At 66.6% G+C, this 54,807-nt stretch carries 55 protein-coding genes and 2 pseudogenes (1 of these 57 only partly in view); 22 read left to right on the forward strand and 35 right to left on the reverse strand.

Features of this window, described 5'->3' with window-relative positions; all coding sequences use genetic code 11:
* Positions 1-45: 45 nt before the first annotated feature.
* From FHJ30_RS16070 to FHJ30_RS16105, 8 genes are all read right to left on the reverse strand, one after another.
* Positions 46-1,509 carry an amino acid permease gene (locus FHJ30_RS16070; protein WP_139030277.1) on the reverse strand — a complete coding sequence of 488 codons (1,464 nt, stop codon included), beginning with the start codon at positions 1,507-1,509 and terminating at the stop codon, positions 46-48.
* A gap of 175 nt (positions 1,510-1,684) precedes the next feature.
* A complete protein-coding gene (locus FHJ30_RS16075) occupies positions 1,685-2,020 on the reverse strand; it encodes a Rieske (2Fe-2S) protein (protein WP_139030278.1) in 336 nt (111 codons plus the stop codon).
* Entirely contained in the window at positions 2,017-4,545 is a 2,529-nt protein-coding gene (nirB, locus tag FHJ30_RS16080) for a nitrite reductase large subunit NirB (protein ID WP_139030279.1), read from the reverse strand. The genes FHJ30_RS16075 and nirB overlap by 4 nt, the downstream gene beginning before the upstream one ends.
* Positions 4,545-4,892 (reverse strand): molybdopterin oxidoreductase, encoded by a 348-nt coding sequence (locus FHJ30_RS16085; RefSeq protein ID WP_139030280.1) that lies wholly within the window; start codon positions 4,890-4,892, stop codon positions 4,545-4,547. Before FHJ30_RS16085 ends, nirB begins: the two co-directional genes overlap by 1 nt.
* Before the next feature lie 232 nt (positions 4,893-5,124).
* Positions 5,125-6,858, reverse strand: coding sequence for an ABC-F family ATP-binding cassette domain-containing protein (locus FHJ30_RS16090; RefSeq protein WP_139030281.1), 1,734 nt, complete (start codon positions 6,856-6,858; stop codon positions 5,125-5,127).
* A gap of 162 nt (positions 6,859-7,020) precedes the next feature.
* On the reverse strand, positions 7,021-7,890 hold the full coding sequence (locus tag FHJ30_RS16095) for a metal ABC transporter permease (RefSeq protein ID WP_139030282.1): 870 nt from the start codon (positions 7,888-7,890) through the stop codon (positions 7,021-7,023).
* A 3-nt stretch (positions 7,891-7,893) separates the two neighbouring features.
* Positions 7,894-8,637, reverse strand: coding sequence for a metal ABC transporter ATP-binding protein (locus tag FHJ30_RS16100; RefSeq protein WP_139030283.1), 744 nt, complete (start codon positions 8,635-8,637; stop codon positions 7,894-7,896).
* The gene (locus FHJ30_RS16105; protein ID WP_240793735.1) at positions 8,634-9,611 is read right to left on the reverse strand and encodes a metal ABC transporter substrate-binding protein; all 978 of its coding nucleotides are present in this window, start codon (positions 9,609-9,611) and stop codon (positions 8,634-8,636) included. Before FHJ30_RS16105 ends, FHJ30_RS16100 begins: the two co-directional genes overlap by 4 nt.
* A gap of 153 nt (positions 9,612-9,764) precedes the next feature.
* On the opposite strand from FHJ30_RS16105, the gene FHJ30_RS16110 reads away from it, so the two are divergent.
* The 5 genes from FHJ30_RS16110 to FHJ30_RS16130 all read left to right on the forward strand — a co-directional run bounded on the left by FHJ30_RS16110 (position 9,765) and on the right by FHJ30_RS16130 (position 14,171).
* The gene (locus tag FHJ30_RS16110) at positions 9,765-10,526 is read left to right on the forward strand and encodes a CPBP family intramembrane glutamic endopeptidase (protein ID WP_139030284.1); all 762 of its coding nucleotides are present in this window, start codon (positions 9,765-9,767) and stop codon (positions 10,524-10,526) included.
* A gap of 78 nt (positions 10,527-10,604) precedes the next feature.
* The gene (locus FHJ30_RS16115) at positions 10,605-11,045 is read left to right on the forward strand and encodes a VOC family protein (RefSeq protein WP_139030285.1); all 441 of its coding nucleotides are present in this window, start codon (positions 10,605-10,607) and stop codon (positions 11,043-11,045) included.
* 22 nt (positions 11,046-11,067) lie between these two features.
* The gene (locus FHJ30_RS16120) at positions 11,068-12,033 is read left to right on the forward strand and encodes a 1,4-dihydroxy-2-naphthoyl-CoA synthase (protein WP_139030286.1); all 966 of its coding nucleotides are present in this window, start codon (positions 11,068-11,070) and stop codon (positions 12,031-12,033) included.
* 14 nt (positions 12,034-12,047) lie between these two features.
* Entirely contained in the window at positions 12,048-13,220 is a 1,173-nt protein-coding gene (locus FHJ30_RS16125) for an AMP-binding protein (RefSeq protein ID WP_139030287.1), read from the forward strand.
* A gap of 69 nt (positions 13,221-13,289) precedes the next feature.
* Positions 13,290-14,171, forward strand: a complete 882-nt coding sequence (locus FHJ30_RS16130; RefSeq protein WP_139030288.1) for a 1,4-dihydroxy-2-naphthoate polyprenyltransferase — start codon at positions 13,290-13,292, stop codon at positions 14,169-14,171.
* A 3-nt stretch (positions 14,172-14,174) separates the two neighbouring features.
* Here the strand turns inward: FHJ30_RS16130 and FHJ30_RS16135 are convergent, their stop codons facing one another.
* Complete coding sequence (locus tag FHJ30_RS16135) at positions 14,175-14,486, reverse strand: DUF4229 domain-containing protein (protein WP_171059105.1); 312 nt, start codon at positions 14,484-14,486, stop codon at positions 14,175-14,177.
* A 62-nt stretch (positions 14,487-14,548) separates the two neighbouring features.
* Here FHJ30_RS16135 and FHJ30_RS16140 point away from each other — a divergent pair, with 62 nt between their 5' ends.
* Positions 14,549-14,941 (forward strand): PLD nuclease N-terminal domain-containing protein, encoded by a 393-nt coding sequence (locus FHJ30_RS16140; protein WP_139030290.1) that lies wholly within the window; start codon positions 14,549-14,551, stop codon positions 14,939-14,941.
* A 12-nt stretch (positions 14,942-14,953) separates the two neighbouring features.
* Positions 14,954-15,562 carry a hypothetical protein gene (locus tag FHJ30_RS16145; RefSeq protein ID WP_179997643.1) on the forward strand — a complete coding sequence of 203 codons (609 nt, stop codon included), beginning with the start codon at positions 14,954-14,956 and terminating at the stop codon, positions 15,560-15,562.
* Here the strand turns inward: FHJ30_RS16145 and FHJ30_RS16150 are convergent.
* The 10 genes from FHJ30_RS16150 to FHJ30_RS16195 all read right to left on the reverse strand — a co-directional run bounded on the left by FHJ30_RS16150 (position 15,551) and on the right by FHJ30_RS16195 (position 29,655).
* Positions 15,551-17,080: a dynamin family protein gene (locus tag FHJ30_RS16150; RefSeq protein WP_139030291.1), complete on the reverse strand. Its 1,530-nt coding sequence runs from the start codon at positions 17,078-17,080 to the stop codon at positions 15,551-15,553. The genes FHJ30_RS16145 and FHJ30_RS16150 overlap by 12 nt on opposite strands.
* A complete protein-coding gene (locus FHJ30_RS16155; protein ID WP_240793736.1) occupies positions 17,077-19,080 on the reverse strand; it encodes a dynamin family protein in 2,004 nt (667 codons plus the stop codon). The genes FHJ30_RS16150 and FHJ30_RS16155 overlap by 4 nt, the downstream gene beginning before the upstream one ends.
* Positions 19,081-19,187: 107 nt before the next feature.
* Positions 19,188-20,246, reverse strand: coding sequence for an IniB N-terminal domain-containing protein (locus FHJ30_RS16160; RefSeq protein ID WP_139030292.1), 1,059 nt, complete (start codon positions 20,244-20,246; stop codon positions 19,188-19,190).
* Between the two features lie 163 nt (positions 20,247-20,409).
* A complete protein-coding gene (locus tag FHJ30_RS16165) occupies positions 20,410-22,473 on the reverse strand; it encodes a LuxR C-terminal-related transcriptional regulator (protein ID WP_139030293.1) in 2,064 nt (687 codons plus the stop codon).
* Positions 22,474-22,475: 2 nt separating this feature from the next.
* Entirely contained in the window at positions 22,476-24,563 is a 2,088-nt protein-coding gene (locus tag FHJ30_RS16170) for an Hsp70 family protein (RefSeq protein WP_139030294.1), read from the reverse strand.
* Between the two features lie 155 nt (positions 24,564-24,718).
* Positions 24,719-25,816 (reverse strand): c-type cytochrome biogenesis protein CcsB, encoded by a 1,098-nt coding sequence (gene ccsB, locus FHJ30_RS16175; RefSeq protein WP_139030295.1) that lies wholly within the window; start codon positions 25,814-25,816, stop codon positions 24,719-24,721.
* Positions 25,816-27,591: a cytochrome c biogenesis protein ResB gene (locus FHJ30_RS16180; protein ID WP_139030296.1), complete on the reverse strand. Its 1,776-nt coding sequence runs from the start codon at positions 27,589-27,591 to the stop codon at positions 25,816-25,818. The genes ccsB and FHJ30_RS16180 overlap by 1 nt, the downstream gene beginning before the upstream one ends.
* Positions 27,591-28,346, reverse strand: coding sequence for a cytochrome c biogenesis CcdA family protein (locus FHJ30_RS16185; protein WP_139030297.1), 756 nt, complete (start codon positions 28,344-28,346; stop codon positions 27,591-27,593). Before FHJ30_RS16185 ends, FHJ30_RS16180 begins: the two co-directional genes overlap by 1 nt.
* Before the next feature lie 14 nt (positions 28,347-28,360).
* The gene (locus tag FHJ30_RS16190) at positions 28,361-28,939 is read right to left on the reverse strand and encodes a TlpA disulfide reductase family protein (protein ID WP_139030378.1); all 579 of its coding nucleotides are present in this window, start codon (positions 28,937-28,939) and stop codon (positions 28,361-28,363) included.
* A 35-nt stretch (positions 28,940-28,974) separates the two neighbouring features.
* Entirely contained in the window at positions 28,975-29,655 is a 681-nt protein-coding gene (locus FHJ30_RS16195; protein WP_139030298.1) for a histidine phosphatase family protein, read from the reverse strand.
* Between the two features lie 214 nt (positions 29,656-29,869).
* Between FHJ30_RS16195 and FHJ30_RS16200 the strand changes: the two genes are divergently transcribed.
* The 3 genes from FHJ30_RS16200 to FHJ30_RS16210 all read left to right on the forward strand — a co-directional run bounded on the left by FHJ30_RS16200 (position 29,870) and on the right by FHJ30_RS16210 (position 31,972).
* The gene (locus tag FHJ30_RS16200) at positions 29,870-30,418 is read left to right on the forward strand and encodes a YceI family protein (RefSeq protein ID WP_139030299.1); all 549 of its coding nucleotides are present in this window, start codon (positions 29,870-29,872) and stop codon (positions 30,416-30,418) included.
* Positions 30,419-30,549: 131 nt separating this feature from the next.
* Complete coding sequence (locus tag FHJ30_RS16205; protein WP_139030300.1) at positions 30,550-31,017, forward strand: hypothetical protein; 468 nt, start codon at positions 30,550-30,552, stop codon at positions 31,015-31,017.
* Positions 31,018-31,126: 109 nt separating this feature from the next.
* A complete protein-coding gene (locus FHJ30_RS16210) occupies positions 31,127-31,972 on the forward strand; it encodes a hypothetical protein (protein ID WP_139030301.1) in 846 nt (281 codons plus the stop codon).
* A 57-nt stretch (positions 31,973-32,029) separates the two neighbouring features.
* On the opposite strand, the gene FHJ30_RS16215 is transcribed toward FHJ30_RS16210, so the two are convergent.
* Together FHJ30_RS16215 and FHJ30_RS16220 are read right to left on the reverse strand one after the other, a co-directional pair.
* Positions 32,030-32,734 (reverse strand): redox-sensing transcriptional repressor Rex, encoded by a 705-nt coding sequence (locus FHJ30_RS16215; RefSeq protein ID WP_139030302.1) that lies wholly within the window; start codon positions 32,732-32,734, stop codon positions 32,030-32,032.
* A gap of 106 nt (positions 32,735-32,840) precedes the next feature.
* The gene (locus FHJ30_RS16220) at positions 32,841-33,095 is read right to left on the reverse strand and encodes a glutaredoxin family protein (RefSeq protein ID WP_139030303.1); all 255 of its coding nucleotides are present in this window, start codon (positions 33,093-33,095) and stop codon (positions 32,841-32,843) included.
* Between the two features lie 90 nt (positions 33,096-33,185).
* On the opposite strand from FHJ30_RS16220, the gene FHJ30_RS16225 reads away from it, so the two are divergent.
* On the forward strand, positions 33,186-34,004 hold the full coding sequence (locus FHJ30_RS16225) for an HAD family phosphatase (protein ID WP_139030304.1): 819 nt from the start codon (positions 33,186-33,188) through the stop codon (positions 34,002-34,004).
* Positions 34,005-34,126: 122 nt separating this feature from the next.
* On the opposite strand, the gene FHJ30_RS16230 is transcribed toward FHJ30_RS16225, so the two are convergent.
* The 3 genes from FHJ30_RS16230 to FHJ30_RS16240 all read right to left on the reverse strand — a co-directional run bounded on the left by FHJ30_RS16230 (position 34,127) and on the right by FHJ30_RS16240 (position 35,885).
* Positions 34,127-34,225: a 30S ribosomal protein bS22 gene (locus FHJ30_RS16230; protein WP_003792170.1), complete on the reverse strand. Its 99-nt coding sequence runs from the start codon at positions 34,223-34,225 to the stop codon at positions 34,127-34,129.
* Between the two features lie 150 nt (positions 34,226-34,375).
* A complete protein-coding gene (locus FHJ30_RS16235) occupies positions 34,376-34,588 on the reverse strand; it encodes a helix-turn-helix domain-containing protein (protein ID WP_066278759.1) in 213 nt (70 codons plus the stop codon).
* Between the two features lie 154 nt (positions 34,589-34,742).
* The gene (locus FHJ30_RS16240; RefSeq protein WP_139030305.1) at positions 34,743-35,885 is read right to left on the reverse strand and encodes a 3-deoxy-7-phosphoheptulonate synthase; all 1,143 of its coding nucleotides are present in this window, start codon (positions 35,883-35,885) and stop codon (positions 34,743-34,745) included.
* 372 nt (positions 35,886-36,257) lie between these two features.
* Here FHJ30_RS16240 and FHJ30_RS21730 point away from each other — a divergent pair.
* Positions 36,258-36,493 (forward strand): annotated as a pseudogene (locus FHJ30_RS21730) (substrate-binding domain-containing protein); the annotation flags it as partial.
* On the opposite strand, the gene FHJ30_RS16250 reads toward FHJ30_RS21730, so the two are convergent.
* The gene (locus FHJ30_RS16250; RefSeq protein WP_139030306.1) at positions 36,490-36,864 is read right to left on the reverse strand and encodes an STAS/SEC14 domain-containing protein; all 375 of its coding nucleotides are present in this window, start codon (positions 36,862-36,864) and stop codon (positions 36,490-36,492) included. The pseudogene FHJ30_RS21730 and the gene FHJ30_RS16250 sit on opposite strands and share 4 nt — an antisense overlap.
* Positions 36,865-36,972: 108 nt before the next feature.
* Between FHJ30_RS16250 and FHJ30_RS16255 the strand changes: the two genes are divergently transcribed.
* Genes FHJ30_RS16255 through FHJ30_RS16270 form a run of 4 tightly spaced genes read left to right on the forward strand, consistent with a single transcriptional unit; the run spans position 36,973 to position 40,032 of the window.
* Complete coding sequence (locus FHJ30_RS16255; protein WP_139030307.1) at positions 36,973-37,230, forward strand: hypothetical protein; 258 nt, start codon at positions 36,973-36,975, stop codon at positions 37,228-37,230.
* Positions 37,231-37,233: 3 nt separating this feature from the next.
* Entirely contained in the window at positions 37,234-38,079 is an 846-nt protein-coding gene (locus FHJ30_RS16260) for an aminoglycoside phosphotransferase family protein (protein WP_139030308.1), read from the forward strand.
* Positions 38,080-38,119: 40 nt separating this feature from the next.
* Positions 38,120-39,184 (forward strand): spore photoproduct lyase family protein, encoded by a 1,065-nt coding sequence (locus FHJ30_RS16265; RefSeq protein WP_139030309.1) that lies wholly within the window; start codon positions 38,120-38,122, stop codon positions 39,182-39,184.
* A gap of 32 nt (positions 39,185-39,216) precedes the next feature.
* Positions 39,217-40,032 (forward strand): hypothetical protein, encoded by an 816-nt coding sequence (locus FHJ30_RS16270; RefSeq protein WP_139030310.1) that lies wholly within the window; start codon positions 39,217-39,219, stop codon positions 40,030-40,032.
* Here FHJ30_RS16270 and FHJ30_RS16275 read toward each other — a convergent pair.
* A complete protein-coding gene (locus tag FHJ30_RS16275; protein ID WP_139030311.1) occupies positions 39,999-40,214 on the reverse strand; it encodes a hypothetical protein in 216 nt (71 codons plus the stop codon). The genes FHJ30_RS16270 and FHJ30_RS16275 overlap by 34 nt on opposite strands.
* Before the next feature lie 235 nt (positions 40,215-40,449).
* Here FHJ30_RS16275 and FHJ30_RS16285 point away from each other — a divergent pair, with 235 nt between their 5' ends.
* Entirely contained in the window at positions 40,450-41,304 is an 855-nt protein-coding gene (locus tag FHJ30_RS16285) for an SDR family NAD(P)-dependent oxidoreductase (protein WP_240793737.1), read from the forward strand.
* A 219-nt stretch (positions 41,305-41,523) separates the two neighbouring features.
* Here FHJ30_RS16285 and FHJ30_RS21935 read toward each other — a convergent pair.
* A pseudogene (locus FHJ30_RS21935) lies at positions 41,524-41,654 on the reverse strand (NAD-dependent epimerase/dehydratase family protein); the annotation flags it as partial.
* A gap of 27 nt (positions 41,655-41,681) precedes the next feature.
* Positions 41,682-43,133: a Gfo/Idh/MocA family protein gene (locus FHJ30_RS16295; protein ID WP_139030312.1), complete on the reverse strand. Its 1,452-nt coding sequence runs from the start codon at positions 43,131-43,133 to the stop codon at positions 41,682-41,684.
* Positions 43,134-43,351: 218 nt separating this feature from the next.
* On the opposite strand from FHJ30_RS16295, the gene FHJ30_RS16300 reads away from it, so the two are divergent.
* Positions 43,352-44,386, forward strand: coding sequence for a LacI family DNA-binding transcriptional regulator (locus tag FHJ30_RS16300; RefSeq protein ID WP_139030313.1), 1,035 nt, complete (start codon positions 43,352-43,354; stop codon positions 44,384-44,386).
* 7 nt (positions 44,387-44,393) lie between these two features.
* Here FHJ30_RS16300 and FHJ30_RS16305 read toward each other — a convergent pair whose 3' ends face one another.
* Positions 44,394-45,101, reverse strand: a complete 708-nt coding sequence (locus FHJ30_RS16305) for a FadR/GntR family transcriptional regulator (RefSeq protein WP_139030314.1) — start codon at positions 45,099-45,101, stop codon at positions 44,394-44,396.
* A gap of 99 nt (positions 45,102-45,200) precedes the next feature.
* Here FHJ30_RS16305 and FHJ30_RS16310 point away from each other — a divergent pair, with 99 nt between their 5' ends.
* A complete protein-coding gene (locus FHJ30_RS16310; protein WP_139030315.1) occupies positions 45,201-46,538 on the forward strand; it encodes an alpha-hydroxy acid oxidase in 1,338 nt (445 codons plus the stop codon).
* A gap of 81 nt (positions 46,539-46,619) precedes the next feature.
* On the opposite strand, the gene FHJ30_RS16315 is transcribed toward FHJ30_RS16310, so the two are convergent.
* Entirely contained in the window at positions 46,620-47,216 is a 597-nt protein-coding gene (locus FHJ30_RS16315) for a helix-turn-helix transcriptional regulator (RefSeq protein ID WP_139030316.1), read from the reverse strand.
* 153 nt (positions 47,217-47,369) lie between these two features.
* Between FHJ30_RS16315 and FHJ30_RS16320 the strand changes: the two genes are divergently transcribed.
* Complete coding sequence (locus FHJ30_RS16320) at positions 47,370-47,873, forward strand: hypothetical protein (RefSeq protein WP_139030380.1); 504 nt, start codon at positions 47,370-47,372, stop codon at positions 47,871-47,873.
* An 8-nt stretch (positions 47,874-47,881) separates the two neighbouring features.
* Here the strand turns inward: FHJ30_RS16320 and FHJ30_RS16325 are convergent, their stop codons facing one another.
* Positions 47,882-49,093: an acetoin utilization protein AcuC gene (locus FHJ30_RS16325; protein ID WP_139030317.1), complete on the reverse strand. Its 1,212-nt coding sequence runs from the start codon at positions 49,091-49,093 to the stop codon at positions 47,882-47,884.
* A gap of 104 nt (positions 49,094-49,197) precedes the next feature.
* Between FHJ30_RS16325 and FHJ30_RS16330 the strand changes: the two genes are divergently transcribed.
* Positions 49,198-50,631 carry a TrkH family potassium uptake protein gene (locus tag FHJ30_RS16330; RefSeq protein ID WP_139030318.1) on the forward strand — a complete coding sequence of 478 codons (1,434 nt, stop codon included), beginning with the start codon at positions 49,198-49,200 and terminating at the stop codon, positions 50,629-50,631.
* Between the two features lie 40 nt (positions 50,632-50,671).
* Positions 50,672-51,310 carry a TrkA family potassium uptake protein gene (locus FHJ30_RS16335; RefSeq protein ID WP_171059109.1) on the forward strand — a complete coding sequence of 213 codons (639 nt, stop codon included), beginning with the start codon at positions 50,672-50,674 and terminating at the stop codon, positions 51,308-51,310.
* 8 nt (positions 51,311-51,318) lie between these two features.
* On the opposite strand, the gene proC is transcribed toward FHJ30_RS16335, so the two are convergent.
* The 4 genes from proC to topA form a co-directional block, all read right to left on the reverse strand.
* Positions 51,319-52,152, reverse strand: coding sequence for a pyrroline-5-carboxylate reductase (gene proC, locus FHJ30_RS16340; RefSeq protein WP_139030319.1), 834 nt, complete (start codon positions 52,150-52,152; stop codon positions 51,319-51,321).
* 319 nt (positions 52,153-52,471) lie between these two features.
* On the reverse strand, positions 52,472-53,461 hold the full coding sequence (locus FHJ30_RS16345) for a Ppx/GppA phosphatase family protein (RefSeq protein ID WP_139030320.1): 990 nt from the start codon (positions 53,459-53,461) through the stop codon (positions 52,472-52,474).
* A 7-nt stretch (positions 53,462-53,468) separates the two neighbouring features.
* On the reverse strand, positions 53,469-53,888 hold the full coding sequence (locus tag FHJ30_RS16350; RefSeq protein WP_139030321.1) for an SseB family protein: 420 nt from the start codon (positions 53,886-53,888) through the stop codon (positions 53,469-53,471).
* A 65-nt stretch (positions 53,889-53,953) separates the two neighbouring features.
* Positions 53,954-54,807, reverse strand: partial view of a type I DNA topoisomerase gene (topA, locus tag FHJ30_RS16355; RefSeq protein WP_139030322.1) — the final stretch only. It continues 1,873 nt past the right edge of the window; the window shows 854 of its 2,727 coding nt (coding positions 1,874-2,727); the start codon falls outside the window, past its right edge — the gene reads right to left on this strand; its stop codon occupies positions 53,954-53,956.

Below are 54,807 nucleotides of genomic sequence, written 5' to 3' on the forward strand. Positions count from 1 at the left end.
CCCCAAGGGGCGCCCCGCCGTCGTACGTACTGCTTGGGTGAGCCGTTAGCTGTACAGCTCGCTCTTCGGCTCGTTGTTCTTGACCTTCTGCCAGCCCAGCCACAGGACCACGGCGAAGAACGGGATGGTGGCCAGGGTCCAGAGGCCCAGGTAGAACACCTCGCCGGTTTCCTTGCTGGTCATGGTGTCGAAGCCGATCAGGATGGTGATGGCCAGCAGGCCCACCAGTCCCGCCCAGCTGGTCCACGGCGAACCGGGCATCGGCAGGCCGGACGTGACACCCTTGCGGCGGCGGAGCACAATCTGGCTGGCGAAGATGGAGCCCCAGCAGAAGATCACGCCGATGGAAGCGGTGTTAAGGGCGAGATCGAACGCGTGGGATCCGCCCAGCCAGATGTTCAGCATGATGCCCACGAGGTAGAAGGCCGCGATGGCCAGGATGGCGGCGTACGGGACGTGGCGGCGGGACATCTTGGTGAGCCACTGCGGGGCGTGGCCGTTGTTGGCCATGGTGCGGAACACGCGGCCGATCGAGTACAGGCCGGAGTTGCAGGAGGACAGCGCGGCGGTGATGACGATCATGTTCATCACGTCGCCCACCCAGGCCAGGCCCATCTGGCCGAAGACGGTGACGAACGGGGAGGTCCCGGCAACGTACTGGTCGGACGGCAACAGCATGGCCAGCAGGGTCACGGAACCGACGTAGAACACCACGATGCGGAGGACGACGGCGCGGATCGCCTTAGGCACTTCGCGTTCCGGATCCTGCATCTCACCGGCGGTGATGCCGACCAGTTCGATGCCGTTGTAGGCGAAGATCACGGCGTTGAGGACCAGGACCATCACCAGGGCGCCCTTGGGGAACATGCCGCCTTCGGCTGCAAAGAGGTTGGCAACCGAGGCGTTGCCGTCGCCCACCTGGGCGTTGGTGACCACCATGAAAGTGCCCACCGCCAGGAAGATCAGGATGGCGCCCACCTTGAGGCAGGAGGCCCAGAATTCGAATTCGCCGAACGCCTTGACGCTCAGCAGGTTCACTGCCACCAGCAGGGCCAGGGCGGCAATGGCTGAGGCTTCCACCGGAACATTGGGGAAGAAGAACTGGAAGTACAGGCCGATGGCAATCAGTTCGGCGATGCCGGTCATGCCCCAGTTGATGAAGTACATCCAGCCGGACAGGAAGGCGCCCTTCTTGCCAAACATTTCGCCGGCGTAGCTCACGAAGGAGCCGGAGGTCTGGCGGTACATGATGAGTTCGCCCAGGGCGCGCATCAGCAGGTAGGCGATGACGCCGGCGATGGCGTAGGAGAAGATCAGGGCCGGGCCGGTGGAGGCCAGCCGGCCGCCAGCACCCATGAAGAGGCCGACGCCGATGGCGCCGCCCATGGCGATCATGGTGACATGGCGCCTGCCCAGGGTCTTGCTGTAGCCCTCGGCGCTGAGGGTGGGGTCGACGGCGACGGATGGTGCCGTGCGGTTCTCGAGATCTGTGGGGGTAGTTTGAGGCACAACGATTCCTTGTGGGTTGGGGGTTGGCCGCATCCGGACTACAGCATGATCCAGCTCACAAAATTCGGGTTTTAGCCGTTGGGGCCACCGTTTGTGAGCGCAATCCTCCGTAAAGCCGAAGCTTCGCGCGGCTCGTCCATCCTACAAGACGCTGAGGGGTGCTACGTGACGCGCGCTACACCGCACCCGTCTCCAGCACCAGGTTCTGCTGCCCATCCAGGGAAATCCGGTAGGTCCGCAGGGGTTCCGCGCCGGTGGTGGAACATCCCGACGTGAGGTCGAAAGCGTGCTGGTGCAGCGGACAGATGACCACCTGCAGGTCCACGGTGCCGTCCGCTACGGGCCCGCCGCGGTGGGGACAGACGCCGGAGACCGCCCGCAGCGAGCCGTCCCGCAGCCGGAAGACGGCCACCTGTTCGCCCCCGACCCCGAAGGCCCGCCCCTCGCCCATCGGAATCTGGTCGACCGGTCCCAGGACATGGGCGCCGGTACCCGTTCCGGCGCTGCTCATCGGACCGGCACCTGCGGGAGGACGGTCAGCGGCAGCGAGGTCCTGAACTGCCCGGGTGTGTGCGGGTCGTCGCGTTCCTGCCACGGGTCAACGTAGCTGTCCACGGAGGCCTGCATGGCCTCGTCCAGGCGCCCGGCGATCCCCTCCGAATCTTGGACAATCACGGCCCGCAGGTGATCGATGCCCACCCGCGGGACGAAGGCGTAGGTCCGTTCCAGCCAGTTGGCCTGTTCCCGGTAGTACTGCATGAACCGGCCGGTGAGGACCTTCACCTCTTCCGGGCTGTCCACGGTGGCCAGCAGGTCTCCCTTGCGGATATGGGCACCGGCCGCTCCGCCCACGTAGATCTCCCAGCGGCCGCCTTCCACCGCCACCACGCCCACGTCCTTGACCAGCGATTCGGCGCAGTTCCGCGGGCAGCCGGAGACAGCGAGCTTGAGCTTGGCCGGTGACTCAAGGCCCTGGAAACGGGATTCGATCTCGATCCCCAGCTTCGTGGAGTCGCCGGTGCCGTAGCGGCAAAAGTCCTTTCCAACGCACGTTTTCACCGTCCGGAAGCTCTTCCCGTAGGCGTAGCCCGAGGGCATGTCCAGGTCCGCCCAGACCTGCGGCAGGTCCTCCTTGCGGATTCCGAGCAGGTCGATGCGCTGCCCGCCCGTGAGCTTGATCAACGGGACGTTGTGCTTCTCCGCCACATCGGCGATCCTTCGCAGCTGCTGGACCGACGTCACGCCGCCCTTCATCTGGGGCACCACGGAAAAGGTGCCGTCCCGCTGGATGTTGGCGTGGACCCGGTCGTTGATGAAGCGGGCGTCGCGTTCGTCGATGTACCGGTCCCCCAGCATCATCTTCAGCAGCGAGGCGAGTCCCATCTTTGACTTTGCGTCCTCCGCGCCGCCCGGTGCCAGCGCCCGGAAAACGGCCGAGACGGACCGCAGGCCGCGGGCCCGGACCTCAGCCATCAGCGACTGCTTGTCCAGGGGGATGCCGGGGACGTAGTAGCCGGCCGCCGGGTCCTCCTCCACCGCTCCTTCAGCCGCCCATTCCACCACCTGCCGCACCAGCAGCCTGCAGGAGCCGCAGCCTTTGCCGGCGCGCGTGGCATCCATGGCCCCGGACACCGAGGCGCAGCCGCCCTTTACCGCCCCCACCAGGTCCTTTTTGCTGACGCCGTTGCAGTTGCAGACCTGGGCTTCGTCATCGAGCTCCGCAACCCCCGTCTCTTCGCCCGGCGTGCCGAGATCGAACATCAGTCCCAGGCGTTCTTCGGGAAGCGGCATGCCGCGGTCGAATGCCTGGGTCAGGTAGGCCACCTTGCGGCTGTCTCCCAGGAGCGTGGCGCCCACCATTTTGTTGTCCCGGACCACGATGGATTTGAAGACCCCGCGGCTGGGTTCCGAGAAGACGATGTGTTCGTCCGTGGGGAGTTCCGGGCCCTGCAGGCCCATGGACGCCACCTCGACGCCGGCCACCTTCAGTTTGGTGGCCGTGCGCGAGCCCAGGTACGCGGACCCGGTGTCCGTGCCCGTCACATGGTTGGCCAGCACCACCGCCTGCTCCCACAGCGGAGCCACCAGCCCGTACACCTCGCCGCGGTGCTGGACGCACTCCCCCACCGCGTAGATGTCGTCCTCGTCCTGGACCCGCAGGCTGTCATCCACCACGATGGCCCGCTCCACCGGCAGCCCGCTGAGGACAGCAAGGTCCACGTTGGGGCGAATGCCGGCCGCCACCACCACCATGTCGCACTGGATGTCCGGCCTGTCGCGGAGCCTGACGCCGGTCACCCTGTCCGTGCCCAGGACCGCCGTCGTCCGGCTGCCGGTCAGCACCCCGATGCCCAGCGCCTCTACGCTCCGGCGGAGCACCGCACCGCCGTCGGGCCCCATCTGCGCGCTCATCAGGTGCCCGCCGGAGTGGACCACGTCCACGCCGAGCCCAAAGCTGCGCAGCCCGGCGGCGGCCTCCAGCCCCAGCAGTCCGCCGCCGATCACCACGGCGTGCCGGTGATGCTCTTGCCGGGCGTGCGCCGCCATCTTGCGGGTGTCATCGATCGTGCGGAAGCCGAAGACGCCCTGCTTCACGGACCCTCCGGGCGTGTAGAGGCCGTCCATGGGAGGCAGGTGGGAGCGGCTTCCGGTGGCGATGATCAACGTGTCGTAGGGCGTCACGCGGCCGTCGCTGGAGAACACATGCTTGGCGAACCGGTCGATCCTGTCAGCCCGGACCCCCGCGTGCAGCGTGATGCCGTTGTTCTGGTACCAGGAAAACGGGTTGAGGAAGATGTCTGCGTCGCTCTCCTCACCCGAAAGGACGTGGCTGAGCATGATCCGGTTGTAGTTTCCGTAGGGCTCGTCCCCGAACATGGTGATGCTGAACTGCTCCGCACCGCCCCGGGCGAGGATCTCCTCCACCGCCCGGGCGCCGGCCATGCCGTTGCCGATGACCACAAGGCGCCGGCGGCTGTCCCGCCCGCCGGCGCGGGACCGCGGCCTGGCGCGCACCTGCTCCGCCACGCTGCCCATCAATGTTCCACCATGCCCAGGTCGATCACCACGGACCCGTGGACGCCCTCCGGTGCCGCCAGGTACAGCTCGATCACCGAGCCGCCGTCGATGTCCTCCACCACGCGGAGCGGAACGTGGACCTCGCTTTTGGCGCCGATGGGGAAGTACCGCATGGGAACGCCGTTGCGCATGAGCACCACGGCGATCAGCTCACTGCTCGAATTGCCGCCGCGGAAGTACAGCGCCTGGTTGATCACGCCGTCCGGGACATAGTGCGAGAGCTCGCTGTGCAGGGGAACGGGTTTCTCCATGCCCACTCCCTGGAAGTGGTAGATGCCTTGCAGGAAAAGGTTCTTGGTGATCACGGACAGTTCCTCTCGGCCGGCGGAAAGACGGGCATGGCCCCATTTTCCGCCGCCGATGTTTCCTGCCGCCGGTCCCCCGGTAAAGACTGCTTTACGCCAAACTCACCGCCCTGCGGCCGGGTGCTGCCCCACATGCGTCACTTATGCCCTGCGCGACGGGAGGAAACCCCGCAATCCCGGCCAAAGGCACCACGGCGAGGCCAAAAGTGACGCAATCTGGTCAGGGCCTCCCCTAGACCGGCGCGAGCACGCCTTTGTCCATGGAATACCGCGTCCACCGTCCGGCGGCGGTGTTCCCGGCCCCGGCGCCTTCCCGGCCGCCGGCCTCACCACCCCCGCCGGGCGCACCGCGCCGCCGCGCGCACGCCGCGAACCACTCCCTCAGGGCCCTGTCGTGGCTGACCATCACAACTGTCCCGGCGAAGTCCGCCAGTGCCGCCTCCAGCTGTTCCACCAGCACCGGCGCCAAATGGTTGGTCGGCTCGTCCACCACCAGGGTGCCGTAGCCGCCCAACAGCAGCCGGGCAAGAGCCAGCCTGCGCTGCTGGCCCGCGGACAGGCTGCCCACGGGAACGTGGAACTCGCTGGTGCGGAACAGGCCAAGACGGAGGAGGGCCTCGGCGTGCTCGTCGATGGTGCCGACGAGGCCCGCCGCGAAGGCCGGCAGCAGCCGCAGGGTGGGCCGTGGCGGCAGCTCCAGCTCCTGCTGCAGGTAACCGATCCGGTCGGGCCGCGTGACGGAGCCCACTGCCGGTTCCAGGGTCCCTGCCAGGACGGAGAGCAGCGTGGACTTGCCCGCGCCGTTGGGCCCGGTAATAAGGATCTTCTCGCCGGCGCCCGCCTGGAAGTCTGTGGCGCCCAGCCGGCCGGGCACACTCACGCCGCGCACAGCCAGCACCGGCCCGCCATTCTGCGTTGCCCCGGACGGCGCAACGCCCGGACCGGAAGCGGGGAGATCCAGGTCGACGTTCAGCCGCAAGGGCACGGGCGGGCGGTCCACCGGGCTGGCTTCAAGCCGGCGCAGGCGCTCCTGCGCATTCCGCACCTGGCTGCTGGCGGCTTTCTGCCAGGTGCCCGCCTTGAAGTCGAAGCCCATCTTGTCGCCGTCGCGTTTGCGGCCGTAGCCCATGGTCCCTGCCACAGTCTCTGCCTGGCGCTTTTCGGACTCCATCGCGTCAATCCAGGTGTGGTACTGCTGGACCCAGCGCGCGCGTTCGGCTGCCTTCTCCCGCAGGTAACCGTCGTAGCCGTTGCCGTAGCGGGTAACGGCGCGGCGCTCGGCATCCACTTCGATGATGGTGGTGGCCACCTTGCGGAGGAGCACGCGGTCGTGGGACACCACCACCACCGTGCCGCGGTGGGCCGCCAGCCGGTCCTCCAGCCAGGCGGTTCCGCGGGCATCCAGGTGGTTGGTGGGTTCATCCAGGAGCAGGATGTCCGCCGGATCGGCCAGGACACAGGCCAAAGCCACGCGTTCCTGTTCCCCGCCGGACAGCGATCCCAGCACCCGGTTCCGGTCCAGGCCGCCCAGCCCCAGCCGGTCCAGGGCGGCCTCCACCCGGGATTCCGCGGCGTAGCCTTCGCGCAGCTGGTACTCCGTCTGCAGCCGGCCGTAGGTCTCCAGTTCGTCGTCCCCGGCGTCAGCCAGCCCTGCCTCCAGCCGGTCAAGCTCCGCTTCGATGGCGCGCAGCGAGGCAAGGGATGCGTCGACGGCGGCACCCACCGTGAAGGACTCGGGAAGGCCGTGGGTCTGGGCAAGGTACCCCACCCGGCCCTGGATCGCCACCGCGCCTTCGTTAGGCACTTCGAGGCCGGCCAGGATCCGGAGCAGGGTGGATTTGCCGGCACCGTTTTCGCCCACCACGGCAACGTGCTCGCCGGCCGTAATCACCAGGTTGATGCGGTCCAGCAGCCGGCGGTCGCCATAGCCATGGGAGACATCCGAAAGTTTAAGGTGTTCAGTCAAGGGAAGTCCTCGCAAAGTTCCGCAGTGTTGCCGCCGGAGCTGAACCGGACGTTTCATCCAGCGCTCAACGGCGGCCTTGGTTTGGGAGAACAGCCTGGCGCATGGCCGTGGCTGCTGGTCAGGACTTCATCGCTCCAGACTGCCCCGCTTGAAGCCGCCGAGTCAAGCTGCCGCCAGGGCGGCGGCCTTCCTGCGCCGGGCCTTGGCCAAGCGGGTCCCGATCAGCCCCTGCCGCGGGCTAAAGAGGTAGACGGCGGCGAACACCACGCCCTGCGTCAGCACCACCATGGCGCCGGAGGCCGTGTCCAGGTAGTAGCTGACGTAGATGCCGGTGATCGAACAGAGTGCCGAGACCACCGGGGCGATCACCAGCATCCGGGAGAACCGGTCCGTGAGCAGGTAGGCCGTGGCGCCGGGGATGATGAGCATGGCCACCACCAGGACCACGCCCACGGTCTGCAGCGCCACCACCGAGGTCAGGGCCAGCAACCCCAGCAGCAGCGCCCCGAGCCTGCGCGGTGACAGGCCGATGGCGTGTGCGTGCGTGGGGTCGAAGGCATAGAGGGTGAGGTCGCGGCGCTTGAGGATCAGGATGGCGAAGGCCACCACCCCCAGCACCAGCACCTGGATGAGGTCCGGGACGCTCACGCCCAGCAGGTTGCCGAAGATGATGTGGTTCAGGTCCGTCTGGCTGGGCGTCACGGAGATCAGCACCAGGCCCAGGGCGAACAGCGAGGAGAACACAATGCCGATTGCCGCGTCCTCCTTAACCCGGCTGGTATTGCGGACCACCCCGATCAGGGTCACGGCGATCAGGGCGAACACCAGCGCGCCCAGCGCGAAGGGGGCGCCCACAATGTAGGCCAGGACGACGCCGGGCAGCACCGCGTGGGACACGGCGTCGCCCATGAGGGACCAGCCGATCAGCACCAGCCAGCAGCTCAGGACGGCGCAGACGACCGCGGCGAGCGCCGTGGTGACGATGGCCCGGACCATGAAGTCGTAGCTGAGGGGTTCGAGGAGGAGTTCCATAGGTCAGCTCCGCCCTTCGCGGTTGAGCACGTCCAGGCCGAATGCCATGGCCAGGTTTTCGGGCTGCAGCACTACGTGCGGCGGGCCATGCATGAGGACCCGGTGCATCAGCAGCACGGCTTCGTCGCAGAGTTGCGGGAGCGCGTGCAGGTCGTGGGTGGATACCAAGATGGTGCAGCCGTCCGAGGCGAGCTCGCGCAGGAGCCGGGTGATGGTGGCTTCGGACCTTTTGTCCACGCCGGCGAACGGCTCGTCCAGCAGCATGGTGGTGGCACCCTGGGCGATCCCGCGGGCCACGAAGGCACGCTTCTTCTGCCCGCCGGACAGCTGGCCGATCTGCCGCCCGGCATAGTCCCCCAGTTCCACCCGGTCCAGTGCCTCGTCCACTGCAGCCCGGTCCGCCTTCGACGCCCGGCGAGTGAAGCCCTGGTGCCCGTAGCGGCCCATCATCACCACGTCGCGGACGGACAGCGGGAACTGCCAGTCCACTTCCTCGCTCTGCGGCACATAGCCGATGCCCCCTTCCCTGCGCGCCCTGGAAGGTGACTGGCCTGCGATCCGCACCGTGCCGGCGTCGGGCGTGATCATGCCCATGATCACCTTGAACAGGGTGGACTTCCCGGAGCCGTTCATGCCCACCAGGCCGCAGATCCGCGCGGGGTCAAGGGACAGGGAGGCCGAGTCCAGTGCCAGGACTTCGCCGTAGTGGACCGTGACGTTGTCCACCAGGATGGCCGGGAAAGTCATGGCCCAACCCCCGCGGTGAGCGCATTGGTGATGGTGTCGGCATCGTGCCGGATCAGGTCCAGGTAGGTGGGCACGGGCCCGTCCGCTTCGGACAGGGAATCCACGTACAGGGTGCCGCCGAACCGTGCGCCCGTGGCTTCCACCACCTGCTGCATGGGGGCGTTGGACACCGTGGATTCACAGAAGACGGCGGGGACTTTGTTGGCCTTTACGTACTCGATGGCCCGGGTGATCTGCTGGGGCGTGGCCTGCTGTTCGGCGTTCACGGCCCAGATGTAGACCTCCTTCAGCCCGGTGTCACGGGCCAGGTAGGAGAATGCGCCTTCGCAGGTCACCAGGGCGCGCTGGGCTTCGGGCACCGACGCCAGGCTGGTGGTCATCTGGTCCTGCACAGCCTGGAGCTCGGCTTTGTAGGCGTCCCCGTTGGCTTTGAAGGCAGCAGCGTTGGCGGGGTCCAGTTCGCTGAAGGCCCGCACCATGTTGTCCACATAGGCCTGGACGTTCAGCGGGGACATCCACGCATGCGGGTTCGGTTTGCCCTGGTAGGAGTCCTCGCTGATGGGCATCGGCTCCACGCCCTCGCTCACCACGGCGTGGGGCACGTCCAGCCCGTCCACGAACTGCGCGAACCAGGCCTCCAGGTTGAGGCCGTTGTCCAGGATCAGGTCGGCCTTGGAGGCCTTCCGGATGTCGCCCGGGGTGGGTTCGTAGCCGTGGATTTCCGCGCCGGCCTTGGTGATGGACTCCACGGTGAGCTTGTCCCCGGCGACGTTCCGGGCGACGTCGGCCAGGACCGTGAACGTGGTCAGCACCACCTTCTTGCCGTCGCCGCCGTTGCCCGAAGCGCCGCCGCCGCAGGCCGTCAGCAGGAGGGAAAGCACGACGGCGGCCGCCGCCAGGACGGGGAAGCGCGCCGTCCTGCGGGCGCTGGCCGGCGCGGCTACTTTGGCGCACCGAAACGTAAATTTAGGCATACCGAATATTCTAGGCGACGCACGTTTCCTCCAGCAACGCGCCCGGCCACTTCAACCCTCCCCCCTCCCGGCCCAACTAGGTAGCGCTAAGTGTCGCTTTGGGGCCCCATAACGACACTTAGCGCTACCTAGTTGGGGGGATAGGCTGAAACCATGGCGACCGCCCACCGAATTCCCCCTGCTCCGCAGCCACAGCTCTACCGCTTCTCGCCATTGGATGGGGCCACGCTGATCGTTTACGTGGCCATCGCCGGGTTCTTCGCCGTGGCCGGAGAGCTCCTGGCCCCGTTCCTGCGGCAGGTTGCCCCTTCCCCGGCCGCGGCGTCCTACGCGGTGAACCTCCTCTTTTATGCCTCGGTAGGCATCCTGGCGCTGCTGGCGGCCCGGAAGGTGGTGGGCCGCGACCTGAAGGTCCTGGCCACGCGGCCGTGGTTCACGCTGATGATGGTGCCCGCCGCCGTGATCGCCATGCTGATTTTGACGGCCATCGTGGTGGCGGCCAGCGGCGAGGCGCAGACGTCTGAGAACCAGGCGGGCCTTCAGGAACTGATGCAACAGGTGCCGGCCTGGCTCATGGTCCCGCTGCTGGTGGTGGTGGGGCCGTTTGTGGAGGAGTACATCTTCCGCCACCTGCTCATCGGCAAGCTGAGCCGCCGGGTGAACATCTGGATCTGCTGCGCCCTGTCCGTGGTGCTGTTCGCCGCCATGCACATCGTGGGCCAGGAAGCACTCACGCTGGCCGCTTTGCTCCCGTACCTGGCCATGGGCGCCACCCTGGTCTTCGTCTACGTCTGGACCGGGAAGAACCTGATGTTCTCCTACTTCGTCCACGCCACAAAGAACCTGCTGGCCGTGGTGTTCATCTACGCCATCCCGCCGGAGGTCTTCGAACAGCTCCAACAGGTGCAGCCCTAGGCGGGAAGGGGCCCAATCCAATCCGGTCCAATCCACCGGCAGCTTCCCCCGCATCAGCGGCCAACGTACCGTGGTGGGATGGGACTGAACATCCAGATCGTCGTCGATTGCAGCAAGCCGCACGAGCTCGCGGACTGGTGGGCCGAAACCCTGCAGTGGTCCGTGGAGCCCCAGGACGCCGCGTTCATCCGCTCCATGATCGCGCAGGGCTTCGCCACCGAGGACCAGACCATGACGCACCGGGGCAACCTGGTGTGGCGCGAGGGGTGCGCGATCCGGCCGCCTGAGGAACTCGAGGCGAGGAGCCCCGCCCGGAGGTTCCTCTTCCAGACGGCGCCGGAGGGGAAAACCGTGAAGAACCGTGTGCACTGGGACGTGAACCTGGCCGGCCGGGACAAGGACGAGGTCCGCCGGGAACTTGAGGCCAGGGGCGCCACTTTCCTCTGGACGGCCAGCCAGGGCCCGCACTCCTGGCACACCATGGCAGATCCGGAAGGCAACGAGTTCTGCATCAGCTGAGGCCGATTACTAGACTTGGACGGTGAGCAAACAGATTCCCGCCCCAGTGTCCGACGTCTTCGACCCCATCCGCTGGCGGACCGTGGCCGGTTTCGAGGACTTCCAGGACATGACGTACCACCGGCAGGTGGAAAGGGATTCCGACGGCGGGTGGGTGCGTGACCTGCCCACGGTGCGGATCGCGTTCAACCGGCCCGAGGTCCGCAACGCCTTCCGGCCCGGAACTGTGGATGAGCTGTACCGGGCAATGGACCATGCCCGCATGTCCCCGGACGTCGCCACGGTCCTGCTTACCGGCAACGGCCCCTCCCCCAAGGACGGCGGCCACTCCTTCTGCTCGGGCGGGGACCAGCGGATCCGGGGCCGGGACGGCTACAGGTATGTAATACAAGAAACAGACGGCGAGACGCAGGAAACCATTGACCCCGCCCGCGCGGGCAGGCTGCACATCCTTGAAGTCCAGCGGCTGATGCGGACCATGCCCAAGGTGGTCATCGCCGTCGTCAACGGCTGGGCGGCCGGCGGCGGGCACTCGCTGCACGTGGTGGCGGACCTGACCATCGCCTCGCGCCAGCACGGCAAGTTCAAGCAGACCGACGCCACGGTGGGAAGCTTCGACGCCGGCTACGGCTCCGCCCTGCTGGCACGGCAGATCGGGCAGAAGGCAGCGCGGGAGATCTTCTTCCTGGCACGTGAATATTCCGCCGAGGACATGGTCCGCATGGGCGCCGTGAACGAGGCCGTGGACCACGAGCGCCTCGAAGAGGTTGCCCTGGAGTACGCCGCTGATATCGCCCGGCAGTCGCCGCAGGCCATCCGCATGCTCAAGTTCGCGTTCAACCTTGCCGACGACGGCCTGGCCGGCCAGCAGGTGTTCGCCGGCGAGGCCACGCGGTTGGCTTACATGACGGACGAGGCGGTGGAGGGCAAGGAGGCCTTCCTGCAGAAACGCGAGCCGGACTGGTCCACCTTCCCGCACTACTTCTAGGCAGGAGCGGAAACATGAACGCGCTCAACATCGAGCCGGCCCTCAAAGCCTTGGCGTCCGCCCTTCACGGCGAGGGCCCCGCCGTCGAACTCTCCGTGGGAAGCGACGGCGCCCTGGTGGTGGGGCATGTGGAAACGCCCGGCTGCGACGACGCGGTGGCCGTGGTGCGCACCTCCGGCTCCACCGGTGCCCCCAAGGCGACGGTGCTGACGGTGGAGTCCTTGGCGGCCTCCTCGATGGCAACGGCGCTGGCGCTCAAGGGCGAAGGCCAGTGGCTCCTGGCCCTCCCGGTGGAGTATGTGGCGGGCATCCAGGTGCTGGTGCGTTCCCTGTTCGCCGGCACGCGCCCGTGGGTTATGGACATGTCCCGGGGCTTCACGCCCGAAGCATTCACCGAGGCCGCCCTGGAACTGACGGACAAAATCCGCTTCACCTCCCTGGTTCCCACGCAACTGCAGCGTCTGCTCGACAATCCCTCGCCGGAGACCCTGGCCGTGCTGCGCCGCTTCAACGCCGTCCTGCTGGGTGGCGCGCCCGCCCCGGCGTCCCTGCTGGCCGCCGCCCGCGACGCCGGCGTCCGGGTCATCACCACGTACGGTTCCGCCGAGACGTCCGGCGGGTGCGTCTACGACGGCTTCCCCCTGGAGGGAGTGTCGGTCCGGGTTGAGGGGGACGGCAGGATCCTGCTGGGCGGCGACACCATCGCCGCGGGATACCTGGAGGCCCCGGAAAGCACCGAGACTTTCTTTGAGGAGGATGGAGTGCGCTGGTACCGCACCAGCGACCTCGGCAGCATCGGCGACGACGGCCGCCTGACCGTCCTGGGCCGCGCCGACGATGTGATCATCACCGGCGGCATGAAGGTGTCCGCGGCGCACGTCCAGGAAGAGCTGGAAAAGTCCGACGGCGTCACGGCGGCTTTTGTGGCCGGCGTCCCCTCCGCGGAGTGGGGCCAGGCCGTGGCGGCCTACGTGGCGCTGGCCGGGTCCGCCCGCGGTGCCGAAGCCGAAGGCGCCCCCCACAGCGGGGATCACGCCGTCGTGCTTCAGCGGGAGTGGCGCCGGACCCTGGGGATCCTGGCGCCCAAAACGGTCCTGGCGGCGTCCTCGCTGCTGATGCTGCCCAACGGCAAGCCGGACCGGCTGGCCATGACCGCCGAACTGAATGCCCTCCACGAGGGAAAGTAAAGTAGACCTGCACCACCCGGCAGGGCTCCCCTCCTGCCGCCCTCCCCAACCACACGCGAGGTACTGACCGTGGCCACAGCCGCACAATGGATCCAAGGCGCCCGACTCCGGACGCTGCCCGCCGCGATCGCGCCGGTGCTGATCGGCTCCGCCGCCGCCTACGAGATGGATTCGTTCCTCCTGCCCAACGCCATCCTCGCGGCGCTGGTGGCACTCCTGCTGCAGGTGGGCGTGAACTTCGCCAACGACTACTCGGACGGCATCCGCGGCACCGACGACGACCGCGTGGGCCCGCTGCGGCTCGTGGGTTCAGGGGCGGCAAGCCCGGAGCACGTCAAGCGGGCGGCCTTTGGCGCCTTCGCCGCCGCCATGGTCTTCGGGCTCATCCTGGTGGTGATCACCCAGAGCTGGTGGCTGATCCTGGTGGGCCTGGGCTGCGTCATGGCCGCGTGGGGCTACACCGGCGGCAAGAACCCGTACGGCTACATGGGCCTGGGCGACGTTTTTGTGTTTGTGTTCTTCGGTCTGGTGGCAACCCTGGGCACCACCTACACCCAGGCCGGGCAGATCAACCTGCCCGCCATCATCGGCGCGATCGGCACCGGGCTCATCGCCACCGCCCTGCTGATGGCCAACAACGTGCGGGACATCCCGACGGACATGCAGGCCGGCAAGAAGACCCTGGCGGTCCGGCTGGGCGACAAGCACGCCCGGGAAAGCTACGTGCTGATGCTCGCGGTGGCCATCCTGCTGGTGGTGATATTGGCTCCGGGCCGGCCGTGGATGCTGATTGTGCTGCTGCTGATCCCGGCCTGCCTGATGCCCGCGTGGCTGATGATCAACGGCCGCAAGCGCAAGAGCCTGATCCCGGTCTTGAAGCAGACCGGCCTGATCAACCTCGGCTACAGCCTGCTGTTCTCAGCGGGCCTGGTCCTCAGCCACGGGTTCTAGGGCCTAGGCCTGTTTGCGGTCCTTGGCGTCGTTGCTGATGGCCACGTTCGGGTTGGCGTCCAGGAGGGCGTCCTCGGCGTTGGCGTCCTGGACCTCGCCGGCGGAACGCAGCGGCTTGGCCTTGCCGGAGAAGCGGTGCTGCAGGGCCGCGGCTGCCTCATCCCGTTGCTTCTGGAAGAACAGGTAGCTCACGGCGAAGGCAATCAGGGCGGCGCAGATGACGGACATCAGGGCGCCCAGGCCCAGGAAGGTGAACAGCACGAACAGGGGTGCGAAGAGCGCAAGGCGGATCAGGGAATATTTCAAAAAGGCCACTATTCAAGTTTAGCCGCCTCCGGCCCACGGCCCCCGCGCCTCCTGACGATAGACTTAATGGCATGCTCCTCCGTGTGGTTTTGGCCGTCGCAGTCCTCGCCATCTTCGTGTATGGCCTTGTCGACGTGATCCGCACCGACGCGCGCCTCACCCGCGGGATTTCCAAACCTGCCTGGATCGTGGTCATGATCGTCCTGCCGGTCATCGGGGCGATTCTCTGGCTCCTGATCGGCCGGCCACGCGGCACTCCCCCGCAGCGCGAGAACTACCGCCACTCCACCGCCCCGGACGATGATCCTGACTTCCTCCGCAACCTGGAGGTGCGCCGCCGGCAGGAAGCCGAGGCTGCACGCCTGAAGAAGCTCAAGGATGAGCTGGATGCCAAGGCAAAGAACGACGACGGCGGGAAAGACAAGCACGAGACCGACGAACACGACAACGACGGACTGAAGTAGGGGACCGGCTTTATGGCTCACGAAACTGACGGCGAAGACCGGCGGCGGACCCCCGCCGGGGCAGCTTCACCGCCAGATGGGCCACCGCATGCACAGCCCGCGCCGCCTCCGCGGCCCGGGCTGTCCTATTCGTCCCCGGCCCCCATCGTGGTGGTTCCGCCCGTTCCGCGCAGCGTCCGGCTCGCCCGGAACCTGTGGCTGTTCAGCTTCGTGGCCGGGTTGGCGGTGCTGGTGGGCTCCTTCCTTACCCGGGACTCCCACCTGGAACGGCTTCGAACCGTGGTGCAGGAGATGGCTCCCGGCGGTAATGAGACCGCCGTGACCACGGCCACCGCCGTCGTCTTTTGGGGAAGCATCGGGGCGCTGCTGCTGGTGATGCTCCTTGAGGCGGCCATGCTCGGGGTGGTGGTGGGCCGGCAGGGCTGGGCGCGGCTGGCACTGGTCCCGCTGCTCGCCGGGCACGTGCTGGTGATGGTGGTGACGGCCACGTTCCTGGTACCCCCGGGCGACGCCGGCAGCTACGTGGTCATGCTCTGGGGCATCGAGATCCTGCTGGCGTTCATCGGGCTGGTGCTTTTCTTCTTCCCGTCCGCTGCCGCCTGGCTCAGGTCAGGCCGATAAGGGCTTGGCCTGCCGCGCCGAGTGCTGGGCGAGCTGACGCTGGAACTCGCGCACGGAGCATTCGGCCACAATGGCCTCGCAGCTCCGGATCACCACCCTGCAGGCATCCAGGGCGGCCCGGTCCGTCAGCGGGTTCTCGGCAAGGGCACGCCAGCGGGACAGGAAACGCCGTGCCTCGTCAGCCAACTGCTCGGGGGTGGCATCCGGCCCCAGTCCGAGCCGTACATGCGAGGCCGCACCCAGGCCCCCGATCAGTGCCTCCGCTTCAGCGGCAAACTCGGGGTTCAGGCCGACGCCCGTGGTCCTCAGCGTTGCCAGCAGCCGGAGTTCGCGGAACTCATGGGCGTTGACCTGGAGCTTCTCGAGTGCCGCGGCCAGGTGCCCGGTCCCCTCCCTGGGAGAAGCGCGAAGCAGGGTTTCCACTCCCACCAGCGCCGTCCGGGCCTTCAGCGCATCTGCCCTTGCCTGGAACTGCCGGCCCACCGTGTCCAGCAGCGGGTCCAGGCCGCTGCGGCGGGCGAGCTCGTGGGCCAGGGGTGTGGGCTGGTCGAAGCCGTTGCGGAGGAGGACCACCGCAAGGCGGATGCCAAAGAGTCCATACCTCTCCAGCAGTGAGGCCCGGGCCTCCGCTGCCATCCCTTCCGGTTCGGCTGCCCGGAGGAACCGGTCAGCCGAAAGCAGCATTTTCTCCCGGGCCGCACGGTCCATTCCCGCCAGCAGTTCAAGGGCGTGGAAGTCCGGCTGCCGCATGGTCCGGGCACTTTGCGCCAGGAGGCCCGCCACGGGGACCACGCCCAGCGCGAGCTTCCTCAGGTTGTGGTCGCGGCGGTACCTTTCGGCGATGTCACCGGCGGACAGGAGGGAATCGATCCGTCCTGCGCCCACCTCGTCGGCCCGGGACAGGACGGCAATGGCGTTCACGGTGCCCGAGCGCCCCGCCGCCGTATCGGCAAAGGATTCCAGGAACCTCAGGTCCGAGGCGTGCATGTGCCGCATCAGGTAGATGATGGCGTCAGCCTCCGACGGCGTGTCCTCAGGGGTCAGGAAGCTGGTGGACCGGGCAGAGACATCCCCCGAGAGCGAGGCTATGCCGGGGGTATCGATCAGCGTCATGTCCTTCAGGCGCGGCGCGGGCCACTGGACGTCCAGGCGCTCCACGTCCTCCGCCCGCACGTCTCCCAGGACAAACACCAGCCGCCCGTCCACCCGTTTGAGGGGGAGGTTCCGGGACTCCCCCGCCACCGGGTAGAGCGTGATGCGGGGCGTGTGCCCGTGCCGGTACCACGTGACGATCCGGGTGCATTCGCCCGTATCCGTGGGAGCTATCTCTTCCCCGATGATGGCGTTCAACAGCGTGGATTTTCCGGCTTTCACCATTCCGGCGATGGCAATCCGCAACGGCTCGGACAGCCTGCGTCCATAGCCCTTGAGCGCGGCGGAGGCAGCGGGATCATCCCGGTACACTTCCAGGGCGGCAGCAACCAGCTCCTTGGCACCTGCCATCGTGGAGTTTTTCATCCTACGGCCGCCACTGTCGGAGCGCCCGCCGGCCCGCTGGCTGAAGGCGGGGCCGCGTTCTGACCGCTCCCGGGCACGCTTGGAGTGGCCGGGCCGGGACCGGCGGCTCCACCCGCGCGGCGGGGCGTTGCCGCCGATACCTCTGCGGCAATGGCTGCGGCTGCGCGGGACACCGCGTCAACCTTCTTAAGCTCAGCCTTGATCTCCCGGATGCGGACGTCCTTTTCAAGGGCGTACGTGGTGGCGGCCTTTTGCGCCGCCGAGACTGAGTCCGTCAGCGAACGGTGGTGCTCGTCCGCGATCTCCGTGAAGTGGTCCCGGGTGGAGCGCTGGACCAGCCGCAGCCGGTCCTTCAGCTGCTTGCCCACCTGGAAGGTAACATCGTCCAGTTGGCGGCGTACCAGCGCCTTTGCTTCGCCCTGCCGGCGCTTGAGCCGTGCTTCCTGGTCTTCCCGGAACGCCTTGCGTCCCAGCAGCAGTCCGGCCCCCACGGAGAGGGGATTGATCAAAGCCATCCCGAAGATCCCGGTCAGGAGTCCGAACATCAGGACGCCGCCGTAGGAGCCGCGCATGCCGATCAGCACCTTCTGCATCGGCTTGATGCGTCCGTCGTCGAGCGTTGGCATTTCATCCACAGGGTCCAGGGCGTCCCCGGTGTCGGACACGCGGAACACCGGCAAGGTGACTTCGTCCGCCGCGAAGTGCTCCGCCACCTGCGCCGCGAGCCACTGGGCCCTTTCGCTGGTCCACACAAAAGTATCCGAGATGGCGGCCGCAGCACATTCTTCGAGCCATTTGGAGAACTGGGGCCAGGTGGGTCCCGGGTCGCCCTGGTCAATGGCTGTTTCGGCTTCCCGCTGGATCCGCCGAAGCCGGTCCCGGAGGTCATATTCCATGTCCGCAATCAGATCGCTGATGCCGTCGTTGAGGGTGATCTGCCACCGCGCCGAGCGTTTGCGGAGGTCGTCCGCCTCGGCTTTGGCAAGCTCCAGCCCTGCGATCATCTGGGGTGTGCCCTGCGGGTTCTCGAGGGCTTCAAGCTCGGACTGCAGCGAGAGCCTTAGGTTTTCCGTGACGGACAGCAGGTCCTGGCTCACCGAGCGCCGCTGGAGGCGCTGTGCCTTGCCCACAATCTCGTTCCGAAGGTGCGTGATCAGGCGGGGGAAGCCTGATTCGGCGTTGAGCTCGGCGTCCTGCAGCCGGGAAGCCTCCAGGCGCAGGTCGGAGGAGACCGGATAAAGCGGGATGTCGGGTGCAACCTGGGCGAGGTGGCCCCGGTCCAGCTCCTCCACACGCCGCCATTCCGGGTAGAGGTCCGTCTTGGACAGGACTCCCACCACGCTGGGAGTGATCCGCATGGCCTGCCGGAGGAAGCGCAGTTCCGGCTCGGTGTATTCCTGCGAGGCATCGCTGACCAGCAGCATGGCATCCGCTGTGGGCAGTGCGGTGAGGGTGGTCAGGGTGTGCGAGGAACCCATGCCTCCGACGCCCGGGGAGTCGATGACCGTGAGTCCGCCGGTCAGGATCCTGCGGGGAAGGCAGACCTCTGCAGCCACGAGCTTCTTGCTGTTCCCGGGGTTGCCGCGTTCTGAAACGAAGGCGGCAAGTTCGGCAATGTTGACCGGCTGCCGCTCCACGTTGGTTTCGTCCGGGGCGTCCGTGCCGGCTTTTGGCACCAGGATGCTCGCCGAGGCGGGATCGCCGTAGCGGACCACCGTGGGGACGGACGTGGCAATGTCGTCATCCACCGGGCACACAGGGGCATTCACCAAGGCATTGATCAGCTTGCTCTTGCCTTGCTTGAATTCCCCCACGACGATCACCCGGATGCTCGGGTCCTTGAGCCTTGCCAGGGTCTGGTCCAACCGTTTGCGGAGATCCGCCCTGTCCCCTGTGCCCACCAGCTGGAGGCCTTGCTCCACAAGGTTGATGAGCTGCCCCGCGCTTGCCGCCGTTGGCTGCCCTCCGGTCGTGGGGGTTAACTGTCCTGCTTCTGCCACAGTGTGTCCTTTGCCTCAACTCGGAAATGGGACGTGGGATGAGCCCCGAAATGCCCGGCAGGAGGGAGGAACCTCCTGCCGGGCGCTTCCGGTGGACCCGGGACTGCCTAGCCGGCCACTGAATCGTCGATAGCCGTGTTGACCTCGATCTCTTCCACGTACACCTCAGTGTTGTCCTCCTCAGTCGAGTTGTCCTGGAAGGAGTCCTCGATCGCAACCTCCGTGGTGTCGGTCTCCGTGCTGGAGTTGTCCTGGAAGGAGTCCTCGATCGCGACCTCGGTGGTGTTGGTCTCCTCAGTCGAGTTGTCTTGGAAGGAGTCCTCAATGACAACGTCCGTGGAGTGGTCCGAATTATCTACGCTGTTGTCGGAGTTGTCGTTGAACGAATCCTCGACTGCGACGTCAAGTTCGGTGGTGGTGTCCGAATTGTCGTTGTAGGAGTCGTTCACGGAGTTGTCCGAATTGTCGGAGTTGTCCGAGTTGTCGTTGAACGAGTCATCAACATCGACATCGAGGTCGGTGTTGAAGGAGTCGGCGATATCGGTCTTCTCGTTGCCGATATTGACGTCGTGGCCGGCGTGGACGGAATTGTCCGTGGAGTTGTCCGCGGAATTGTCTGTGTTGTAGGAATCGCTGACGTTGTTGGAGTCCCTGACGTTAGCGTCATCGCCGGCTGCGATGGAACGGTCCCCGGAGGCGATGACGGAGTCGTTGTCGAACCACTGCTCAACGTCGCCCTCAGCCCAGATGTTCTGGTTGACGGACTGGTCAACAATGTTGTCCCGGTCATCCACCGTTGAAGTGTAGGAGTAGTTGTTCACCACGTGGTGGAGCTGCTGGACCGCGTGGGCGTGATCATCGTGGTCGTGGTTTCCGCCGCCTGCAGGAGGAGTGTGTCCGGCGCCGCCCGTGCCTCCGCCGCCGATATGGCCGGTCCAGGACGTGTTGCCGCCGGTGTTGTACTCGCGGTCGAACCGGGAGGTGTAGGTGGTGACTGGTGCGTAATCCAGGACTACGGGCATGGCGGCGTCCACATCTGCAGAGCAGACTCCACCGAGGCCGTGGTCTTCCAGAACCTTCTCGGGATCGTCCAGGAAGTCCTGTGCGGCCTGGCGGTTGCCAAAGAGGTGCATCAGGAACTGGACGAGGTCGTTTGCGAGTGTCATTTGATTGTCCTCAATCTTCTCTGAGTTGCGGATCGCCCGGCGTCGCTACCGGGCTTGCATCAAACGTATGGTCCGGGACAAGGACCGGGCATCGGGCCGATTCCCCCTCCCGGATGGCTAGTTGCCGGGGAATCGGATCCCGTGCCGTTAGGGCATTAGGGGTTTATTCCTGTGCCGGGTCTTCGGGGCCCAACGCAATGCGGAGCCGGGCCAGCAGGTCGGAGCGGTTTTCCGCGCCAAGGCGGCGCCGCATCCTTGCGATATGGTGTTCCGCGGTCCGGGGGGAGATATAGATGGCTTCGCCGATCTCACGGTACGTCTTGCCCTCGAGTACCAGGCGGGCCACTTCCTTTTCCCGTTCACTCAGTCCGGAACCGTCCGGGTGCAGGCTGCCGGCCGCCTCATCGGTGGCATGGTTGCTGCGGACGGCGGGCCCGGATGAGCCGTTCGCTGCCGGGCTGACCTGGGGATGCAGGTCCCGTGCACAGGACAGCAGCCGCACCATGTCCTTGCGCTCCTCAGCCCGGGCCGCTGCGTGCCCGGCCAGCCTGGCGCCTTCCCAGGGCATTCCCACTCGGCCCAGGCCCCGGGCAGCAGCCTCCACATCGGCAGGAGTCAACCTGCCTGCCAGGACCGAAACCCAGGCTTTGCCCGCACTGGCAAGCACCGCGGCAAGGTGGCTGTCACGCGATGCCCGTGCCAGCGCTGCCGCGTGGGGAGCGAGGCCCGCAGGGTCCTCGCTCAGCAACGCGGCCTGGACCGCCGCCCAATGGAAGGGCACGGCCCACAGCGGCGGATCGCCCAGCCGGTCAAGAAGCTGCCACGCCTCGTCAAGGTAGTGCGCCACGCGCCGGGTCTCCCTGAGCCGTGCGGCCGTAATCATCACCTCGCCCCACGGCAGGAGGCTGTAAAGGTCCACGGACGTGTGCAGCATGGCTTCACGGGCCCGCTCCCACGCCATGACGAGTTCCGGGACGTCGCCGTTCCGCCGGGCCAGGCCAACGTCCAGGGCTGCGCGCAGGAACTCGTCCCGGGGCACCAGGGGCCAATGATTCGCTTTTGAGGCCTCGTTGATCGCGAGCCGGGCATCCTCGAGTTTGTCCTGCTGCATGGCAGACCAGGCCTGGAGCAGGAAGAGCCTGGGCTTCGCAGCGTTACCGCCCTGGCCGGCAGCAGTTGCAGACCGGCACACCGTTTCCGCCAGCCGCGGTTCCCCGCTGTGCAGTGCCAGGAGGGCAGCCAGCGCGGCCGGCGTCTCCGGCAGCGGCAGCGCCGCGTCTGCCGCGTTGAACATGTCCGACGCATGGATCAGCACAGGCAGTGCGTGCTGCGGGTCGGCGCTGACTGACTGGTAGATGCCTTTTCCTGTCTCAGCCAGAGTGGCAGCCAGGAGGGTGGGCGAAGCGGGCGGAGCGCCCGGCTGGAAAAGTGCTTCCGCGCCGGCCCGGTTTCCGCAGCCGATCATGGCCACCGCCGCAAGGGGCGCTGATGGTCCAATCCGGCTGGCACCCAGCCAGCTGTACACGTCCGCTGCCCGCGCCAGCATGCCTCGCTGGGCCCAGACTGCTGCGGCCACGTCCACGCCCCGGCGCACGTCCGGCGGATCGTCGCACACGAGTAGCGAGTCGATGATCCGCGTAGCTGCGTCCAGGTCGCCGTTTGCTGCTGCGGCCTGGGCGCGGCGGGCGGCGGTCGCTGCTTCGTCGGCCCCTGCCAGCAGGGCTTCCCCATAGAGTTGGGATGCCAGCGCAGGATCATGGTCAAGCGCCTTGTCGGCCGCATGCTCCAGTTCAGCCGCCACGCGGGAATCTGCCAGGCCACCGCGCGCCAGTTCGCGGGCGACGTCGCCGAGGGGCACGCCGTCCCTGGCGTACGCCGTAACGAGCTCGCGCTGAAGCGCATGGACCTTGGCGGCGGGGACGACGGCAAGCAGGGCTTGCTGCGCCGGCCCCGCCACGGTCCCGTCCGCCGTCAGGAGTCCTGCAGCTTCTGCCCGTTCCACAAGGGCGCCAAGGCTTTGCACGTCGCCAGTGTCAAGTCTGCGCTGCAGGTCCGCTGGCAGCGGTCCAGGCAGGACGAAGCCGACGGAAAGGGCCAGCAGCAATTCACGCATAGCAGCGTTCTCGCCTTTGAGCTGCCGGGCCATCTGTTCTGCGGCACCGGGCTCCTGCACGTGGTGGTTCAGCTCGGGCAACAGGGTCACCGGCCGGATCTCATTCCCGGTCATGCTCAAGCCGCCGGTTCAGCGGCCGTGGCCGGATCGGTGGCCGGAGCGGCCTCCGTGGCCGTGGCCGGATCGGTGGCCGGAGCGGACTCCGTGGCCGTGGACGCGGTGGGTTCGGGCGCGGAAGGCGGCGGCTCCTCGGTTGCCGGCGGTGGGGGCTCCTCCGTCACCGGGGGCGGAGGCTCCTCGGTAGCTGGCGGGGGCTCCTCGGTCACTGGCGGAGGCTCCTCGGTCGCGGGCGGCTCCTCAGTCGTCGGCGGCGGGTCCACGGGGACAGGGCTTGCCGTTCCCGTCTCAACCGGCACTGGTTCGCTTGTACCCGGCGCAGGATCAGCCGTTCCGGCAGGGACAGTGGGTGTGCCGACGGGCTCCGTAACTCCGCCGGCACCGGTTCCGGCGGCGTCAGCTGTAGCGGTACCGGTGTCAAGAGCGCCCGTTCCGCCGGAGTCCGCGGCAGCCTGCTCCGCGGCGGCGCTGGACGTCGGCCTGCTGGTGGGAGAGGCGGCCACGTCCAGGCCCGCGCCGCCAGGGGCGGAGTCCTTCGTGCTGGCACTGGCTTCGATGCCCCTCGCAGGTTCCTGCGCTTCCGCACCGGCACCAGCCGCTGCCGCCCCGCCGACTCCTCCGCCGCCGCCCGAGCCGCCTAAGGAAGAACCCTTCTCGGGGGCGGCGTCCGCCTTGGGGGTGAAGATGGATGTCAGGCTGCTGAGGCCCTCGGGGCTCTGGGCAGCGGTAGCCGAAAGGACCGTGAACGCGGCCGCAGCTGCCGCGATGGCGGTCAGCCGAACCGTAGGTTTCGGCGCGTGGGCGCCGCCCCGGTGTCCGTGCTGGCCATGCACGGCACCCTGGACTGCGATTCCAGCCATAGCGCCTGCCGCCGTCGTGCTCTTCCGCGACCAGCTCGCCAGCCGTCCGGGCGCGTAACCCGGTGCGGCCGCATCACGGGCCGCGGCGGCACGGCCGGCTTCCGCCGCAGCGGCAGCCTGCGCCGCAACCTCGGCGGCGGCTGCCTCGCGCGCCAGGACAGCCGCGGCGGCAGCACCGAGGCAAATGGAGGACTTGGGATCAGCGTCGACGGCGATGGGCCGGTCCAGCTGTTCGGAGATCACCTGCGCAACCAGGGGGATCCTCGATGATCCGCCGATGAGGAGCACGGCGGAAAGGTCCGCCGGTTCCAGCCGCAGGCTGGCCAGGGACTGTTCCAGCGCGTCCACCGTGTCCCGGATGGGTTCGTTGATCAGTGCCTCGAATTCGGAACGGACCAGGCGCACCTGCTGGTGGAAGCCCGGCAGCAGGACGGAGATGCTGGCTTCGCTGTCCGCGGAGAGCGCCTCCTTGGCTTCCACGCATTCGCGCTGCAGCCTCGCCAGCGCAGCGCGGGCCCCGGGATCGGAGGTGTCCAGCCTGGAGAGGATGCCGCCGGTGTTACTGGCCACGTAGCGCAGGACCGCCGCATCAAAGTCGGCTCCCCCAAGGTTTTCGATGCCTTCCGGGCGGCCCAGCAGCTCAAACCGGTTGTTGCCGGCCTTCCGGAGGACGGCCGTGTCGAAGGTTCCGCCGCCAAGGTCGTAGACGGCAATGGTGCTTCCCTCTTCCACGCGCACCTGGGAGGCGTAATGCAGGGCTGCGGCCTCCGGTTCCGTCACCAGGGCAACGTTCTGCAGGCCCCTGGCGGCCAGGGCTTCCCTAAGGAGCGAGGTGCGGTGGCTCCCCCAGGCGGCCGGGTGGGTCAGCATGATTTCCGACGGCGGCGCCCCCTCGCGTTCCTCCGCGCGGTCGGCCACCCAGCGGGCCATGGTGGCGAAGACGTCCTCGGCGGGCAGGGAGAGCGTGCCCACGGAGATCGGCACGGCGTCACCCATGCGGCGCTTGAATTCCCGCACCACCCGGGCCGGGGAATCAAGCCCGCGGCGTTCCGCGGCTTCCCCCACCAGGACGGGGCCTTCCTCCGGGTAAAACAGCACAGAGGGTACTGAGGTTCCGCGGATTCCCAGCGGGAGGCACTCAGGAGAAGAGGAGGTACCGTGATCGAAGCGTGCAACGGCGGCAGCGGTGAAGCTGGTCCCGACATCAATGGCGAGAACGTAGCTCATGGGGTACCTCAGGGAATACTGTCGTTTCGCCTGCAAGCTTCATCACTGGCGAACGTCACCAAGGTAGCATTACGGCCGGACCGGGAACACCCCCATTGCTAAAACGAATTGTTATTTCCCCCTGTGACGCCCCGGCGCCGGAAAGAAACCCCTGTTCAGAGCCCTGAGTATGAGTGAAGGCCGTTAAAGAATTGGTTCACGATGGTGAAGTTAAAAATGACGCACAGGTAGCCAACGATCGACAGCCAGGCCGCACGCGTGCCTGTCCAGCCGCGTGTAGCACGCGCGTGGAGGTACCCTGCGTACACCACCCAGATGACGAAAGTCCACACCTCCTTGGTGTCCCAGCCCCAGAACCGGCCCCATGCCTTCTCGGCCCAGATGGCGCCGAACATGAGGGTGAACGTCCAGCCGATGAAGGCGATCGCGTTGATGCGGTAGGACAGGTTCTCCAGGCTCAGCGCGGACGGCACCAGGCGCATGAACCCGAGCTTGTCCGCCCCGCCGGCAGCCACCGTCCTCTGGCGGTGCGACTGGACCAGTTGGAGCGCGGACATGGCGAAGGTCAGGGTGAACAGCGCGGAGGACAGCACGGCGATGGACACGTGGATGATCAGCCAGTAGCTCTGCAGGGCGGGGACCAGGTGGCCCACCGGCGTCCAGTACGCCACGGACGCGGCCACCAGCATGATGATGGCCAGCCCCACCACGAACGTGCCCAGGAAGCGGAGGTCGCGGCGGACCAGCACCAGCAGGAACACGGCGACCGCCACGAACGCGCCGGTGGTGAGGAATTCGTACATGTTGCCCCACGGGACGCGTCCTGCACCCAAGGCGCGGGTGACCACGCCGGCACCATGGATCAGCGCGCCGAGGACGGTCAGTGCCACGGCCACCCGCGCGGGCGCGCGGCGTTCCGCGGCGTACCGCATGTCGGCGTCGGCAGTGGCCACACCTCCGGCCCCTGCAGCTTTGGCAGTGGACGACGACGGCCGTTCGGCCCTGCCCGCAGGCCCGGCCAGGTGCGTTTCAGCGCGCTCCCCCACCCCGGCTGCCACCGGAACCTTGGCCGACTCCCGGGCCTGGCCGTCGAGGCCGGCCTGGGCGGCCTTCAGGTCGATGGCGCGCAGGGCCCTGCTGCTCTTGGCCAGGTCCCAGGCGAAGGCGATGAAGGCCACCGTGTATGTGCCGGCCGCCAGCAGCATGAACAGCTCGCTGTACTGGCCCATGGTTTCGTTGATTCCAAACGGCATTACTGGTCCTTTTCGGGCCCGGAGGGGCCGGCTGGGGTGGTGGCTGGGCCTGTGGTTGCGGCAGCGCCGGGGCTATTCTCGCCCAGGCTGCTGGGTGTTTGCTGGGAAGACCCGGGCTGGGCCGCGTCCTGTCCGGGGTCCAGCTGCCACTCTTCACCGAGCAGCTTCCGGAGGGCGGCGGCCTCGGCAGCAAGGCGGTGGTCCTCGCCGCGGGCCAGGAGCCCGTACTCAACCATTGTGCGCCCGTCCTCGTGCGTGCCCGTGCGGACCCATACCCGGCGGCGGTTGACGTAGAGCGAGAGGATCAGCCCGGCTACGGCCAGGAGCGCAAACACCAGGGCGTAGACCTGCCCGGGGTTGTGGTGGATGTCCACGCCGATGTAGCGCTTGACGCCGTCGAAACTGATGGTGCCTTTGCCGTCCGGCAGGGTGTAGCTGGTCCCCGGCGAGAGGGTGATGCCGCCGGCGTCCAAGTTGCGGGCGTTCAGCGGGGTCAGGTCCTTGACGTCCAGTTCGAAGACGTTCTGCGGAGCCCCGTCATCCAGGCCAAGGTCCCCGTAGTAGGAGTTGAGCGTCAGCTGCGGGTTGAACAGTTCCGGGTCCCCGCTGAAGGAGACCCCCTCGTTGGTGACGAAGGCGGTGGGCAGGAAGAAGCCTGCAAACCCCAGCTGGTCCGGTTTGGCGTCGGGAACCTTGATCACCACGGAGGAGTAGTAGTTGTCCCCCTGCAGCTTGGCCACCACGGGTCCCTGCATGGCCACGTTGCCGGCGCCGTCCCGGATGGTCACCACGGGGGCGTAGCCGTTGCCGGTGAGGTAGATGCTGGTACCGCCCAGGGTGATGGGGTCGTTGACCTTCAGGGTTTCCTGTCGCGCGGGCGCGTCGGGGTTTTCCTTTGTGGTCACCGCCGCCGAGAAGTCGATGGGCTGGCCGAACTTGCCCTGGGATTCGCGGTCGAATGTAATGTCGAACTTGTCCAGCTGGATGGAGTAGGGCTGCAGCTGGCTGGACTGGAAATTGGTGCCGGGCGTGAACTGGTCATAGCCCACCAGGGTGTTCACGAACGTGTCGCCCTCCACCAGGATGCGCTGGCCGCTGTAGCCGAACAGGCCGCCGATGGCCACTGACACCAGCACGCCGATGAGCGAGGTGTGGAAGACAAGGTTTCCCACTTCCTTCAGGAAGCCGCGCTCGGCGCCCAAAGACGGCCGCGCGCCGCCGTCGTCCCTCACCTCAACGCGGTAGCCGCGCTTCTCCAGCAGCCCGGCGGCACTGTTGATGGCGTCCGACGCCGGGATCCCGGCGTCGGCCGGAATGACCAGGGTGCCGTACTCGGGAAGGCGGGAGAGTCGCTTGGGCGTGCGCGGCGGCTGGGAGCGCATGGCCCTGTAATGGGCGATGGCGCGGGGCACCACACAGCCGATCAGGGAGATGAACAGCAGCAGGTAGATGGCGGAGAACCAGGCCGAGGAGTAGACGTCGTACAGCTGCAGGGTGTCCAGCAGCTTGCCGTAGTCCGGGTTGTCCTTAATGTACTGAGTGACCACGGCAGGGTTGGCCGGGCGCTGCGGGAACAGCGAGCCCGGCACGGCCGCGACGGCCAGGAGGAGCAGCAGGAAAAGCGCCGTGCGCATGCTGGTCAGCTGGGTCCACGCCCAGCGCAGCATCTCCTTGGGTCCCAGGGCCGGCAGCGCGGCGTCCGCCTTGGCCTCGGCCACTGCGGCACCGGATGCCGGGGAGGACTGCTTCTTCTCTACGTTCACGCGCTCGCTCATCAGATCGGCAACTTCACATCGGTTTGGAACCAGTACTGGAGTTCGGTCACCCAGGTACCCCAGACGCCGCTGGCCATCAGCAGGCCCAGCACCACCAGGATGCCGCCTCCAATGCGCTGGATGGCCACCCGGTGCTTGCGGAAGAACGCCATCACACCCATGCCGCGGCGGACCGCAAGGGCGATCAGCAGGAAGGGAATGCCCAGGCCCAGGCTGTAGACAAAGGCCAGGAAGGCGCCCTTGGCGGCGGAGGAGCCGCCGGAGAGGCTCAGTAACTGGACGGCGGAATAGGTGGGGCCGATGCACGGCGCCCAGCCCAGCCCGAAGGTCAGGCCCAGCAGTGGCGCGCCCCACAGCCCGGCCGGCGGCTTCGCGTGGATCTTGGCGTCGCGCTGCAGCCAGCTGAAGCCGCCCATGAACACCACGCCCATGACGATCACCAGGACGCCCAGGAGCTGGGTGATCCAGGCATTCTGTGAGCCCGTGATGAGGGTTCCCAGCTGGCCGAACGCACCGCCCAGCAGGACGAAGATCACGGAGAAGCCCAGCACGAACAAGCCGACGCCCAGCAGCATCCGGCCGCGCTTCTGCTTCTGCAGGTCCACACCGCTCAGCCCCGTGACGTAGCCCAGGTACCCGGGAACCAGGGGCAGGACGCAGGGCGAGAGGAAGGAGACCAGTCCGGCCAGCAGTGCCACCGGAATGGCAAGGAGGAGCGAGCCGTTCAGGATGGCTTCGGCGAAGGGGCTGTTCACGGTCCGGGCCGCCGCTACTCTGCCACGGCGGCAGCAATGAGGGCTTTCAGGGTGCCCTTCTGGACTTCGCCGAGGACGCGGGAGGCCACGCGGCCCTGCTTGTCCAGCACCAGCGTGGTGGGAACCGCGCCGGGCGGGACCAGGCCGGAGACGGCCAGGAGGACGCCGCCGTCCTTGTCGTCAAAGCTCGGGTACGTCAGGTTGAAGTTGTTTTCAAACGCCTCTGCCGTGGCCTTCTCGTCCCGGAGGTTGACGCCGAAGAACTGCACACCCTGGTCCTTGAACTCCTGGTGGAGCTCTTCCAGGATGGGCGCTTCCACCCGGCAGGGGGCACAGGCCGCGAACCAGAAGTTCAGGACTGTCACTTTGCCCTGGAAGTCGGCGGGCGTCACCGCGGTGCCGTTGAACAGGGTGCCGTTGACCTGGATGGCGGACTTGCGGTCCCCGGCAGCGAACTCCGTGACGGATCCGTCCCCGGCCACATAGTTCTTGTTGTCCCCCGCCTTGGCCTGCTGCGCCAGGGCGTCCTCCTGGGCACAGCCGGACAGCCCCAGGGTCAGGGCGGTCAGGGCCAGGCCGCCGGCAGCGAGCAGGCTGCGGCGGGAGGTGGTCTTACTGTTGGTCACTACTAGGCTCCAGGGGTGCTTGCCGCACCCGGAAGAAGGGAAGCCGCCGGTTCGCTGTACTGCACGCGCAGGAGCGTGCCGCCGTCGTCGAACACCAGCGACGTGATGGAGGTCAGCGTGCATTCACGCTTCCGGGGATCGTGCCACAGGGGCCTGCCTTCGGCGCTCAGCCGGGTGGCCCAGATGGGGAGCTGGTGGCTGACCATGATCGCTTCAGGCCCATCCGCGCCGAAGTCCCCGGCCGCGAGTTCGATGGCGCGCAGGCGTGCTTCCTGCACCGCTTCCATCACCCGGGAGGCCTGCTTCTTGTAGGGCTCGCCCCACGAAGGCCGCAGCGGGTTGACCAGCCGGGGCCAGTGCTTGGGCCGGCGAAGCTCAGCCTTGGTGACCTTCATGCCCTCGAAGTAGTTCTCCGCCTCGATGATGCGCTCGTCCGTGTGGATTTCCAGGTGAAGGGCGTCCGACGTCGGCCGTGCAGTTTCCTGCGCACGGTCCAGTGGCGAGGCTGCCAGGTAGGTGATGCGGGCACCGGCTGCGGCGCGGCGGCGGAAGTGCTCCGCGAGCATGCGCGCCATCTCCTGCCCCAGTTCGGAGAGGTGGAATTCGGGCAGCCTTCCGTACAGGACGCCGTCAGGATTGTGGACCTCGCCGTGGCGGAGCAAATGGACAGTGGCTTGGGGCATGTTTACCAGTTTCTCAAAGATGGCGTGCGATCCGAAATCTCCCGCACAGACTTTCTACAAACAGTAGAACTGAAGTTTTTGAAGAAATGTTCCACAGGCGGGAATGAAACATGCAAATGCATGTTTATACTAGGTGCAGCAGTTAGTTGAGACTTCAACAGATGAAGCTTCAATGGCAGACCTTAACAGCACGCACATAACAAGGAGCAACATCATGGCACTTCCCGCAGACGTCACCACCGGCACCTGGGTCCTGGACAACTCCCACAGCGAGATCGGCTTCACCGTCCGCCACGCAGGCATCAGCAAGGTCCGCGGCCAGTTCAAGGAAGCAGCAGCAACCCTGGACCTTCCCGAGGATGTGGCCGGCGCCAAGATCAACGCCACCATTAACACCGCCAGCTTCGATTCCGGCGATGCCAACCGTGACGGCCACGTCAAGGGCGAGGACTTCTTCGACGTGGAGAAGTTCCCGGAGATCTCCTTCGTCTCCAACGGCCTGGTGGCCAAGGGCAACAGCTACGAGCTCACCGGCGACCTGACCATCAAGGGCGTCACCCGCCCCATCACGCTGGACACCGAATTCAACGGCGTGGCCGTGGACCCGTTCGGCAACACCCGCGCCGGCGTTTCCGCCGAAACCACCATCAGCCGCAAGGACTTCGGCCTGACCTGGAACGCTGTCCTGGAGACCGGCGGCGTCCTGGTGAGCGACAAGGTTGCCATCAACCTGGAACTGGCGTTCATCGCTCCCGCAGCGTAATCGCCTTTCCTGGAGGCGCCCCGGCGCTGGACTTCGCAGTCCAGTGCCGGGGTTTCTCCTTTTAAAGGTCCTCCCTCCTCCTCCCTTCCCAGGCAGCCGCGGGGTTTGCGGAGGGGTTTACAGTGAGGGCCATGAGCAACTCTCCCAGCACGCCCCGTTCCGGCTTTGCCCGGATGTTCCTGGTGGCGGGACTTCCCACCGAACTCAAGGTCTCGTTCTGGATCTGGTTCGTGGGCGGCATCCTGGGCCTGCTGGGCGGAATCCTCGGCATGCTGGCGTCCCTGGTGCTCTTCGCCGCAGCACCGGGAGCCGCAACCCTGGTGCTGCTGCTCATGCTGCTGGCTGCAGCCGTGGGAGCAGCCCAGATCGTGTTCGCCCTCGCAATGAAGGACGGGAAGCATTGGGCGCGGCTGGGTTTGACGGCCCTCACAGCCATCACCCTGGTCCTGGCCGTTGCCAACTGGGCCGTCGGCGTGGGCCAGGGCGGCAACTGGACCGCCTTCCTCATCAGCCTGGCCGCCACCGTCCTTCTCTGGCTGCCCCGTTCACAGGCCTTCTTTGCCGCAGCAGGACGGCGCGGGAATACCTCTTCCGAATGACCCACAAGGCGCCCGCCCGGGGGTACGGTGGACTTAAGCCATGCTGGGGGTAGGGCACAGGACCATTCCCGGCAGCCTACCTGGAACCCGACATGCAAAAGGACCGCTCATGAGTACTCCCCCTGTCCCGCCTCCCGTTCCGAACGATCCCGAGTCCGGGTCCGAGTCTGGCTCGCAGGGCCCGCGCTACGGCCAGAACACCCCGCAGTACGGGCAGCAGTCCGGCGTACCCCAGTACGGGCAGAACGCCCCGCAGTACGGACAGCAGTCCGGCGCACCCCAGTACGGGCAGAACGCACCGCAGTACGGACAGCAGTCCGGCGCACCCCAGTACGGGCAGAACGCACCGCAGTACGGACAGCAGTCCGGCGCACCCCAGTACGGGCAGAACGCTCCGCAGTACGGGCAGCAGCCGTACGGGCAGCAGCCGTACGGCCAGTCCCCCTACGCGCAGTATCCTTCGGAGCAGCCCCAGCCCTCTGGAAGCGCCGGCGTCCCGCAGCTGGTCAACATTTCGTTCTGGCTGCTGATCGCCTCGGCCGCCATCTTCGTCGTCTCCGCTCTTGCCGGCCTCGCCACGCTGGACGATCCCCGGTTCCGTGATGTCTTCGACAGCCAGGTCCAGGGCACCGGCGCGGGAGTCACCTACGAGGATATGAAGGGCGTCATCGCCGGCACCCTGGTGGTGTTTGCCATCATTGGCCTGGCGCTGTACCTGCTGGTGGCGTTCTTTGTCCGCAAGGGCAAGAACTGGGCACGCATCCTGGGCACAGTCTTCGCGGCCCTTTCCGTCCTCGGCCTCTTCAGTCCTCCCAGCTTCGCGACCATCGGCACATTGTTGGGAATCGCGGCCATTGTGCTGCTCTACCTGCCGGGCGCAGCTCCGTACTTCCGGAGGCAGCAGCCGTTCGCCAACCCGTACGGCGGCGGTATGGGCAACCCCTACGGCCGGTAGTCCAACCACACCACCCTGCGGGCGTGGGTCCCGGAACCAGACGGTACCGCCAGAAACCTAGGCGGTCTGGCCCGGGGTCTGCGCCCGCTGTGCGTGGTAGGCAAGGATCTGCAGCTCCGTTGCCATGTCCACCTTGCGGAGGTTGACCCCTTCCGGCACCTGGAGCATCACGGGCGCGAAACTCAGGATGCTGCGGACGCCGGCCGCAACCACGCGGTCGCAAATATCCTGGGCCACGGCGGCGGGCAGTGCCAGCACCACCATGTTGGCACCCGTGCGGTGCAGCACGGTTTCCAGGTCGGCCACGTCACTGACCCGCAGCCAGCCCACTTCGTTGCCCACCACCATCTGGTCCGCGTCAAAAATGGCAACCACGTCAAAGCCGCGGGATTCAAAGCCGCCGTACCGTGCCAGGGCCTTGCCCAGGTTGCCGGCACCCACGATCGCCACTTTCCAGTCGTGCGTGAGTCCCAGGGCGGCGGCGATGTGCCGGCTCAGGTACTGCACTTCGTAGCCCACGCCGCGGGTTCCGTACGAGCCCACGTGGGAGAGGTCCTTGCGCAAGGTGGCGGAGCTGACACCGGAGGCCTCGGCGAGGGATTCTGAGGAGACGCGTTCCACCCCCTCTGCGAGCAGGGTGTTGAGGGCGCGCAGGTAGAGGGTCAGCCGTGCCACCGCAGCCGGCGGAATCTGCTTGGCTGCCATGCCCGTGGCTCCCGGCAGGTCCGGGACAGCCTGGGGAGTTGAATCCAGCGAAGCCACCAGCTCCTCCCTCGCATTGCGTTGTGACTCCACTCTAGAGCCCCATCAGCAATGCCAACAAAGCAGGTGCCGCACCGATACCCGAGCCATCACAAGAACTGCTCCCCTACTGCGCCATGGCCTGCCGGAGCACGCGTTCCAGGCGGGCTTCGTCTATTTTCCAGAAATCCCGCTGCACGCCGTCCACCAGCACCACTGGGATTTCCTCCGCATAGCGCTCACGCAGTTCCGGCTGGTGGTCCACCAACTCTTCGTTCCACTCAAGTCCCAGCAAGGCCGTAACCCGCCCGACGGCGTCGCGCGCGTCTTCGCAAAGGTGGCAGTCTGCTTTGGTGATGAGGAGGACGCGGGGTGTGGCCATGCCTTAACGGTATCCCCGTCGCCCGGAGCCCTGCGACGTCCAGCGCGAGGGCGCAGTGGAATGCACAGTGGATTGGCTAGACTCAAGTCCATGCCCGAGGAGAAATACGTCGCCGTAGTCACCAAGCCGGTTGCTGCGCCGCAGCCGGGCGAGGCGGCGTTCTTCGATGTGGACAACACGCTGATGCGCGGCGCCAGCCTGTTCCACGTTGCACGGAAGATGCACCAGCGCGGCGCCTTCACCATGACCCAGGCCGCCGGCTTCGCCTGGAAGCAGTTCAAGTTCGTGGCCCGCGGCGAGAACATCGACGATGTCCACGCGGTGCGCGATTCCGCCCTCACCCTGGCCGCGGGGATCACTGTCGACGACGTTAAGGCCTTGGGCGAAGAGGTCTACGACGAGATGATCGCCTCGCGGATCTGGCCCGGCGCCAAAGCCTTGGCGGAGCAGCACCTGCGTGTTGGCCGCCGGGTGTGGCTGGTCACCGCCACACCCATTGAAGTGGCCACCGTGATTTCCACCCGGCTGGGGCTGACCGGAGCGCTGGGAACGGTGGGCGAAATACATGAGGGCATGTACACGGGCCGGCTGGTGGGAGACATCCTGCACGGCTCCGCCAAGGCGGTCGCCGTCCAGGCCATCGCCGACGCCGAGGAGCTGGACCTAAAGCGCTGCTGGGCCTACAGCGACTCCTACAACGACATCCCCCTGCTGACATTGGTGGGGCATCCCGTGGCCATCAACCCGGATGCCCGCCTGCGCCGGCACGCCCGGGACAACAACTGGCCCGTCTACGACTTCCGGGCCGGCCGCCGCGCAGCCACCCTGGGGCTCAAGGCGGCAACGGCCTGCGGCGCCGTGTACGGGCTCTGGAAGGGCTTCGCCCGCATCCGCGGCCCCCGCATCTAGGTGGCGCGAAGTGTCGTTCTGAGCGCCCATAACGACACTTGGCGCTACCTGGTTGGGCCAGGACACAGAAATGCCCGCCACCTCGGAAGGCGGCGGGCATTTCCACGCAGTTCGAAGTATTGCTACTTCTTGTTGCGGCGCTGGTGACGGGTCTTGCGAAGCAGCTTGCGGTGCTTCTTCTTGGCCATACGCTTGCGACGCTTCTTAATAACTGAACCCACGAAAGTTCCTCACAAACTAGATGCAGTACCTGTCTGATGGAAAAGGTTCGTGGACAGAGCTACGAACTGAACAACTGACAGATTCTTACAATGACGTAAAACGTTCCTTAACAGGGTACCGCTTCCGGGAGGCGGCTACGGACAGGCGTGTCAGGCGGTCTCGGTATGGCCGTCCACCACGGCACCTTTGAGGTACTGCTCCACGGCCTGTTCCGGAACCCGGTAGGAGCGTCCGAAGCGCACTGCCGGCATCTCGCCGGAGTGCACCAGCCGGTACACGGTCATCTTGGAAACGCGCATGACCTGGGCGACTTCAGCCACGGTGAGGAACTTCGCGTTTGAGAAGTTCTGTTCTGCCGACATTTCCCATATTCCTTTGCTGACGGATGGACAACAGTGACCCCATGTTCATGCCAATGCGGTGTTCCGATGCTGAGCCATCCACCAACCACCTACCTAGATACTCTAGATGTTCCTGTGGCAGAAGTGAAAGTAGTAAGGTCCCCTATTTCACCCCCTAATTAACGGGAGTTGACTTCCTCCGCTTGCGGGCGGAGGCGGCCAGCTGGTCCAGGACCGAAACAGAAACGTCCCACTCCATGCAGGCGTCGGTGACGCTCTGCCCGTAAACGAGTTCCGTGCGTCCCGCGGCGTGCTCGGCGACGTCGAGGTTCTGGGCGCCGCCCACCAGGAAGCTTTCCAGCATGACGCCGGCAACCGCCTGGGCAGCGGTGCCGCCGTCTTCCAGCTGGGCGCCGATCTCCAGGGCCACTTCGGCCTGGCGGTGGTGGCTTTTGCCGCTGTTGGCGTGGCTGGCGTCAACGATGAGGCGGGAGTTCAGCTGCTTGTTTGCCAGCTTCGCAGAGGCATCCTCGACGTCGGCGGCAGAGTAGTTCGGCCCCTTGCGCCCGCCGCGGAGGATGACATGGGTGTCCGGGTTTCCGGCGGTGGACACCAGCGCGGCCCGGCCGTCGCCATCGATGCCGAGGAAAGCCTGGGCGGCCCCCGCTGCACCGCAAGCGTCAATGGCTACTTGGAGGTCGCCGTCGGTCCCGTTCTTGAAGCCGATGGGCATGGACAGGCCGGAGGCGAGCTGCCGGTGGATCTGGCTTTCGGTGGTGCGGGCCCCGATGGCGCCCCAGGAGATCAGGTCCGCCATGTACTGCGGGCTGATCGGCTCCAGGAATTCGGTGGCTGTGGGCAGCCCCAGAGCGGTGACCTGCTGCAGGAAGCGCCGTGCGGTCCGGAGGCCGGTGACCATGTCGTGGCTGCCGTCCAGCCGCGGATCGTTGATCAGGCCCTTCCAGCCCACCGTTGTACGGGGCTTCTCGAAGTAGGTCCGCATGACGATCAGCAGGTCTTCCCTGTGCTTCTCGGCCTGGCTGACCAGCCGCCGTGCGTACTCCAGCCCGGCTTTCGGATCATGGATGGAGCAGGGTCCCACGATGACCAGCAGGCGGTCGTCCACGCCGTCCATGATGGCGCGGACTTCGTCGCGTCCGCGTTCGACGACGTCCGCCGTCCGGGCGTCCAGCGGCAGTTCCGCGATGACTTCCTGGGGCGTGGGCAGCGCGGTGAATTCGCTGACCCGCAGGTTCGACGTCGATTTTGCGGCTTTGGTGCCGGCGGCGGCGCTTGTGGGGGCTGTTGCGGTGTTCATGTTCGGGTCCTGTTCCAGATGGGAAGCGGGCCCGGATCAGAACCCGCCGGAGAAACGGCGAAGGGCAGAGAATGATCTCTGCCCTGTTGGCTCTGAAGGAAAGTTGGATGCGTGTCAGTTAGACGCGGGCCCCTCCAGAGCCAACGAAAAATACGCATACCAACGGTTAGTCATGCCATGAACCATAGCCGCGCTTCGGCACGCACACCAAATCCCACGCAACCAGGAAGCGCTACGTGTCGTTTTGAGCGTCCAAAACGCGCTACCTGGTTGGGCCGGGGATCAGCCAGGATCGGGTGCTGAAGGCGATCGAGGAGCTGGGGTTCGTCCGCAACGACGCCGTCCTCCACGGGAGCGCGGTGCTGCTAAGGGACAGCGGCAGTGGATGACGAGGCGGGGGGGTACCTGGCTGCGCGGCACCTGCTGGACACCTGCCGCCGTCGACTGGCCTTTGTGGGTGGCCCCACCTCCATCCCGCAGCCCACGGAGGCGCTGGGGCGCACCACAACCGAACTCCTCGCCGAAGAGGTGGAGTTCAGAACCCGACGCACCGTTCGGTGGTCTTCACGCCGGAACTGGTGGTGCGGCAGAGTACAAAAACCAACTAATTACCTGCCCGCAGCCATTCCATGGACTCTGTCCGGGAGGTGAAAAACCGGGTGGGGCAGGGCGGGATATGCACGCCGAGGAAAAAGTTGGCGAAGATCCGGTCCACCGGGCTTGCTCCCAGCAGCGCAATCCTGTTGGCAGCACAAGGGATGGAGAAGACGGAACGCGCTGCCCTGGTGACGTCCTCGGTGGTGGCCATGTCCACCAGCATCGGGTAGGTACTGTCCCCCGCTATCTGGTTCACGGCAGCCATGGCCGCCCGGGCGTCCTGCAGTTCTATCCGGACGTTAGGTTCCCAAATCAGGTGGATGATGCCGTCTGAACGCAGCTCCACGGTCCCTTTACCGCCGTCGAAACTTACAGGCTCCAAAACCTGCCTCCCTTCCGTGGGCGCACTCCTATGACTTTCCCATCTTGCCGTATCCCTCCGGACCTGTTGCCGGCATCGCGGGAGGGGACAGAACCAAATGCGGCAAACATGGCTACTGCCCTTGTGGGGGACCGGGAGCAGAAGCAAGGATTGGTTATGGATGACGCGCGGCACACTGCCAGGGACCTGCTGCGGCGCAAAGACCGGGGCCTGATCGATCTCTGGATCATGTACTGGAACCACGGCGGGCGCTGCCACCCCTTCGAATTCGACGCCTTTGTCCACAACGTGCTGCCAGCGGCCTGGTTCGACATGGACGTCCTGGCCGTGGCGGTTGAGGAACTGGCCGTGGAGAACATAGCCTGATGGATGCCCGGTTTCCTAACAGATGAGCAGACGCGCCTGCTGTCGTCCTGGCTCGGGCCATTCGAGGTAGTCCGGGACCACTCCTGGCCCCTGCAGGACACGTCCGTGCTTCACGTCTCCACACCTGCCGGCGGGAGCTTCATCGTCAAGGCGAGCACCACCAGCCACCACATCCGGCGTGAGGTTGCCGCCCTCAGGCATGGCCTGCCTGGCCTGCAGGGCAAAGCTTCCCTTCTCAGGTACGCATCCGTGGCGGCCGGGATCCTTGTCACCGAGTTTCTGCCCGGAGCGTCCGTGGAGGGATCGGCTGCCGAGCATGACCCCGAAACGTACCGCCAGGCAGGCGACCTTCTGGCGAGGCTGCACCGGCCTGCGGGCACATCTTCCCACTACGCAAAGAAACTCGCCCACCAAACACAGTTGTTGATCCGATCGGCCCGGGGGCTGGTAGATGAAGACACCCTGACCCTGGCCGTCCAGGGGCTGGCGGGACTGAGGCTGGGCCCGGTCCAACTCGTCACCACCCACGGGGATTATCAGCCCAGGAACTGGCTCCACGACGAAGGCCAGATCAAGGTCATTGACTTTGGACGCGCCGACCACCGCCCCTGGATGCACGACCTGGTGCGGCTCACCAGCCAGCAGTTCTTGGAACAGCCCGGGCTGGAGGAAGCCTTCTACAGCGGTTTCGGGCGGCGCATTCAGGAATTCGAGGCCGATACCTGGCAGCTGGAAAACCTGAATCAATCTCTGGGGACGGTGGTATGGGCACACAGGATTGGAGACTCCGCGTTCGAGCGGTCAGGGGTGGAAACATTGGAGCGTACCCTGGCGGGGCCCTGGGCCTAACGGCCCGCGGTGATGCCGCGCATCTTGCAAGAATGGGCTTATGGACTTCAACCGGCTGCTGCAGATCCGCCGCATCTACGCGCAGCCTGCCGCCCTGGAACTTCTCCGGGGCAAGGAAATCGTGGAACGCTGGCCGGACGCCGACGTGCTGCTCGTCGAGAACCACTGGAACATCCCGGATGTGCATGGTGATGAAACGAACGTGCCGCGGTGGTCCCGGATCAAAACGGAAGCCCTGGTCCTCGGCGTCAAAAAAGCGCTGACCGTCAAGCCCAACGGCCGGTCCGCGGACTTCATCGCACCCTCAACTGCGAACGGCTGCGCCATGGCATGCGCCTACTGCTACGTGCCCCGGCACAAGGGCTACAGCAATCCCATGACCGTTTTCGCAAACATCGATCAGATTGCGGGGTTCCTGGAGCGGCACGTTACCCGCCAGGGCATCAAGCTCGAGCCCAACCAGTGCGATCCGGGACTCTGGGTCTACGACATCGGCGAGAACAGCGACTGCTCCGTGGACGCCCTGGTCAGCGACAATGTGGAGGACCTGGTCACGCTCTTCCGCGACTTGCCTACGGCCAAGCTGTCCTTTGCCACCAAGTACGTGAACCCGGCGATGCTGGGTTGGGACCACGGCGGCCACACCAGGATCCGCTTTTCCCTGATGCCCGCGGCTCTGGCGAAGTCGATTGATGTCCGGACCTCACCGGTAGCTGAACGGATGGCCGCCATCAACGACTTCGTCGACGCCGGGTACGAGGTGCACGTGAACTTCTCCCCCGTCATCATCACCGACACCTGGCTCAGCGACTGGGAAGAGCTGCTGCGCCAACTCGACGCAACGCTGAGTGCCGCTGCGAAGTCCCAGCTTGCGGCGGAAGTCATCTTCCTGACGCACAACGAACGGCTCCACGAGGTTAACCTGGGCTGGCATCCCCAGGCCGAGAGCGTCCTGTGGCGTCCGGACCTCCAGGAATCCAAGGTCTCGTCCAACGGCTTCACCAACGTCCGCTACCGCTCCGGAACCAAAGCCGGCTATGTGCGCCAACTGACCGCGCTGATTGGGAAGATCGCACCGTACTGCCGCATCCGCTACGCCTTCTGAGGGCCTGCCGCCGGGCGGCGCTAGACTGAAGCATGACCGGTGTCCGCCCCCGTCTCCTGGCTTGGCTCGTTGTCCTGGCCGCCTTCCTCGGGGCCTGCACGCCCGCCGTCGGCATTGACGACGCCGTTACCGGGCAAGCGGTCCCGGCCTCCTTGGCGCCGGCATCAGCGAGTCCCGCCGCCCCGCCGTCGTCATCAGCGCCTCCTGCCGCCCCTCCGCCGGTTGCCGCGCCGCCGCCCGTCCCCGAGCCGTTCGCCCTCAACCTTTACCAGGAGGGCGACTTCGTGCCGCAGTACACCTTTGACTGGTGTGTGGCGGCGAGCATCCAGATGGCCCACAACCTCATTGACGACACGGGTGGCGGCACGTGGGCGGACTCCACGCAGCAGGGCGAACTGTGGGAGATGGCCCGGGCCCGGTCGTCCAACTCGTTCAACGGCGCCAACCCCCTCGGGTGGGGGCAGGTGCTGACGGAGGTTGGCATGGGGCCATACACGGTGGTCAGCATCGCCGACTACGGTACGGCGCTCCAGACGGCGGCACGCGCCATTGCCGAGACAGGCCGCCCGGTGGGACTGGTCATGTGGCGCGGGCGCCATGCGTGGGTGATGAGCGGGTTCGAATCGATCGGTGATCCCGCCCGGTTCCAGGACTTCGCAGTCACTGGCGTTCGCGTCCAGGACCCGCTCTACCCGCACGGCAGCGGCCAGTGGGGCCCGTCGCCCGCACCCAACAGCCTGCTCACCCCCGAAGAGCTGGCCACGCAGTTCGTGGTCCGCGAGCCGCGGCGCTGGAGCAGCGAGCTGCCGGCCGGCTACCTGATGGTGCTGCCTGTAGCCGGAGCCTGAAGGCGTGGGCAGGCATCGTCGATCAACAGCCGGGCAAGCCTGACCGCGCGCTGGCCGAAGGTGGCACCGTCAAGGACGGCAGCGGTGGCATATGCGCCGTTAAGGACGATGAGGAGTTCGTCGGCGAGCTGGTTGGGATCCGTGGCACCTGCGTCGGAGGCGAGCACCCCGAAAACAGCCATCAATTTGCGGCCGCAGTGGCGGGCTCCTCCGCTGCCTGCCGCATGCGGGCGAACCAGGCGTCCGCGCGCCCTTGCACGTAGGCCGTGGCAAGGGCGTCCTTCGTGAGGAACTGTCGGTAGCTCCTGCCCGTGTGGCTCCGCCTCTGGGGCGTGCTCGGCACGCCTGCCTTCAACTTCAAAATCGTGCGCTGACCCCGGGACACTTGGCAGGACAAAGCCAGAGGAGGCGAGGACAATGACTTCCATGAACGGGACCGTGGCACTGGTGACAGGGGCGGGAAGCGGCCTGGGACAAGCTGTTGCAACCGGCCTTGCACGCCAAGGCGCCCGGGTGGTGGTGGTGGGCCGTTCCACGGCCCGGGCGGAGGAAGCGATGGAAGCCATCCGCGCCCTCGCCCCCTCAGCCATGCTGGAGCCGTTGGCCTGTGACCTGTCCGTCCAGTCGTCGATACGTGCTGCGGCGGCCGGGTTCCTCTCACGCCATGACCGGCTCGACGTGCTGGTCAACGCCGCGGGCGTCTTCCGAAAGGAGCGCCAGGTGACCCCCGACGGGCTCGAACTGACATTCGCCACCAACGTGATGGCCTACTTCCTGCTGACCAGCTTGCTGCTGGACGCCCTCAAGAACGCCGCCCTGGCAGGTGGAAGCGCCCGGATTGTGAATGTTGCGTCCAAGTACGGCAACACCAGGCTCCACTTCGACGACCTTCAGACGGCCAAAGGCAAGTACAGCTACCTGCGGTCCACGCCGCCCACTATGCTCGCACGGGTCCTCCTCACCCAGGAGTTCGCTGAGCGCCTTCAGGGCTCCGGAGTGGTGGCGAATGCGGTCCACCCCGGACTGGTCAAGAACACCTCGTTGCTGCAGGACGTCGGCGGCCCCTTCCGCTGGATCACCAACACTTTCGGCGCGCCCGCCGAAAAGGGGGCAGACACAGCGCTCTGGCTCGCCACTGCACCGGAAACAGCGGTACTCTCCGGAAAGCTCTGGGCAAAGCGCAAGGAGCTCCCCACCCCCGGCATGGGAGCGGATCCCCACGCCCGCAAGCGCCTGTGGGAGGCGTGCGCGGACCTTGCCCACGCCCGGTGAACAGCTGAAGCGCGTGGTCCCCAAACTCCTTATGGTCCAGCGAACCCCAATGCTCCAGGGCCACGCCGTTCCCGCCAACGCACGGCCGCCCTTCCGCCACCCATCGCGCAACGTCGCGGGCCCGGCGGGTAATCGTTTTCCATCTAGGGCTTCCGGGTGGCTGCCTTGATCAGACCCTGGTGGAAGACTTTGGTTATGGAAGCGGTTTTGGGCAGGGTTGCCGGCCGGAAGCTGGTCCGCCGGGACGGCGTCGCGGTCCACGGAAATGACCTGGTGGCCCTTCCTTGCAAGCCCGGCAACGACCCTTCGCCCAGCCGGCCGGAGCCGCCGGTGACGAAGATCCTGCTCATTGTTGTTCCTTCAGGTTCTGGGGCCGGTCACTTGCCGCGGCGGAGGTCGACGCCGAGATCCAGGTCCTCGATGCGTACGGGCAGGGAGGACTCAAGGGAGCGGTTGCCGGCGATGCCGACCGAAACGGAGCGCAGTCCGTCCAGGTACCCCGATGGACGGCCCAGCGGGTCCTCGGCCGGGCCGTTGAAGAGGTCGGAGAGGAGCAGGTCGTCGCCGCCGCCGTGGCCTCCCTCACCGTTAACGATGGGCACCTCATATGCTGCTTCCCAGTGGCGCTGGACCACCAAACGTTCACCGTTGCGGCGGATGGCGCCGTCTTCCTCGATGGGGGTGGCGCTGGGATCCACCACGGTCTTTTTGTCCGTGCTAAGGACCGCGGCACGTTCCACGACCTCCAGCTCGGCGCGGCCTTCAGTGCCGTTGACCGCCACGCGGTAGCCCTCCCAGGGACTGTGGGCGTTAAGGGAGTAGCTCAGGCGCGGGCCGCCCTGGTACTCCACCACCAGCGCAAGGTTGTCCTCAATGGTGATGCCTTCGGTGAAGACGTCCTGGTCGCGGCGGTAGCCGTCGAAATGTTCGTTGTCCAGGAACAGCGCCTTGAGCCGCTGGTCCTCCCTTAGGTCAAGCGCGAACGGATCCTTCTCGTGGGCCGGGGCATCGGCGTCGGGCGTTCCCCGTTCCGGCCTGGGGCCGAGGCCGCGCTCCGCTGCGTTCTTGTCGCCGTAGAACTTCAGCCCGCCTGAGGCGAAGACACGCTCGGGCACGTCATCGATCCACCAGTTGACCAGGTCGAAGTGGTGGGAGGCCTTGTGGATCAGCAGCCCGCCGGAGTTCTTCTTCTCCCGGTGCCAGCGGCGGAAGTAGTCCGCCCCGTGCACGGTGTCCAGCACCCAGCTGAAGTCGATGGAAGTGACCTTGCCGATCACGCCGCTCTGGATGACTTCCTTGAGCGCGCTGTTGCGGGGCGAATAGCGGTAGTTGAAGGTGACCACCACGTTGCGGCCGGTCTCCTGCACTGCCTGGGTGACGCGGCGGCATCCTTCGGCGTCAATGGTGAGGGGCTTTTCGACGACGACGTCGGCACCGGCGCGCAGTCCCTCCACGATGTAATCTGCGTGCGTGTAGTCCGGCGTCGTGACGATGACGCGGTCGATGTTGTTGGCCTGGATGAACGCGGTGAGGTCCGCCGGATCAAAGGAAGCGACGGGTCCCGGGGCACCGAGTTCCTGGATGAGCTGCTGGTAGAACTCCACGCGGCCGGGGTTCACGTCGGAAAACGCGATGAGTTCGGCAGTATCGGCGTGCCTGCCGAAGATGGCGCGGATGTACATCTCGGAGCGGCCGCCGGTCCCGATCAGGGCGATCCGGGCCCTGCCGTCCTGATGAGCGCGAGCGCCGGCGGCGGGAGCAGCCCCGATGCTCTCCGCGGACTCGGACCGGGCCTCTGAGGCAGAAGTCGACTCGGCTGTGTTGACCATGAGGGTCCCTTTCGAAGGCTTAAGACCGGCCCGCTGGGCCGCTGTTCTGTGAAGATCGGCGGAATCGGGAACAGGAGAGAAATCGGTTTCCCATCCCGTTATATGCTGTCACTCACTGCATGATTTGACGAGAACGTCGACACGGAGTTGGCCGGGTCCCCCTGCCAGCGGAACTGCGCCCAGGCCTGCCGGCTCCGACGCAAAGGAAGGGGCCAGCCATGGTCAGGAAATCGGCTTCCGGCCGGATCGGCATCGCGGATGTTGCCGTGAAGGCGGGCGTCTCGCACGCCACGGTTTCGCGCGTCATGAACGGCAACTTCACTGTTGACCCTGAGATCGCTGCCCGAGTGAGGGCGGCTGCGGCTGAACTCAAGTACCAGCCCAACCCGGTGGGCCGAAGCCTGGCCCTCGGCAAGACCGACACCATCGGCATCGTGGTGCCGGACCTGGCCAACCCCACCTTCCAGGCCATCCTCCGTGGGCTGAGCCGTGCGGCGGCCGAGGACGGCTACCGTGTCCTGATCGCGGACTCCTTCGAAGTCTCCAGCAAGGAGTCAATCCTTGCGGGTGAAGCCCGCAGGCGCTGCGACGGCCTGGTCCTGTGCGCACCGCGCATGAGCGACGCCGAACTGGAGGAAATTGCCCCCTCACTGCGCCCGCTGGTGCTCATCAACCGCACCACGGCAGCCGCAGATGTCCCAAGCCTGGTGGTGGATTATGGCCAGGGCGTGCAGGCCATCGCCGAACATCTGGTGGAGCTCGGCCATACGCGCCTCGCCTTCCTGGCAGGGCCTCCCCGCAGCGCCTCCAACAACCTCAGGCTCCAAGGCCTGGAGGCGTTCAAGGCCGCCCACCCGCAGGTTGAGGTCACCATGCTCGAAGGAGGCTCCGATTTCGATACCGGCCATGGGGCAGTGGACGCGGTGCTGGAGAGCGGCGCCACCGGGATCCTGGCGTTCAACGACCTCGTTGCCATGGGCCTGATGAGCGGGCTGCACGAACGCGGCCTGGACGTCCCCGGCGACATCTCCGTCACCGGGTTCGACGACATCCCCTTTGCCCAATACACGACGCCGGCGCTCACCACGGCAGCGGTTCCCATCACTGAGCTTGGGGCGCAGGCCTGGCACCAGCTGCGGGCCCTCATCCGCAACGAAGAAAGCCAGGCTCCCGGCAGCCGCTACCAGCCGCGGCTCGAAGTGCGGGCCAGCACAGGCCCGGCCAAAGCCGCCCGCACTGCGGTGCACGGCTGACGCCCCTTCACGGAGCCGGCCGGACCTCCGCCGGATTCAGCCCCGCTTCCTTGTAGTACCCCTGGATGTGGGCAGCAACGAGCTTTGCCGCGCGTTCGCCGTCGTCATTCCTGATCGCCGCGAGGATGGCGCGGTGCTCCGATTTCAGCCGCGAGGCCGTGTCCTCCCAGTCGGGGAGGTTGGACGTGAGCTGCGCGGCATACCCCTGGATGGATTCGCGCAGCGATCCCATCATGGCGCTCACTACGGCATTGCCGGCAGCGTCCGCCAGGGCAAGGTGGAAACGGACATCCAGGGCCAGGAAGTCGTCCACGGCGAGCCCCTCCTCGGCCATCTCGTCCAGCAGCGCGCCGGCCGTCGCCAGCTCCGGCGCATCTGGCCTGGCCTTGGACGCCGCCCATGACTCCAGGAGCACCCGGGTCTCCACGATGTCAGCTACCGGGAGGTGCTGGGTGGCAACGTGGAGCCGCAGGGCGGAGCCAAGGGCCGCCGTCGGATCCGAAATGACCACGGTCCCCGCCTCCGGGCCAGAGCCGACCCCGGCCCGGACCACGCCCATGGCTTCAAGGATCCTGATCGCCTCGCGCACGGACGTTCGCGACACCTTCAGCTGTTCCGCCAGCGTGCGCTCAGCCGGGAGGCGGCCGCCCACGGCCAGCCTGCCCTCGGAAAGCTCTTCCTCGATCCATGACAAAACAAGCTGGTGCGTCCGCATAGGGAAATGGTACTTGATGTGGTTGGACCACATAGCCTACAGTGTGGTTAGACCACAGGAGGTCCCGGATGCGGACCTGCCCGCCCAATGGAGGACGCCATGACCCACACCATCCAGCCCAACAATCCGGAAACGACACCCGCACCGGACGCGACTGCCATTCCGGCCGCGGCCGCGCCGGCCGCCGCACCGGCCGCCGCTGGTGTGCCGGCAGCGCTGAAGCGCCGCGTCCCGAAGTACTCGGACCTGGCACCGCTGATGCAGTTCAAGAAGCCAGGGTTCAGCAAGGAAGCCCGGCTCAAGCGGGCCAGCACCATCTGGGAACTGCGGGACATCGCCAAGCGCCGCACCCCGCAGGCGCCCTTTGACTACACGGACGGCGCCGCCGAAGGCGAAATCACCCTCCGCCGGGCACGCGAGGCCTTCCTGGACATCGAATTCCGGCCCGGCATCCTGCGGAACGTCTCCGCGATCGACCTCAGCACCGAGATCCTGGGAAAGCCGTCCCGCCTGCCGGTGGGGATCGCGCCCACCGGCTTCACGCGGATGATGCAGTCCGAGGGCGAGTACGCCGGCTCCCAGGCAGCAGAGGCCGCCGGTATCCCCTACACCCTGTCCACCATGGGCACGGCCTCCATTGAAGACGTTGCCGCCGCCGCCCCGAACGGCCGCAACTGGTTCCAGCTGTACCTGTGGACGGACCGCGACCGCTCCCTGGAACTGATTGAGCGGGCCGCCAAGGCCGGCAACGATACCCTGATGGTCACTGTGGACACCGCTGTGGCCGGTGCCCGCCTCCGCGATGTCCGCAACGGCATGACCATCCCGCCGGCGCTGACCCTCAAGACGGTTCTCGATGCGTCCTACCGTCCCGCGTGGTGGTTCAACTTCCTCACGCACGAGCCGCTGACCTTCGCTTCGCTCTCGCGGTACACCGGCACGGTGGCGGACCTGATCAACTCGATGTTCGATCCCACCCTCACCTTCGAGGACCTGGACTGGCTGCGCGAAACCTGGAAGGGCAACCTGGTGGTCAAGGGCATCCAGACCGTTGAGGACGCCCGCCGGGTTGTTGACCACGGCGCGGACGGCGTCATCCTGTCCAACCACGGCGGCCGCCAGCTGGACCGGGCACCCATCCCCTTCCACCTGCTCCCCGAGGTCAAACAGGCGTTCACCGCGGACAACACAGATGCGGCGATCATCCTGGATACCGGCATCATGAGCGGCGCGGACATCGTGGCAGCCCTGGCCCTGGGCGCCGACTTTACGCTGATCGGCCGCGCCTACCTCTACGGCCTGATGGCGGGCGGCCGGGCCGGAGTTGACCGCACGCTGCAGATCCTCGAGAAGGACATGGCCCGCACCATGGCGCTGCTGGGCGTCAGCAAGGTCTCGGAACTTACCCCGGACCACGTGCGGGTGCTCAACAAGTAGGCGCCCGCCCAACTGAGTAGCGCTAAGTGTCGTTTTGACGGTTCAAAACGACACTTGGCGCTACCTACTTGGGGTTGGCGGCTATTTCTTGCGGCCGAACTTGGGCAGGTTGGCCAGGAGGTCGGCTGCCTTGGTGGCGGCGCGGCCCACGGTCCGGCCGATCTGCTGGGGGACGCTGTCGTCACTCAGCGGCGCCGAGGTTCCGCCAGGAATCACGACGGCGGGACTCAGCTCTGCCCCGGCCGGCGCCAGGACTCCGGCGGACACGGCCTCGGCCGCCACTGCCCCGGCAGTAGCGGGCTCCTTGTGTGCGGCTGCCGCCTTTCGGGCCGGTGCGGGGGCAGCTTCAGGCTGCTGGCCTTCAGTGGCTGCGGCCGGGGCCGGGCTGGCTGCCGCTGCTGGCGCCGGCGCCGCCGAACCGACGTCGAGCGTTTCCAGCCAGCTGGCGATCCCCTCCAGCGGCTTACGGTTCAGCGCGTAGTAGCGCTTTTGGCCCTGTGCCCTCATGCTCACCAGCTGGGCCTCGCGAAGGACTTTGAGGTGCTTGGAGATAGTGGGCTGGCTGGCCGCCAGTTCCTCCACCAGTTCGCCCACGGCCTTGTCTCCGGAACGGAGGGAGACCAGGATGTCCCGCCGGGTCGATTCCGCTATGACGGCAAATACGTCGTCTGTCACCATGCCTCCCACCCTAGCGACATATACGCCGAAAGGCATCAACTATTTCGGCCGGTATCGGTCCCATTGCCCAGGTTTCGCGGCAGTGCTAGAACGGTGTCACTGCTGCCCAAATATCCCGGCAGCGGCCACACTGGCCTAGAGGGGTGGGTGGTGATGGAATTCCTTCGCCAGCAACTGTTCAACATCATCGCGTTCGTGTTCCTGGGCCTTTTTGTAGCGGTCTGGGGCGCGGTGCTGCTGCGCGTCGGATTCTGGGTGCCGGACGGGCGGACGGTCGCGCCGCCCCTCAACGGAGCCCTGGTCACGGCGGCCGGAGTGCTCGCCACGTCCTTGAGTTCACTGACAGCGTCAGCCTTAGGATTCACCATCGCCGAGGTCCGCCGGGACGAGCTCCAGCGCGAGCCGGGCAGGCCATCAGGACCGGGGACCACGGCCAGCACCGTGGCCTTCAATCCTTCCGAGGTCACGGCCAGGCTGTCGGGGCGGATCGTCGCTGCCATCGTGGTCTACCTCGCGGTGGGCCTGGCTGTCCTGCTCCTCTGGCTGGCCAAGGAGACCGCATCCACAGACCTGATCGGCGCGTTCGCGTTGTCCCTGCTGGGCTGGCTCATCGGTGCCGCCGGGGTGGTGTTCCAGACGGAAAAGCCCAGCAGCTGACCCCGTAGTCAGTCAAACCACGGGTCCAGCCCATGCAGCGGGAAGACGGACTTCCGCGTAGCCATGACGGTCCGGTCCACGGCATCGTTCGGGTCGAAGCCCACTTCCCAGGACCGCCACCAGAGCTCCACGTCATCGCCCATCAGGAGGGGGGCGTCCGTGCCGAACTTCGCCAGCACATAGGCGCGCCAGTCCTCGGGGACGGGCGTTCGCAGCGGCACGGGCCGCCCTGACGCGATGGCAATCAGGTGGCTCCAAGACCGCGGGACCACGTCCGTGACGTTGTACCCGCCGCCCCCGGTGGCGATCCAGCGGTTGCCGCAGTGGCGGGCGGCAAGATTGCCGACGGCGGATGCGGCCTCGCGCTGCCCGTCGACGCTGAGGTTGAGGTGGGTCAGCGGGTCGTTGCGGTGGGAATCGCACCCGTGCTGGCTGACGATCACCTCCGGCTGGAAAGCGGCCACCAGCTGCGGCACCACCGCGTGGAACGCCCGGAGCCAGCCGGCATCCCCCGTCCCCGAGGGCAGAGCTACGTTAACCGCTGTCCCTTCGGCCTGCGGACCGCCGATCTCGTTGGCGAATCCCGTCCCAGGGAAGAGCGTGAGGCCGCTCTCGTGCAGCGAAATGGTGAGCACGCGGGGATCATTCCAGAAGATGCTCTCCGTCCCGTCCCCGTGGTGGGCGTCGACGTCGATGTACGCCACCTTGCCAATCCCGCCGTCGAGCAGCTTCTGCACGGCAAGTGCAGCGTCGTTGTAGATACAGAACCCGCTGGCCCGCTCGCGGGCGGCATGGTGCATGCCGCCGCCGAAGTTGACCGCGTGCAGCGCGGAGCCGTCCAGGATCCGGGAGGCGGACAGCAGCGAACCGCCGGCGAGCCGGGCTGCGGCCTCGTGCATGCCCGCGAAGGCGGGATCATCTTCAGTGCCCAGCCCGCGGGCTTCGTCGGGCTCGCCGGGGTTGGCGCTGACCCTGCGGACCGCCGCAACAAAGTCCGCGGAATGCACTGACTCCAGCTCGGCGTCGTCCGCCACTTCGGGCGCTTCCACCGCAACGTGGTCCAGGCCGAACAATCCGAGGCTGCCGGCCAGGCGGGCCGTCAGGTCCATCCGCTCCGGCGCCATCGGATGGCCCGGGCCGAAATTGTAGGCGGTCATGTCGGAACTCCACGCCACCACCGTTGGGGGCGCGGGCTGGCTGAGACCCGGGAGGTATGTCATCAATCACAGGCTACCTGAGGCGGCAGCCCCTCCTGCCCGGCCATTACGCCGGCATTAGTGGTTTACTACTGAGGGAAGCAGTTTCGACCGAGGAAAAGCCACACATGACGCAAAGCCAGTCGAGGCCCCGGAACCCGGCCAGCTGGCATCCCGCAGCGCAGGAGCGGGAAGGCCTCTGGATCCTTACGCGGCTGCGCGACTTCATTGACGACATCGCGAACACCTCCCCGGCCAGGCTCGCCCTGACCGTGTTCGCCGCCGTGTGCCTGGTGTTCACCCTCATCCTCTCGCTGCCGGTCTCCTCCGCCGCCGGCACCCCCACCCCGATCCACCAGGCGCTGTTCACGGCTGTTTCGGCCGTGTGCGTCACCGGCCTGACGGTGGTGTCGACGGCGGTCCACTGGTCCTTCTTCGGGCAGCTGGTGATCCTGGTGGGCGTCTTCATCGGAGGCCTGGGCACGCTGACGCTGGCCTCGTTGCTGGCCCTGATGGTCAGCAAGCGGCTGGGCGTGCGGGGCAAAATCATCGCGGCGGAATCCATGAACAACGCAGGCCGCCTGGGCGAGGTGGGCACCCTGCTGCGGATCGTCATCACAACATCGGTGGTGATCGAAGGGATCCTGGCGCTGGCCCTGGTCCCGCGGTTCCTCACCCTGGGTGAGCCGTTCTGGCAGTCAGTCTGGCACGGCATCTTCTACTCCATCTCCGCCTTCAACAACGCAGGTTTCACCCCGCATTCGGACGGCATCGTGCCCTACGAAACGGACCTCTGGATCCTGGTGCCGCTGATGCTCGGCGTCTTCCTGGGCAGCCTCGGTTTCCCCGTGGTGATGGTCCTGCAGCAGAACGGGCTTAACTGGAAGAAATGGAACCTCCATACCAAGCTCACCATCCAGGTGTCCTTCATCCTCCTGTTTGCCGGCACTTTCCTGTGGGCCTTGATGGAGTGGGACAACCTGCGGACCATCGGAACCATGAATTTGGGCGACAAGGTGACGCACTCCCTGTTTGCCTCCGTCATGATGCGTTCCGGCGGCTTCAACCTGGTGGACCAGAACCAGATGGAATCCACCACCATGTTGTTGACCGACGCGCTGATGTTTGCCGGCGGCGGCTCGGCATCCACCGCCGGCGGCATCAAGGTCACCACCATCGCCGTGATGTTCCTGGCGATTGTGGCGGAGGCCAGGGGTGACGCCGACGTGCAGGTGTACGGCCGGACCATCCCGCAGGGCACCATGCGCGTTGCGATTTCCGTGATTGTGGCTGGCGCCACCCTGGTGTCCGTCTCCGCTTTCCTCCTGCTGCACATCAGCGGGGCGTCCCTGGACCGGGTGCTGTTCGAGACCATTTCAGCCTTCGCCACCGTGGGGCTCAGCACCAACCTCAGCGCGGAGGTGGCGCCGGCGGGCGTCTACGTCCTTGCCGGCCTGATGTTCGCCGGCCGCGTCGGCACCGTGACCCTTGCGGCCGCCCTGGCCCTCCGCCAGCGCAGCCAGTTGTACCACTATCCCGAAGAGAGGCCCATCATTGGCTAGTTCCCCAGACGCCCCACGGCGCCCCGCCCACAACGCTCCAGTGCTGGTGATCGGGCTGGGCCGCTTCGGTTCATCCACGGCAGAACAACTGGTGAAGCAGGGCCGGGAAGTCCTGGCCATTGAACGGGACCGGTCCCTGGTGCAGAAGTGGGCCCCGCTGCTGACCCACGTGGTGGAGGCCGACGCCACCAACATCGATGCGCTCCGCCAACTCGGCGCACAGGAGTTCAGCTCCGCCGTCGTGGGCGTGGGCACGTCCATCGAGTCCTCCGTGCTGATCACTGTCAACTTGGTGGACCTAGGCATCGAGCACCTGTGGGTGAAGGCGATTACCCCCTCGCACGGCAAGATCCTCACGCGGATCGGCGCCAACCATGTGATCTATCCGGAGGCCGACGCCGGCGTCCGGGCAGCCCACCTGGTGTCCGGCCGGATGCTCGACTTCATCGAGTTCGACGACGACTTCGCGATCGTGAAAATGTACCCGCCGCGCGAAACGGTGGGGTTCACCCTGGACGAGTCAAAGGTCCGCTCCAAGTACGGCGTGACGATCGTGGGCGTGAAGTCGCCCGGCGAGGACTTCACGTATGCCCGTCCGGAGACCAAGGTGTCCTCCCGGGACATGCTGATCGTGTCCGGCCACGTGGACCTGCTGGAACGGTTCGCTGCCCGGCCTTGACCTGGGGATTAGCCGAGCTGCTTGGTGATTTCGGCTGCCCGCTCCGTAGCCGCGCGGGCCCCGGCCACAATGATGGCGGGAAGGCCCCGCTCGTCAAAGGTGGCGATGGCCCGTTCGGTGGTGCCGTTCGGGCTGGTCACGGCCCTGCGCAGCGCTGATGGATCCGCACCGGGCTCGGCCAGCATATAGCCGGCTCCGGCCACGGTTTCCCTGGCCAGGAGAAGGGACAGTTCGGCATCCAGGCCCAATTCCCGGCCGGCTGCCGCCATCGCTTCCGCCAGATAGAACGCGTAGGCGGGTCCAGAGCCGCTGATGGCCGAGACGGCGTCCACCTGCTCCTCGGGGACCTCCACCACCGTTCCCGCACCCTGCAGGACGTCCTTGACCCTTTGAAGCTGCTCGGGCGTGCAGTTCGTCCCCGGCGACACGGACACCACGCCGCGGCCCAGCTTCGCGGGAGTATTGGGCATGGCGCGGACTACCGGCTGCCCCGGCGGCAGGGCGGCCTCGAGCTGGGCGATGGACACCGCGGCAGCCACGCTGACCACGACGGCGGTCGGCGAGAGGGAGCGGCTGATCTCACGGGCAAGTTCAATGATGCCGACAGGCTTGACGCCAAGGATGACGACGCCGGATCCCTTGGTTGCCTGTTTGTTGTTGTCCGGCTCCTCCTCACCGGCGATCGCGGTCACCCCGTGGTGCCGCTCGGCGAGTTCCGCGGCGCGCTCGGCACGCCGGACCGTGGCGACGACGTCCGCCGGGTCCGTCCCCGCTTCCAGCAGGCCACTCAGAATTGCTTCGTTCATGGATCCACAGCCCAGGAAGGCGATTCGGTTGCTCATGGCTCCATCATTACAGTTGGGCCCTGCCGGTGCCGAACTTGATGACCAGGAGGTGGACATCCTTTTCTTCGGGGAACTCACTAAAAAACACTCACAGCTGGCTCACATGTAAGGCGCAGGTGCCTCACAAGTTGGGCTCCTAACGTAGTAACTACCTCATTGAGGGTGCGAGTGATGCGGCAGGGATGGGGATTCCTGCCAGGGCACCGGTGGTCGGCAACAGGTTTTCCCCCATTTTCCTGTTGCGGACCCCGGTGCTTCCGCCTTTAACGGCCTGCCGGGATTTGACGTCCGCCATGGGCCCGCGGTCCGCAGCGCGCTACGCCGGGGCTTCCACGACCTGCGGCGCCGCCACATGGGGGGCGGGCTCCAGCGGCCCGGAAAACACCAGCTGGTCCAGCCTGCGCAGAATCAGGCCCTCACGCAGGGCCCAGGGGCAGATCCGGAGTTTCTTGAACTTGAAGAGCTCCAGCGCGGCCTCGGCAACCAGTGCGCCGGCCAGCAGCTGGTGGGCACGTGCCTCGGAAACCCCCGGCAGGTGCAGGCGGTCCTCGGCCTTCATCGCCGAGATGCGCTGCGCCCATACTCCAAGGTCCGTTGCATGGAGCTCCCGCTTGACGTACGGGCCGGCCGCGCTCGGGGCCGCGCCGGCGATCCGGGCAAGGGAGCGGAAAGTCTTGGATGTTCCCGCCACAACGTTGGCACGGCCCAGCCCGTCGAATTCCCGCACGGCGGGCTTGAGGGTGGCCTGGATGTACCGCCGCAGTTCCTTGACGCTCTTGGCCGTCGGCGGGTCCTCGGACAGCCAGTCCCGGGTGAGCCTGCTGGCACCCAGCGGCACGGAGGTGGCGACTTCCGGAAGCTCGTCCTGGCCGAAGGCCATCTCGAAGGAGCCGCCGCCGATGTCCAGGTTGAGGATGGGCCCCGCGCCCCAGCCGTGCCAGCGCCTGACGGCGAAAAAGGTCATTGACGCTTCTTCGCTGCCGGTGAGCTCCTGCAGCGTGACGGTGGTTTCGTGCTTGACGCGCGCCAGGACCTCAGGGCCGTTGGTGGCCTCGCGGATGGCCGACGTACAGAAGGCCAGGAGGTCCTCGGCCTTATGCCTGGCGGCAAACTCCCAGGCTTCCAGCACGAAATCGGTGAGCTCGTGCTGGCCGGCATCGCTGATGCTGCCGTCGGGTTCCAGATACTGGACCAGGGACAGGGGGCGCTTGTGCGAGGCAAACGGCACTGGCCGCGCGCCGGGGTGCGCATCCACCAGGAGGAGATGGACAGTGTTTGACCCGATATCGAGGACGCCTAGCCGCATGGTGCCATTATTGCTCGTCGGCCCGCTTGAAGTCGCGCTTGATGTTGGCCACACCCTCGGGGTTGATCTCGAACCCGTACGCCGCGCCCGGGTTGATGACCATGCCAAGCTCGTCGCCGATGTTCGCGATGATGGCTGCGCCCTGGGTGCCAAGCACGTTCGGCGCCGCTTCGAGGTACTGCTGGTCCACGCGGCTGGGGTGCGAGAAGACGGCAAGGACGGGGTCGCCGTCGGCATTGCCCAGGACCAGCGGTTCCACCTGGGAGTCCTCGCCCTCGATGCCGTCCGAACTGATGATGTAGACCTCGCTGTTCAGGAAGGACAGGATGACGTCCACGGGGCTCGCATCAGGCTCTCCGCCCTTGGCGAGCTTCTCCTCGAGGTCGTTCAGGGGCGTAGTGTCATCAATTCCGGGCTGTTCAGTCATCCCCCTACCCGATCACGATCCGATGCCGCATGCAAACATATGTGCTGGCGTGCGGGCCACCTGCGCTATTTCTTCGCCGTTGCCTTCTTCTTGGCCGGCGCCTTGCGGGCGGCAGTGCGCTTCACCGGACCCTTGGCACGCTTCTCCGCCAGCAGTTCCACGGCCTGTTCGCGGGTCAGCTCCTCCAGGGAGGTAGCGCGGGGCACGGTGATGTTGGTAATCCCGTCCGTGATGTAGGGGCCGAAGCGGCCTTCCTTCACCACGATGTTCTTCTCCGACACCGGATCCGGGCCGAACTCCGCCAGCGGTGGGACGGCGGCACGGGCACCGCGCTGCTTCGGCTGGGAGTAGATCTCCAGCGCCTGCTCCAGCGTGATGGTGAAGATCTCCTCCTCCGAGCCGATGGACCGGGAATCCGTCCCCTTCTTCAGGTAGGGCCCGAACCGGCCGTTCTGCACCGTGATGAGGTTGCCTTCGGCGTCCTCGCCCAGGACCCGGGGCAGGCTCATCAGCTGCAGCGCCTCGTCCAGGGTCACCGACTCGACGGTCATGGACTTGAACAGCGAGCCTGTGCGGGGCTTGGCCTTGACCGGCTTCTTGGGCGGCTTGGGCTTGCCGTTCTTGTAGTACTCCACCGGCTGGGCGGCGATCTGTTCCTCGGTCATCTCGGGGATGACCTCGGTGACGTATGCGCCGTAGCGGCCGTTCTTTGCGACGACGGTGTGCCCGGTGTGCGGGTCCGTGCCCAGCACGCGTTCCTCAGGGGCGGCGGTCTCCATCAGCTCAATGGCCTTGGCGGCGGTCAGCTCGTCCGGCGCGAGGTCCTCGGGCACGTTGGCGCGGGCCGACTCCACGATCTCGCCGGTCTTCGGGTCAACCGTGGCTGCGGAGCTTTCGAGGTACGGGCCGAACTTGCCCA

The organism is Arthrobacter sp. BB-1 (genome assembly GCF_006151685.1).
Classification (GTDB): Bacteria; Actinomycetota; Actinomycetes; order Actinomycetales; family Micrococcaceae; genus Arthrobacter.

What these genes read in the sequence shown, in the direction of transcription:
- FHJ30_RS16210 (WP_139030301.1), top strand. Translation starts at nt 31,127, where the DNA reads ATGAGTACTCCCCCTGTCCCGCCTCCCGTTCCGAACGATCCCGAGTCC.
- FHJ30_RS16195 (WP_139030298.1), bottom strand. Translation starts at nt 29,655, where the DNA reads ATGCCCCAAGCCACTGTCCATTTGCTCCGCCACGGCGAGGTCCACAAT.
- nirB (WP_139030279.1), bottom strand. Translation starts at nt 4,545, where the DNA reads ATGGGCAGCGTGGCGGAGCAGGTGCGCGCCAGGCCGCGGTCCCGCGCC.
- FHJ30_RS16225 (WP_139030304.1), top strand. Translation starts at nt 33,186, where the DNA reads ATGCCCGAGGAGAAATACGTCGCCGTAGTCACCAAGCCGGTTGCTGCG.
- FHJ30_RS16205 (WP_139030300.1), top strand. Translation starts at nt 30,550, where the DNA reads ATGAGCAACTCTCCCAGCACGCCCCGTTCCGGCTTTGCCCGGATGTTC.
- FHJ30_RS16145 (WP_179997643.1), top strand. Translation starts at nt 14,954, where the DNA reads ATGGCTCACGAAACTGACGGCGAAGACCGGCGGCGGACCCCCGCCGGG.
- FHJ30_RS16325 (WP_139030317.1), bottom strand. Translation starts at nt 49,093, where the DNA reads ATGACATACCTCCCGGGTCTCAGCCAGCCCGCGCCCCCAACGGTGGTG.
- FHJ30_RS16275 (WP_139030311.1), bottom strand. Translation starts at nt 40,214, where the DNA reads ATGGCTGTTTTCGGGGTGCTCGCCTCCGACGCAGGTGCCACGGATCCC.
- FHJ30_RS16170 (WP_139030294.1), bottom strand. Translation starts at nt 24,563, where the DNA reads ATGAGCTACGTTCTCGCCATTGATGTCGGGACCAGCTTCACCGCTGCC.
- FHJ30_RS16310 (WP_139030315.1), top strand. Translation starts at nt 45,201, where the DNA reads ATGACCCACACCATCCAGCCCAACAATCCGGAAACGACACCCGCACCG.
- FHJ30_RS16270 (WP_139030310.1), top strand. Translation starts at nt 39,217, where the DNA reads ATGACCGGTGTCCGCCCCCGTCTCCTGGCTTGGCTCGTTGTCCTGGCC.
- FHJ30_RS16265 (WP_139030309.1), top strand. Translation starts at nt 38,120, where the DNA reads ATGGACTTCAACCGGCTGCTGCAGATCCGCCGCATCTACGCGCAGCCT.
- proC (WP_139030319.1), bottom strand. Translation starts at nt 52,152, where the DNA reads ATGAGCAACCGAATCGCCTTCCTGGGCTGTGGATCCATGAACGAAGCA.
- FHJ30_RS16240 (WP_139030305.1), bottom strand. Translation starts at nt 35,885, where the DNA reads ATGAACACCGCAACAGCCCCCACAAGCGCCGCCGCCGGCACCAAAGCC.
- FHJ30_RS16115 (WP_139030285.1), top strand. Translation starts at nt 10,605, where the DNA reads ATGGGACTGAACATCCAGATCGTCGTCGATTGCAGCAAGCCGCACGAG.
- FHJ30_RS16160 (WP_139030292.1), bottom strand. Translation starts at nt 20,246, where the DNA reads ATGACACTCGCAAACGACCTCGTCCAGTTCCTGATGCACCTCTTTGGC.
- FHJ30_RS16100 (WP_139030283.1), bottom strand. Translation starts at nt 8,637, where the DNA reads ATGACTTTCCCGGCCATCCTGGTGGACAACGTCACGGTCCACTACGGC.
- ccsB (WP_139030295.1), bottom strand. Translation starts at nt 25,816, where the DNA reads ATGCCGTTTGGAATCAACGAAACCATGGGCCAGTACAGCGAGCTGTTC.
- FHJ30_RS16285 (WP_240793737.1), top strand. Translation starts at nt 40,450, where the DNA reads ATGACTTCCATGAACGGGACCGTGGCACTGGTGACAGGGGCGGGAAGC.
- FHJ30_RS16110 (WP_139030284.1), top strand. Translation starts at nt 9,765, where the DNA reads ATGGCGACCGCCCACCGAATTCCCCCTGCTCCGCAGCCACAGCTCTAC.
- FHJ30_RS16320 (WP_139030380.1), top strand. Translation starts at nt 47,370, where the DNA reads ATGGAATTCCTTCGCCAGCAACTGTTCAACATCATCGCGTTCGTGTTC.
- FHJ30_RS16350 (WP_139030321.1), bottom strand. Translation starts at nt 53,888, where the DNA reads ATGACTGAACAGCCCGGAATTGATGACACTACGCCCCTGAACGACCTC.
- FHJ30_RS16180 (WP_139030296.1), bottom strand. Translation starts at nt 27,591, where the DNA reads ATGAGCGAGCGCGTGAACGTAGAGAAGAAGCAGTCCTCCCCGGCATCC.
- FHJ30_RS16075 (WP_139030278.1), bottom strand. Translation starts at nt 2,020, where the DNA reads ATGAGCAGCGCCGGAACGGGTACCGGCGCCCATGTCCTGGGACCGGTC.
- FHJ30_RS16330 (WP_139030318.1), top strand. Translation starts at nt 49,198, where the DNA reads ATGACGCAAAGCCAGTCGAGGCCCCGGAACCCGGCCAGCTGGCATCCC.
- FHJ30_RS16095 (WP_139030282.1), bottom strand. Translation starts at nt 7,890, where the DNA reads ATGGAACTCCTCCTCGAACCCCTCAGCTACGACTTCATGGTCCGGGCC.
- FHJ30_RS16140 (WP_139030290.1), top strand. Translation starts at nt 14,549, where the DNA reads ATGCTCCTCCGTGTGGTTTTGGCCGTCGCAGTCCTCGCCATCTTCGTG.
- FHJ30_RS16305 (WP_139030314.1), bottom strand. Translation starts at nt 45,101, where the DNA reads ATGCGGACGCACCAGCTTGTTTTGTCATGGATCGAGGAAGAGCTTTCC.
- FHJ30_RS16200 (WP_139030299.1), top strand. Translation starts at nt 29,870, where the DNA reads ATGGCACTTCCCGCAGACGTCACCACCGGCACCTGGGTCCTGGACAAC.
- FHJ30_RS16295 (WP_139030312.1), bottom strand. Translation starts at nt 43,133, where the DNA reads ATGGTCAACACAGCCGAGTCGACTTCTGCCTCAGAGGCCCGGTCCGAG.
- FHJ30_RS16105 (WP_240793735.1), bottom strand. Translation starts at nt 9,611, where the DNA reads ATGCCTAAATTTACGTTTCGGTGCGCCAAAGTAGCCGCGCCGGCCAGC.
- FHJ30_RS16315 (WP_139030316.1), bottom strand. Translation starts at nt 47,216, where the DNA reads ATGGTGACAGACGACGTATTTGCCGTCATAGCGGAATCGACCCGGCGG.
- FHJ30_RS16165 (WP_139030293.1), bottom strand. Translation starts at nt 22,473, where the DNA reads ATGACCGGGAATGAGATCCGGCCGGTGACCCTGTTGCCCGAGCTGAAC.
- FHJ30_RS16260 (WP_139030308.1), top strand. Translation starts at nt 37,234, where the DNA reads ATGCCCGGTTTCCTAACAGATGAGCAGACGCGCCTGCTGTCGTCCTGG.
- FHJ30_RS16300 (WP_139030313.1), top strand. Translation starts at nt 43,352, where the DNA reads ATGGTCAGGAAATCGGCTTCCGGCCGGATCGGCATCGCGGATGTTGCC.
- FHJ30_RS16220 (WP_139030303.1), bottom strand. Translation starts at nt 33,095, where the DNA reads ATGGCCACACCCCGCGTCCTCCTCATCACCAAAGCAGACTGCCACCTT.
- FHJ30_RS16150 (WP_139030291.1), bottom strand. Translation starts at nt 17,080, where the DNA reads ATGAAAAACTCCACGATGGCAGGTGCCAAGGAGCTGGTTGCTGCCGCC.
- FHJ30_RS16125 (WP_139030287.1), top strand. Translation starts at nt 12,048, where the DNA reads ATGAACGCGCTCAACATCGAGCCGGCCCTCAAAGCCTTGGCGTCCGCC.
- FHJ30_RS16255 (WP_139030307.1), top strand. Translation starts at nt 36,973, where the DNA reads ATGGCTACTGCCCTTGTGGGGGACCGGGAGCAGAAGCAAGGATTGGTT.
- FHJ30_RS16345 (WP_139030320.1), bottom strand. Translation starts at nt 53,461, where the DNA reads ATGCGGCTAGGCGTCCTCGATATCGGGTCAAACACTGTCCATCTCCTC.
- FHJ30_RS16235 (WP_066278759.1), bottom strand. Translation starts at nt 34,588, where the DNA reads ATGTCGGCAGAACAGAACTTCTCAAACGCGAAGTTCCTCACCGTGGCT.